Raw genomic sequence first — 57,671 nt, 5'->3', positions numbered from 1 at the left:
CGGGCTGGAGCGTGCCTGCATGCAGGATCCGCTACCAAAGAATGCGCAGGAATTCAACCAGCGCAAGGACGAAGGAAAGTCGCGCATCAGCTTGCTGGCCAACGAGATTGCACGGCTGGCGGGACAGGTGCTGGCCGAGTACTACACGCTCCCGAAAAAGCTGCAAGGGGCGAAGGCGCATGCTGCCAGCGCGGCGGACATGCAGTCGCAATTGCAGGCGCTGGTCGGCAAGCGATTCATCGCGGACAACGATTACACACAGCTCAGCCATTTTCCACGCTACCTGAAGGCGATCAATGTACGGCTGGAAAAGCTGCGGGCCGATCCGGCGCGTGATGCACGCCTGATGGCCGAGTGGATGCAGGTTGCGGCGCCTTGGCAGCGTGCGCTCAAGGACCGGCAGAAAAGCGGCGACCCCAAGATGCTTGAATTCCGCTGGTTGCTGGAGGAGTTGCGGGTATCGCTGTTTGCACAGGAACTACGGACGCCGATGCCGGTGTCGGTCAAGCGCCTGCAGAAAGTCTGGGAATCCATGCAGCGCTAAGGCAGTTGCAGCAATTGCTGGCATTGGCCTGGTGCAGATCAGGGCCAATGCCATGGAGCCAATATCTGGCGCGGGTTGGCGAGAGCCGCAGCGAACTGGCGCAACGTGACGACTAACAACGTTGCAACCGGAAAACCACAATCCCGCCCGCCAAACCACCATTTAGATCAAACATCGCAGCACTATTTCACTCCCTTTGTTCCAAGTCATATTCTCGTGTTGATCTTGTTCAACAAATAGCATCATTGCGCCGATATAGTCGATCGAATCAGTCCTCATCCACAGGGAGAAGGAAATGCATCGATCAAAAGCAACACACATAGTTCAGACCGGGCAGACCAAGGCCCGCACCGTTCCGGCAAGACAGGAAGGTGGGGCCGGGGCATGAAACACGTCATTCTCGGCAACGGGCCTGCCGGAGTCATCGCCGCTGAAACCTTGCGCAAGAATGCGCCGGCGGACGACATTGTGCTCGTCGGCGATGAAGCCGAAATGCCTTATTCCCGTATGGCGCTTCCAAACCTGATCGCAGGCGAAATCAGCGAATCCAGCACCCAGCTGCGGCGCGACAAGGATTACTTCGCACGCCAGCGTATTCAACAGATCAACGGCCGTGCCGTGCATATCAGCAGCCGGACCCGTACCATCAAGATGGAAGACGGCAGTATCCTCTCTTTTGACAAGCTCCTGATCGCGACCGGTTCGCGTCCCCGCGTCCCAGCGATTCCGGGCATCGATTTCCCCGGCGTGCATGCCTGCTGGACGCTGGACGATGCGCGTCAAATCATGCAGCTTGCGCGGCCGCGCTCCCGTGTTGTCGTGATAGGCGCCGGCTTCATCGGCTGCCTGATGATGGAGGCGCTGGCATCGCGTGGCGTCGACCTGACCATAATTGAAAAACGTGATCGCATGATGGCGGGCGCCTTGAGCAAGGGTGCGGGCGATATGGTGCAGCTCTGGTGCGAGCGCAAGGGCATCAAGGTGCACACTTCGACCCGTGTTGTCGCCATTGGCAGCAACACATTGCAGCAAGTTGGCTCCCCACGCATCGTCCGCTTGTCAAACGGCGTTCAGCTGCAGGCGGATCTGGTGGTTTACTGTACAGGCAGTACGCCGAACATCGATTTCCTGAAGGGGAGCGGTATCAAGTTTGTCCAGGGCGTGGTGGTCGATGCTGCCATGCAGACCAACATTCCCGACATCTATGCTGCTGGCGACTGCGCTGAAACCTTTGACGAAGCGAGCGGCCGCAGCGTTATCGCGGGCGTGCAGCCCAATGCTGCCGATCAGGCTTACTGCGCGGCGCTCAATATGAGCGACAAGCATGCGGTGCAGCGTGGGTTGCGCCAGATCGACGTATTCGACACCATGGGCCTGATTTCGTCGTCCTTCGGTCACTGGCAGGGAGTACGTGGCGGACAGTGGGTCGAAGTCGCCGACGAGGCGCATTTCCGCTATATGCGACTGGAGTTTAGCCGGGATATCCTGATCGGCTGCAATGTCGTGGGTATCACCGAGCATGCCAACATTCTGCGTGGCCTGATCCAGCATCAGGTCAGGCTGGGAGAGTGGAAAGACCGCCTGCTGCAGGACCCGACCCTTCTTAAACAGGCGTATGCCGAGTGCGTACAGGAGCAATTTGTCGACCAGGCGTCGGTCTTCCATACCCCGTACGGCTCTCCCGCAGAGCCAGCCAGCCAGGCGGTGTAATTTGCGGGCGCGAAAGCGCGTCCGCTTCCCGTTTTCGCGTAAAATCGCGGGATTCCATACGGCATCAGGGCGCTCCGGTTGTAACCGACCGAAGCTCACGGGCCGTGTGACCCGATTTCATCACACCCGCGAAAATAATGAGTATCAAATCCGACAAGTGGATCCGCCGCATGGCACAGGACCACGGCATGATTGAACCTTACGAGGCTGGACAGATACGCAATGTCGATGGCCAGAAGATCGTCAGCTACGGCACTTCTTCGTACGGCTACGATATCCGTTGCGCCGACGAATTCAAGATTTTCACCAACATCAACAGCACCATCGTCGATCCGAAAAATTTTGACGAAAAGTCATTCGTCGATTTCAAAGGCGATGTCTGCATCATTCCGCCGAATTCCTTCGCGCTGGCCCGCACCGTCGAATATTTCCGTATCCCGCGCAGCGTCCTGACCATTTGCCTCGGCAAATCGACCTATGCGCGTTGCGGCATCATTGTCAACGTAACCCCGTTCGAGCCGGAATGGGAAGGTTACGTGACCCTGGAGTTTTCCAACACCACGCCGTTACCCGCCAAGATCTACGCGGGAGAGGGCTGCGCACAGGTTCTGTTCTTTGAGAGCGATGAAATCTGCGAGACCTCATACAAGGACCGTGGCGGCAAATATCAGGGACAGCGCGGCGTAACATTGCCGAAAACCTGATTCTCATAGGGTGAAATTTCCGGGCAGCCCGCTCAGGCAGCCCGGGTGGTCTGATCTGCCGCGGGAAGAGCATTAAGACGTTTTTATCCCGAACAACATTCGGGAAACGATCGCCTAGAATGCAGTGATCAAAGCCCTATCCGGCCCGCAGCCGGTCAGTAACAATGACTCCCGTCCAGCCCGATTACCAGCAAGTCCTGGAGACCATACAGGAAGAAGTCCGCCCTTTGCTGGGGCGCGGGCATGTCGCCGACTATATACCCGAACTACGTAAAGTCTCGCCCGAACGTTTCGGCATGGCGGTGTACTGCCTCAACGGGCGCACCTTCTCGACCGGCGATGCCCACTTCAAATTCTCCCTTCAGAGCGTCACCAAACTGTTTGCCCTCGCGCTGGCTTTTTCGCGTGAAGGGGACAATATCTGGAAGCGGGTAGGGCGCGAACCATCCGGCAATCCGTTCAATTCGCTAGTGCAGCTGGAGCATGAGCGCGGCATCCCGCGCAATCCTTTCATCAACGCCGGTGCGCTGGTCATCACCGACATCCTAGTCTCCCGCTTTGTACAGGCTGACGTCGCTGTCTTGCAGTTTATGCGCATGCTTGCCGATGACCCGACGATCGACTTCGACATGGCGGTCGCGCAATCCGAACAGAAGACTGCAAACCGAAATAGTGCGATTGCCTATTTCATGAAAAACTTCGGTAACCTGCACAACGACGTCAGTGAAGTGATTGATACGTATTGTCGTCAGTGTTCCATCACGATGACCTGCAGCGAACTGGCCAAGGCAGGAGCCTTTCTTGCGAAGCATGGAACGGTTCCCTGGACCGGGCAGGAAATTCTCGATCCCAGTTCGGCAAAACGTCTTAATGCCTTGATGCTGACCTGCGGTACCTATGATGCCGCAGGCGACTTTGCTTACCGTGTCGGATTGCCGGCAAAAAGCGGTGTGGGCGGGGGCATTCTTGCGCTTCTGCCCGGAGAGGCAGCAATCGCGGTGTGGTCGCCAGGACTTGAGGCGAATGGAAACTCCCTGGCAGGTACCTATGCACTGGAACGCTTTACCACGCTCACGTCGCGTTCGATTTTCTAAGAGTGCCTGTCAAAGCACGAAAAAAATCCCTCTCCCCGCAAAGGGAGAGGGACAGGTGGGGGCGGGGCTACATGCGATACGGCGTACTACACGCATTCGCGCCCCCACCCAAAACCTCCCCGCACACGGGGAGGCAGCCCTCCTCAGGAGCCGTTACGACAACATTCGTTGCTGTTGCAGGTGTTCGGTTACTGATTCGCGTCGTGCCATTGGCAAATGCATAGCGCGGGTTTCTCCACAGGCTTGCACGGAAGAATCATTGCTTTTTGGAATCTAAAAGGATGATGCGGGGAAATGGCGAAAATAGATGTATCGCAAATGCTAGAGATGTTGCCAAATGTAAATATCAGGATGCTACGAAGCGAGAAGGTGGCTTGTCGGGAGGGCTGTAGTTTGGTGAGGCAGGTAGGCGATGGGGCGAGGTGCCAGCAACCAGCGATACGATACTGGTCTTGTGACTGTCGGAGATTTCAACTTATCCCCACCCTAAGGTGGGGATAAGTGAGGGTCGGACTACACCCCTTGCGGACACAAAGAAGCAGCGGAGCGGGTAACAATCGCCCAGACCCTGCCAGGAAAGTTACTCGCCATCCTGTCGTACACAATCGACGTAATACCCACGACGCCCGGCAATTTCCTGTGTTACGAGGCCATGTACATCGGTCTCGAACCCTGGAAACTTCTCATTGAAATCGCGTGCGAACTTCAGGTAATCGACGATGGTCTTGTTGAATCGCTCGCCCGGGATCAGCAGCGGAATGCCTGGCGGGTAGGGCGTCAGCAGAATTGCCGTTACCCGACCTTCGAGTTCATCGATTGCGACACGTTCAATCTCCCGATGCGCCATCTTCGCAAATGCATCGGACGGCTTCATTGCCGGCTGCATATCCGACAAGTACATCTCGGTCGTCAGGCGTGCCACGTCATACGTTTTGTACATGTCGTGAATCTGCTGGCAAAGGTCACGCAATCCGGCACGCTCATAACGCGGATTGGCCGCGGAGAACTCCGGCAAAATACGCCACATCGGCTGGTTCTTGTCGTAGTCGTCCTTGAACTGCTGCAGCGCGGTCAGCAGCGTGTTCCAGCGGCCCTTGGTAATGCCGATCGTGAACATGATGAAGAACGAATACAAGCCAGCCTTCTCGACGATAACGCCGTGCTCGGCAAGGTAACGCGTCACAATCGAAGCCGGAATGCCGCTCTCGCCGAACTTGCCGTCCAGTGACAATCCTGGCGTCACGATCGTCGCCTTGATCGGATCCAGCATGTTAAAGCCCGGTGCCAGCTTGCCGAAGCCATGCCAGTCGTCTTCCGCACGGATCAGCCAGTCTTCTTGCGTACCGATGCCGTTTTCCGAGGTGACGTCCGGTCCCCACACCTGGAACCACCAGTCCTGGCCCCATTCCTGATCGACCTTCTTCATCGCGCGACGGAAGTCCAGCGCTTCGAAAATGCTTTCCTCGACGAGCGCAGTGCCGCCCGGCGGCTCCATCATCGCAGCCGCGACGTCGCACGACGCAATGATCGCGTACTGCGGCGATGTGGACGTATGCATCAGGTAAGCTTCGTTGAACATGTCCTGATCCAGTTTGACCGTCTGTGAATCACGCACCAGGATCTGCGATGCCTGCGACAGACCGGCCAGCAGCTTGTGCGTGGACTGGGTGGAAAAGATCAGCGATTCCTTGGCGCGCGGACGGTCCTTGCCGATGGCATGCATGTTCTTGTAGAAGTCATGGAAAGTCGCATGCGGCAACCACGCTTCATCGAAGTGCAGCGTATCGATTTCGCCATCCAGCATTTCCTTCAGCGTCTCGACGTTGTACAGCACGCCGTCATAGGTCGATTGCGTGATGGTCAGGATGCGTGGCTTCTTGTTTTTCGCTTCGCGAGCAAAGGGATTGGCCTCGATCTTCTTGCGGATGTTCTCCATCTTGAATTCTTCGAGCGGGATCGGTCCGATGATGCCGAGGTGATTACGGGTCGGCATCAGGAACACCGGAATCGCGCCGGTCATGATGATGGAGTGCAGGATGGATTTGTGGCAGTTGCGGTCCACCACGACGATGTCGCCTGGGCCGACGGTCGAGTGCCAGACCATCTTGTTGGAGGTCGACGTGCCATTGGTGACGAAGTAGCAGTGATCGGCATTGAAGATACGCGCCGCATTGCGTTCCGACGCGGCGACCGGGCCGGTATGGTCGAGCAGCTGGCCGAGTTCTTCTACCGCGTTGCAGACGTCGGCGCGCAACATGTTCTCGCCAAAGAACTGGTGGAACATCTGGCCCACCGGTGACTTGAGGAACGCGACGCCGCCCGAGTGGCCGGGGCAGTGCCATGAGTAGGAACCATCCTGCGCGTAATGCACCAGCGCGCGGAAGAACGGCGGCGCCAGGCTGTCGAGGTAGGACTTCGCTTCACGGATGATGTGGCGCGCCACGAATTCGGGCGTGTCTTCGAACATATGGATGAAACCGTGCAGTTCGCGCAGGATATCGTTGGGGATATGGCGCGAGGTACGGGTTTCACCGTAAATGTAGATCGGGATATCGGCGTTCTTGTAGCGGATTTCCTCGACAAAAGCGCGCAGCGATTTCAGCGCGAAGTCGGTTTCTTCCGATGTGCCGCCGCCAAACTCTTCGTCGTCAATCGACAGGATGAAAGCCGAGGCGCGTGATTGCTGCTGGGCGAACTGCGACAGGTCGCCATAGCTGGTCACGCCCAGGACTTCCATGCCTTCCTTTTCCATGGCTGCGGCGAGCGCGCGAATGCCCAGACCCGAGGTGTTCTCGGAACGGAAGTCTTCGTCGATGATGACGATGGGAAAGCGGAATTTCATGTGGTCTCCAGGATGAAGGGTACGAGGGAGACGCCTGGGCGGGAGAGCTTGCGCGCCAAAATTGCGAAAACCGGGATTTTCGCAGATATGAGTGAAATGTGTGTGAAAAGTGCCGGGATGGGATTGAATCAGGCCTTGTCAGTCTGTCGATACGGCTTCATGAGCACCTGAAGCGCCACTGACCGCCGCCAGAATGGCGGATGTCATCGGATTGATTTTCACAATCGTGCGGGCCATGCACATGAAAACCGCGACCGGGTGTTAATTCTCCTGGATTCTTTCATAAGTGACGAACGCATAATCAAACCCGTTCTCCTGGGAATGATACTTTTCGCGGGCCACTTCTTTCCAATCCTTTGCATCGATTTCAGGGAAAAACGCATCACAATTAAACGTCTTGGCAATCTCGGTGACGATCAGCCGGGTAGTGTTTGGCAGGGTCTCGGCGTAGATTTGCGCGCCGCCGATAATGCAGGTCGGCACACCATCGACGAGCTTCAACGCCGCGTCCACCGACGTCACCGCTTCGACGCCCTCATGCTGCCAGTACGGATTACGTGTGATAACGATATTGCGCCGGTTGGGCAGAGGCTTGCCAATCGACTCAAAGGTTTTCCGCCCCATGATCACCGGATGCCCCACGGTAGTGCGTTTGAAGTGCGCCATGTCTTCCTTCAAGCGCCATGGCAGAGAATTATTGATACCGATTCCGCGTTTTGCATCGGTGGCGACGACGATGGTAAGTGGTGACTGGATCATGGGAGAGGTGATTGTCGGAGTATTAATCTGTTTCTGCTGGTTCTATTGCTGGTTCTGCTGGTTCTGGATGATTACCTCGGTTTTCGTCGCTTCGGCCGGCGCTATGTTCCCTTCCGGTAGTAGTGCGGCGAACGGGCAAGCGGGCAAACTGGCAACAAAAGCGGAATTATCAATGAAATATAGACTCGAATCGCCATTACTTAACTCGGTTGAAGTGGCCGGTTCGGACCGCTTGGCTCCGTGGTTCCAGACAGCGCAATTCATAGGTATCTGATAAAACCGTCGCCATTATACGGTGCCACAACGACACTCCTGCGCTGATCGTTTCACGAAGTAGAAGCATTGCACCAAGGTGTGTACATTGACTTGTGATAATGCGCCCGGAAATTAGCAGCTATGATAAAAAGCCTTTGGCAGTCGTGAAGTTGACGGCCTGTCAATTTATGAAAAATATCTTTTGGAACAATCCCAGTCGCAATCCTCCAGGATGACAACCCAAAATCCCGTCACGCCAGTTATCCGGGCAAATATTTCTGCACTTCTTGAGCGGCAACGCGCCGCGCTCGCCGCAATCGCCGGCGGTACCGAGCTCTCCGAGGTATTCGAGCACATCGCGTTATCCCTTCAAGGGTCGGCCTCCAGCGCTTTATACGTTGTGATCCTCGTCCGCGACCAAAGCGGCCTTCGCCTTTGCAACAGTGCGTCGCCCGGTCTTCCCGAAGCCTATCGACATGCTATCGCCGATATGCGTGGTAATGGGCCCTGGGCTGCCATGGTTGCCTCGACTGACATGGACGGGACGATGACCAGTGCCGATATTGCAACTGATCCGCTCTGGGAAGAGTTGCGCGACGCGGCATCATCCAGCGGCTTGCGCACATGCTGGGCCGTGCCGATTCGGTTGACTGATGGCAGCAGTGCGGGTGTGCTCGCAGTACATACTGGCGAGCCATTAAGGCCGGTGCAGTCGGATATCGATGCTTTTGCGGTCGTTGCGCAAACTGCAGGACTTGTGTTGAATCGCCATGCGTCGACGCAGGATGCCAGAGCAGCGGAGGCACGCAGTCGCCAGATATTCAACAGCGCCACTGACTTTGCCATTATTAGCACCGATCCTGAAGGCGTGGTGACCGTCTGGAACGAGGGCGCTCACCAGGTCCTTGGCTGGACTGAAGAGGAAATGTGCGGCCAACGGTTACATAGGATATTTACGCCGGAAGACGTCACGACCGGTCGACCGGAAGCCGAAATGCATTGCGCCCTGACGCATGGCATATCGCCCGATGAACGCTGGCATATGCGCAAGAGCGGAGAGCGCTTCTGGGCCTCGGGTACGCTGACACCGCTGAAAACGGATGACGGCAAGGTGACCGGCTTCGTGAAGATTCTGCGCGACCGTACCGAGCAACGACGCGCGGACGTCCGTCTGACCGCCCTGGCTTCGTCCTTAGAAAACGAGGTCGCGGAACGCACCCGCGAACGTGACCGCATCTGGCGTAATTCGCTCGATCTGCTATTGGTGATTGGCTCGGACGGCGTCCTTCGCGCGATCAATCCGGCGTGCACCACGGCGCTTGGCTATACCTCGGATGAATTGACAGGCCAGCATCTTGGGCCGTTCGTGCATCCCGACGATATCAACGCGACCGTTGATGCGGTTGGACGGGCAACGCACGGACCGCTGGAACACTTCGAGGTGAGGCTGCGCCACAAGGATGGAACCTATCGCTGGTTTGCCTGGCGCGCGGCACCGGAAAACAACATGATCTATGCGAACGGGCGCGACATCACTGTGGAAAAGCGCCAGGCCGAGCAGCTTCTGATGGCTAGCCAGGCACGCTTGCAGCTGGCGCTCGACGCAGGCCAGATGGGCGCCTGGGAATGGAATCTGCAAACCGGGAGAATTTCGTGGCTGCATGGCGCCGACAGCGTGCATGGCACGGTGCCAACGGACCAGCCTATCTTGCTCTCGATCGACGATTACATCCGCCATGTCCACCCGGAGGACCGTGACCATCTGCGCTCCCTGATGACAAAGGCCGCCACGGAAGGCCGTAGCCAACGTGGGGAATACAGGATCATCTGGCCGGACGGCAGCGTTCACTGGATTGAGGTCAATGGCGACATGTTCCATGACGAGGCCGGCAAGCCGCTCTACATGGTTGGAATCAGCATCGACATTACGCGCCGCAAGCGTACCGAGCAGGACCTGAAGTTCCTGGCCATGGCGAGCGTCGAGCTCGCCGGCCTGATCGACCCGCAAAGTACACTCGACCGGCTGGCGTATCTGGCCGTGCCATCTTTCGCCGACTGGTGCGCGATCGACCTGCTGGAAGACGGTGTGTTGCGACGCGTCGCCGTTGCCCATGCTGATCCGCACAAGGTTCAGCTCGCGCACACCTTGCATCAGCGTTTCCCCCCGGACCCCAATGCAGTGTATGGCGCCTGGCAAGTTATCCGCACAGGACAGTCTCAGTTCATTCGCGAACTCGATCCTGAGACCCTGCGCGCCGCAATCAATGATCCGGCCCGCATCGATGTACTGAAGGAACTCGGTCTGCGCTCCTACATCGGCGTGCCCTTGACTACCCATGGCAAAACCATGGGAGTGGTGACCTTCGTCGGCGCGGAGTCGGGGCGGCTATATGAGCAGTCGGATCTGGAGCTGGCGGAAGATCTTGCACGCCGGGCCGCCGTGGCGATGGAAAACGCCAGTTTGTACCGCGCACTGCGCGATTCCGACCACGCCAAGGATGTTTTCCTTGCGACGCTCGCCCATGAACTGCGCAACCCGCTGGCCGCAATCGTCAATGGCCTGGGCATCCTCAGCCTTGCCGCCGGTGATCGCGAGCGGGTCGAGCAATATACCCGGCTGATGGAAAGACAAGCGCGGCACCTGACACGCCTGGTGGATGACTTGATGGATATTTCGCGAATCACCACGGGCAAGATCGAACTCAAGAAGGAGGCAAGCAGTCTCGCCGGCATTCTCAGCAATGCCATCGAAACCAGCCGCCAGGATATCGAGGCTCGGCATCACCAGTTATCCGTCACCCTGACCGGCGAATCGACGCCGATCGTTGCGGACCCGGTGCGACTGGCGCAAGTCTTTTCCAACCTGCTGACGAATGCCGCCAAGTACACCCACCCCGGCGGTCGGATTTACGTGAGTCTGGAAAGCGCAGCCGACGAATATACGGTACGCGTGAAAGACACCGGTGTTGGCATACCGCGCGACATGCTCACGAATGTGTTCAAGATTTTTACTCAGGTTTCGCATCCGCTTGAGCGTAGCCAAGGGGGACTTGGCATCGGTCTGTCGCTGGTCGAAGGGCTCGTGACCTTGCATGGCGGGCGCGTCGCAGTCTTTAGCGAAGGCGAGGGGAAGGGCAGTGAGTTTGTCATTCACCTGCCCAGAACGCGGGAGGAGGCAGAACACATCAAGGCGGCAGCAAAGGCTGCTGCGGCACAGCACACAGGACAGGTGGCTGGGCGCCGCATCCTGGTCGTCGACGACAATGTCGATGCAGCACTGACGGTGGCGGAAATCCTTCGGATGCTCGGCAGCAATGTGGAAATCGTCCACGACGGTTTGGCCGCGGTACAGGCCGCGGCCGAGATCAAACCGGAAATCGTTCTGCTCGATATCGGTCTACCGGGTATCGATGGTTACGAAGTGGCGCGCCGCATTCGGCTTCAGGAAGCCGGCTCCAGTCCGGCACTCCTGATTGCCCTAACCGGATGGGGGCAGGAAGCCGACAAACGACGTGCTTACCAGGCTGGGTTCGACCAGCACTGGGTTAAACCGGTTGGACTCAGCGAATTAAAAAAGATTGCCGAATCGCCATGAGTCGCTCCAACTTTTTGCTGTTGTATTTCCAGCAATCCGGGCTGGTATCAACCATTCGTCCAGATCCTGGAATTTAGCTTGACCTTGCTATCATTGGAAGGTTTATTCTGCAGGTATTGCTAATGGAGCCCCCAATGGATACCGCATTACAAGCTGACCCCACCACCACTGCCATTCCCCTGACTGAACTGAGTTTCGGCGTCGAAGGTATGACCTGCGCATCCTGCGTCGCGCGTGTTGAAAAGGCACTTGCCAAGGTTCCTGGCGTCAATGGCGCAAGCGTGAATCTGGCTACGGAAAAGGCGACCGTTCATGCACAGACTGGCATATCGCTGAAAGCGCTCACAGGCGCGGTAGAAAAGGCTGGCTATCACGTTGCCCTAGAGCCAGTATCGTTGTCGATAACCGGAATGACCTGCGCCTCCTGCGTCGCGCGGGTGGAAAAGGCATTGAAGAAAGTTCCCGGTGTCCAGGATGCCAGCGTCAACCTGGCAACTGAAAAAGCCCAGGTACAGGCGGCCGGCGTCACTGCGGAAGCGCTCATCGCGGCAGTGCGTAAAGCCGGCTACGAGGCGTCCATTGCTCGCGACACGCATGAAGAAAAGCCATCAGGCGACTGGCCGACATGGTGGCCGGTGGCGGCCTCGGCCGCTTTCAGCCTGCCCTTGGTTTTGCCCATGTTCGGCATGCTGTTCGGCAGTGACTGGATGCTGCCCGGATGGATTCAATGGCTGCTGGCGACCCCCGTGCAATTCTGGCTGGGTGCACGTTTCTATAAAGCCGGCTGGAAGGCGCTGCTGGCCCGTTCCGGCAACATGGATTTGCTGGTTGCGATCGGTACCAGCGCCGCATATGGCTTGTCGCTGTATCTACTCTTGCAGCATGCGGGTCATGAAGGCAGCAGTCATCTTTACTTCGAGTCATCGGCCGTCGTGATTACCCTGGTCCTCCTTGGCAAGTGGCTGGAAGGAAGGGCCAAGCAGCAGACGGTTGCCGCGCTGCGCGCGCTGGAATCGCTGCGTGCCGTTGAAGCAACAGTACGCAGGGATGGGGTGGATCTGAAGGAGCCGGTAGAAGCCGTTCGCACCGCCGATATTGTGGTCGTACGACCTGGTGAGCGCGTCCCGGTCGACGGCAGGATTGTCGAAGGCAGCAGCCATCTCGACGAGTCCCTGCTTACTGGCGAAAGCCTGCCGGTCGCAAAGGGTCCGGGCGACAGTGTGACGGGGGGAGCCATCAACGCCGAAGGTTTGCTGGTGCTGGAAGCCACCGCTGTCGGCAGCGCCACCATGCTGTCGCAAATCATCAGGCTGGTCGAAGACGCCCAAGCCGTCAAGGCGCCCATCCAACGCCTGGTCGATCGCGTCAGCGCGGTGTTCGTGCCGGTGGTATTGCTGGTTTCGGCCGTGACGCTGCTGGCCTGGGGTTGGCTGACCGGTGACTGGCAGCAGGCTTTGCTTAATGCGGTCGCCGTGCAGGTCATCGCCTGCCCGTGTGCGCTTGGACTGGCGACTCCGACCTCCATCATGGCGGGTACCGGTGTGGCCGCCCGATACGGCATCCTGATCAAAGATGCTGAAGCACTTGAAACCGCGCATGCCGTTTCCGCGGTAGCCTTTGACAAGACCGGTACACTGACCGAAGGCAAACCAGCGGTCGTCGCGATCGAGTCGGCATTGCAAGATCCTGGCGCAATCGACGTTCAACGAGGAGTCCTCGAACTCGCGTACGCGGTCCAGCAATACAGCGACCATCCGCTGGCCGCTGCCGTAAAGCAGGCGGCCAGCGCAAAAGCGGTGATACTGAAAGCCGCGACGGAAGCAAGGGCGCTCCCTGGGATAGGTGTTCAGGCCAATGTCGAGGGTGCCGTCGTCTATCTCGGCAACAAGCGGCTGATGCAGAAAATCGGCGCATCCACAGAGGTGCTGGAAAAACAGGCAGCGTTGCATGAAGCAGCCGGCCGTACCGTCTCTTGGCTGGCTCGCATCGAGTCCGATGATGTCCACTTGATTGGATTGCTGGCATTCGGCGATACCGTCAAAGGGTCGGCGCGCGATGCGGTTGCCCGCCTCGAGCGCATGGGTGTGCATTCGATCATGCTGACCGGCGACAACCCCGGCAGTGCGCGGACAGTGGCCGAGGCCGTAGGCATTCATGAATTCAGGGCGGAAGTCCTTCCAGCGGATAAGGCCGATGTGGTTGCACAGCTTAAAACCCAAGGTCGCAGGGTCGCCATGGTTGGCGATGGTATCAACGACGCACCCGCCCTTGCGGCGGCCGATGTCGGCATCGCCATGTCCACCGGAACCGATGTTGCCATGCATACGGCAGGTATCACGTTGATGCGCGGCGATCCTGTTCTGGTCGCTGACGCCATCGATATATCCAAGCGCACCTATGCAAAAATCCGGCAGAACCTGTTCTGGGCGTTTATCTATAATCTGGTCGGAATTCCGCTAGCTGCATTCGGCATGCTCAATCCTGTCATCGCCGGCGCCGCCATGGCGTTTAGCTCCGTCAGCGTCGTGTCGAATGCTTTGCTGCTGCGCCGCTGGAAGCCCCGGGCCGCCGTTACCCGGCCGAATGTTCATCAAGCGCAATGATCACGGTGCTGGAAAAGAAAGGAAACTGACATGAATATTGGACAAGCTGCGACCGCAACCGGCGTGTCTGCAAAGATGATCCGTTACTACGAGAGTATCGGATTGATCAAGGCATCAACGCGAACCGATTCCGGCTACCGTACGTATGGTGAGAACGACCTGCATATCCTGCGCTTTGTAAAGCGTGCCCGCACGCTCGGGTTTTCACTGGAACAGATTCGCGACCTGCTATCCCTCTGGCAGGATGGCAGCAGGGCCAGCAAGGATGTCAAGGCGATCGCGCACGAGCATGTGGCGGATCTCGATCGGCGCATCCAGGAGCTGACGGAGATGCGCGACACACTGAAACACCTTGCGGTCAACTGTGCAGGTGATGATCGACCGGATTGTCCGATCCTGTTCGGGCTGGCGAATGAGGAAGGCATGGAAACTTCGCATAAACCGCATGACGCGCAGGGAAGGCGTGCATCCGATTGCGCACATTAGAGCAGGCTGAGTATGATGCATCACGAACAACTGCAACTGCTGGTCAAACGCGAAATGCCATATGGTAAATACAAGGGGCGCCTGCTTTGCGATCTGCCTGGGCATTATCTCGGCTGGTTGGCACGCGAAGGTTTTCCGCAAGGAGAACTGGGCCGGCTGCTTGCACTCATGTATGAGCTTGATCACAACGCGTTGCGCCACCTGCTCGACCCGCTCCGTTGAAGTCGCCATTTTCAAAAAAGAAATGCGTCTTCACTCCGTCGATGATGTTCGAGGCCCTTTTCGGCAACTTCGGACGACTAAAGTCATCCAAGGCCTGAACCAGCAAGCTTTGGATATAAAGCTTGACCTTCCTCCTGTGGGAAGGTCTACAATACTGGGGTGAGTTGCGGTTTGATAACCAAAAACATGTTCTAGACTTACCTATATGACCCGTGTCCTCAAGACATTTTTGCTTTGGCTATTAATGGCCGCTCTGCCGATTCAGGGCATGGCCGCTGCCGTCAAAGCGTCTTGCGGTCCGCAGCACCATGACATGTCGTCTATTGCGACGAACAGTGTCGAGCATCATCATGATGCCGGGTCCCTTCTTAGCCATCATCATGAGAGCCCTGATGCAAATACTGCATTGCCTGACGCTGACGTCGATGTAGCTGAAACTGAAACGGCATCGGACACCAAACACGTTCACAAAACGTCATATTGCAGCGCCTGCGCTGCTTGCTGTTTTGGCGCCGCAGCACCTCCAACAACTGTGTCTTTGATGCATGCATTCAGCAGCGTTGAAGTGGCAGTCAATCCTCCTGTAATTTCCTACACCGGCTTTATTCCTGCTGGGCTTGAACGTCCTCCAAGACAGCTTTTCGCTTAATCGCTGCCGTGGCCTGGCGGCAGGCTTTGTTCGCCTGCCTTGCCTTCGGCTCACGTCGTTTATCGTGCCAACGCACGTCTGTAATGCCGATTTTGAGGAAAGCAATGTCATCCAAGCTATGGCTTGCAGTTGTCGTATGGGGCGTCGTTCCCATGACTGCTACTGCACAACAAAACCAAGTACAGTTCGCTCCGACGGACGCAAACGCGCCTATCACCGTTATCGGCTACGAGTCTGCGTTCAAGGGCTATCGCGCGTCCAGAGACGAAGAGAAAACACCGGATAAGGTCTGGCGGTTTGCCAATGAAGAAATGGGCAGGCTCGGAGGCCATGCCGGCCAGATCAAAGCCGATGCAAGTCAACCCGTTGTGGAGCATGGCGCGGATGCAGAAATCCGGAAGCAAGGTACGCGTACCGACCATCGCACGCATCACTAAGGCGGGCAATATGACTGACAAACAATATATGCCGGGCCGCTCGTCCGCCTTGGCAGGCCTGCTTGCTTTGGTTCTCACCGGTTGTGCTACTTTTTCGAAAGATGGCGGACTGGAGTCGGTTTCAACGATGACCAGTAAGCGGACTGGTCAGGATGTTCAGTTTTCGAAACCATCCCGGGACGTCAGTTCGATTTCCGAGCAAGTCCATCAGTTGTTGGCACAGCCGTTGACAGCGGATACAGCTGTACAGGTTGCCTTGCTCAACAATAAAGGTCTGCAGGCATCCTTTGCCGAGTTGGGCGTGGCGGAAGCCGATCTGATCCAGGCCGGCCGTATGCGCAATCCCGGATTTTCCTTCGGACGTCTGCGCGGCGGCGACGATGTTGAAATCGAACGCAGCGTCATGTTCGACCTGGTCGGCCTGCTGACCATCCCGATTAGGAGCGGAATCGAGCAGCGACGGTTTGAGCAAGCCAAGCTGCAGGCCACATCGCAAGCCGTACAGGTTGCCGCTGACACGCGTCGCGCCTATTTCAATGCGGTAGCTGCGCAGCAAACAGCTCAGTACATGGAGCAGGTACAGGCAGCCGCCGACGCTGGCGACGAACTTGCACGCCGGCTGGCGCAGGTAGGTAACTTCAGCAAGCTCGACCAGGCTCGACAACAAGTGTTCTATGCCGAGGCGACTGCACAGGTCGCCCGCGCTCGTCATAACGCCACCGCGGCCCGTGAACAGCTCACGCGACTGCTGGGACTGTGGGGTCCCAGTGCGGCATTCAAGCTGCGCGACAGGCTTCCGGACTTGCCGAAGACTCCTGAAGACATGACAGACGCAGAGCAACTGGCCATGTCACAACGTCTCGACATACAAATGGCCAGGCATGATGCCGAAGCGACGGCAAGCGCGCTTGGCTTATCCAGGGCAACCCGCTTTATCAATGTGTTTGATGCGGGTTATCAGAACAAAAGCGAAACTGGGACTCCACGGGCGAACGGCTATGAAATCGAGCTTGCACTGCCAATATTTGATTGGGGCGGTGCCCGTACCGCAAAAGCAGAGTCGACGTATATGCAATCGGTCCATCGCACAGCCGATATTGCTGTGGGCGCACGGTCACAGGTACGAGAGACGTACTCCGCATACCGCACGACATATGACCTGGCAAAGCACTATCAGGCCGAGATCGTCCCATTGCGGAAGAAGATTTCCGACGAAGTCCTTCTTCGCTATAACGGGATGCTGGCGAGTGTCTTTGAGTTGCTTGCCGATGCCCGTGACCAGATCACCAGCGTGAACGCGGCCATCGAGGCGCAACGCGACTTCTGGATTGCAGAAACAGATCTGCAAGCTACGATCAATGGGTTGGGCGGCGCAGGCGGGACAAATGGCAGTGGCGTGCGGATTCGCAGTGCCGCGTCTGCCGAAACCGGCGGCGCAGAACACTAAGGAAGAAATGGAAATGGTTTCACGCAGAGATTTTTTTACAGGTGCCGCCGCATTGGTCGGCGCAGGAATGGTAAGCCGCGTCGGTGCAGCGTCGCTCCCTGAGGCACCCATCATGGAAGGTGCCGCGACCCAGGCGCCGCTCATACCGCCAAACGGGCGTCCATATAATCCGGTCGTGACCTTGAACGGCTGGTCGCTGCCATGGCGCATGAATAACGGTATCAAGGAATTCCACCTTGTTGCCGAGCCGGTCGTTCGTGAGCTGGCGCCTGGCATGAAAGCCAACCTGTGGGGTTACAACGGACAATCGCCTGGACCAACCATCGAAGTGGTTGAGGGTGACCGTGTGCGTATTTTTGTGACGAACAAGCTGCCCGAACATACTAGCGTGCACTGGCATGGCCAACGCCTGCCGAATGGCATGGATGGCGTTACAGGTTTGACCCAGCCAGGCATCAAGCCGGGGAAAACCTTTGTCTACGAATTCGTCGCCAAACGACCCGGCACATTTATGTATCACCCGCATGCGGATGAGATGACGCAGATGGCAATGGGCATGATGGGGTTTTGGGTAACCCATCCGAAGAACCGGGACTTTATGAAGGTAGATCGGGATTTCGTTTTCCTGCTTAGCAATTACGACATCGAACCAGGAAGCTTCACGCCGAAGGTGAACACCATGCTGGATTTCAATTTGTTCACTTTTAACAGTCGGGTCTTTCCGGGCATCGACTCGATGAACGTGCGACAGGGCGACAAGGTGCGCATCCGGTTTGGCAATCTGACGATGACCAATCATCCGATTCACCTGCATGGCCACGAGTTTTTTGTGACGGGCACCGACGGTGGATGGACGCGTCCGGAATCCCGCTGGCCAGAGGTGACAACCGACGTGGCGGTCGGACAGATGCGAGCTATTGAGTTTGAAGCCACCGACTTGGGCGATTGGGCTTTCCACTGCCATAAGTCTCACCACACGATGAACGCGATGGGGCACAACGTACCGACCATGATCGGAGCGGACCATCGCGGCGTCGCCCAAAAGATCAGCAAGCTGGTTCCGGATTACATGGTCATGGGCGAGCGTGGGATGGCAGACATGGGCGAGATGGAAATGCCCATCCCAGACAACACACTACCGATGATGGGAGGTCAAGGGCCCTTTGGGGGCGTCGAGATGGGCGGGATGTTCACCGTCGTCAAGGTGCGCAAAGACCAGAAACCTGGTGATTACACGGACCCCGGTTGGTATAAGCATCCGACGGGCACTGTCGCCTACGAATGGACGGGAGAAACTCCGGTTCCTGTCCGCAGCGGCTCGGCAGGTGGTCAGTCAATGCCGTCGGCGAACAGCACCGGGAATATTGAAATGACAGTAAGGAAGCCGACCGGCCACGGCGGACATCATTAAAAAATATCAACGTACACCGCAACGAAAATCACATGAACAAGCAAAACACAATCAACACTCTTTCCTCCTTCGTCATGTCGCTCATGGTCACAGTTAGTGCGTCGCCGGCATATGGGCACACCGGAGAAAAACACATTAAGGCCGATGCCAATGCCAAAGCAGCCATCTCCACGGCCGAGCACGCATTTGGTAAGCAGGGGGATCCGAAAAATGTCACGAGGACCATTGTCATCGGCATGTCGGACACCATGCGTTTCGATCCGGTGGATATCACCGTCAGGGAAGGCGAGACCATTAAGTTTGTCGTTACCAACAAGGGACAGATGATGCACGAAATGGTGATCGGCACCATGGACGAACTGAAGGCGCATGGTGAGCTGATGAAAAGGCACCCCGGCATGGAGCATGACGAGCCGTATATGTCGCATGTCAGCCCAGGCAAGAGAGAACAAATGGTGTGGCAGTTTACGAAGACTGGCGAGTATTACTACGCATGCCTGATCCCGGGCCATTTTGAAGCCGGGATGGTTGGAAAAATCACAGTAAAGAAAGGGTAGTCATGAAAATGCATTTACTAATACAAGCCACACTTGTCGGAGCCCTGACTCTGCACCTGTCCGCCACGGCAGCCGCACCGATTATCGAAGTCTACAAAAGTGAGTATTGCGGCTGCTGCACAGAATGGGTAAAGCACCTGGAGAGTAACGGCTTCAAGGTTAAGGCGCAGAACGTTGCCAATCCCTCCGATTATCGAGAGAAATTTGGTATCCCCAAGGAGCTTGGTTCATGTCACACCGGTCTGATCCAGGGCTATGCGCTGGAAGGCCACGTGCCAGCAGCCGAAATCAAACGCTTGTTGGCGGAAAAACCCAAGGCAAAGGGCTTGGCAGTACCTTCGATGCCGATGGGTTCGCCGGGTATGGAGGGGCACCGTAACGATCCGTATGACGTGATGCTGGTACAAGGCAACGGCAAGTATTCCGTCTACAAGCATTACAACTGAAATAAACGAAAGGACTCGAAAATGCACACTGTCGCGAAACTTGCGCTCGCTGCCGCAATCCTGGGTACGGCTTCATTCAGCAGTTATGCGGTGTCAGAAACTACGGCGCACTCCGCATCTACGCAGTCGGATGGCCAGATGTCGGAAGGCGAAATCCGGAAGGTCGATAAGGACGCCAAGAAAATCACCATCAAGCATGGCGAGCTTAAAAATCTCGAGATGCCTCCAATGACAATGGTATTTCAGGTAAAAGATCCCGAGATGGTCGATAAAGTAAAGCAGGGTGACAAAGTAAGTTTTTTAGCCGAGAAAATTGGTGGAAAATTTACGGTCACACAGATCCAGGTAAAGCAGTAAGCGCCGCGCCTCAATGTGGTCATGGCGCGCGTGCATCATGCCTGCTGCTTTGATGATGAACGCAAGGTCTTGGCAACGGCGGAAACCGACACTCCCGCGCGTTTGCAATAAGACCTGCGTTTAACCTTGTACACTCATACTGCCAATCCAAAATACACAATGTTGAAACATCATCTTTCCAAATGTCTGATGCTCGCGGTGATTGCCTTATCGGTTCATCCGTTCACCATGGCCCAGCAATCGACAAGCCCTGGCATACAGAAGCGGCTGAGCGATCTCTTTTCAAGCTCAAAAGAGGAAGAGCTTCTGGAGCCCGACTTGGCCTTCAAACTGAAGGTGGTGGCTTCCGGTCCCACGACGCTGGTTGTAGACCTGATCCCCGCAAACGGCTATTACCTCTACAGGGACAGAATTCGCTTTGCGCTAAAAAACTCGCGTGGCGTGGCAATCAAGTCGGTCAAACTGCCTCCTGGGAAGGTAAAGAACGACCCAACATTCGGCAGAATGGAAACCTACGAAAAACCAGTTCAGGCTGAGATTGCATTGGAACGGGCGCCAAATGCGAAGAGCATTACGCTAGCGGCCAATTACCAGGGGTGCAATGAAAAGACTGGCGTTTGCTATCCGCCGATGGACAAGGAGGTCAACCTGAATTTGCCCTGAATCGGCTTGATGCTATTCGTTGGCTTGCCGCATGGCTGGCAGACTTAGTGCATTGTCAGAGAATGCTGATCGCCGTCCATGGCTGCTGAATAACTGGTCCACCGAACCGACGGCTATCGTTTACTGATCAAGTAACCTCGTTTGCTATACCGCCATCGGCGCCGTAATCGGCGCGTGATGTTGATACTCTTCCAGCGAAAAATCGCCCGGTTCAACTTTTTCCAGCCATTCGGGTGCATACACACCAGTGTCCGCGTAATCCGGAATGCGATCGGATATCACGAAGCGTGGTGCCGGATACGGCGTACGTGCAAGCTGTTCCTTCACCATGTCGAGATGGTTCTCGTAGATGTGGGCATCGCCGATGAAGTAAGTGAACCAGCGCGGCTTGTAACCAGTGAGTCGTCCAACCAGGTGCAGCAGGGCTGCGCCTTCGGCCAGATTGAAAGGCGTACCGAGGCCGACATCGTTGCTGCGGATATACAGGCACAGCGAGATTTCCCTGGTCGATGCGTTCGGCAGGAACTGATAGAGCAGGTGGCAGGCCGGCAATGCTATGGCGTCAAGGTCAGCGCAGTTCCAGCCGTGGAACAGGATGCGGCGGCTGCCGGGATTCTTGATGATGGTGTCGAGGCATTCGCGCAACTGGTCGATGGCCTTATACAACAGGACTTTCGACTTGCCTTCGTCGTCGAGGGCAGAAACGAGTCGGAAGCCCCGCTTCTGCGCGTCGTCGATCTGCTGTGGTTTATCTGCATCGAGCAACTTGTACGCCGGCCATGCACGCCATTGGACGCCATACACCGGGCCCAGGTCGTCCGGTCCCATCCGATAGGGATTGGCAAGCCAATCCGCATTCTCGTTGGCATTCTGGTCCCAGACCTTGCAACCCAGTGCGCGAAATTCGGCCGCGCTGCGGGTGGCGCGCAGGAAGCCGACCAGTTCGCCCATGACGGACTTGAAAGCCAGTTTTTTGGTCGTGACCGCCGGAAAACCGTCCTTTTGCAAGTCGAAGCGCATCATCGCGCCGGGGATGCTGATGGTACGGATGCCAGTACGGTTTTCCTGCCAGCTTCCGGTGTCGAGAATGGTCTGGATGAGTTCTTGATATTGCTTCATGGGGCGGCGGTCGGTTGAAGTCGGACGGAGTCTGAATTTCTGAATGTTGCGCTATTTTAAGTTATCCAAACGCGTAACGTGGTGGCTTTATGTTGCGCCACCAAGCCATAAGAACACAGTCATGCTTGTGAAAATTGCAATGCCGCGAGACTGGCATACAGTCCGCCTCGCGCTACCAGGGAAGCATGCGTACCGCTTTCGATGATGCGGCCATGCTCCATCACGATGATGCGATCGGCCCTTTGCACCGTCGCCAACCGGTGTGCAATGACCAGCGTCGTGCGACCGATCATCGCGGCCTCCAGCGCGGCCTGGACCAGCCGCTCCGATTCAGCGTCCAGCGCGCTGGTCGCTTCATCCAGTAACAGCAGCGGTGGATTCTTCAGCAAGGCTCGGGCAATCGCGATACGCTGACGCTGGCCCCCCGACAGCCGCACACCCCGCTCGCCAAGGAACGAGCGATAGCCTTCCGGAAGGCGTTCAATGAATTCATGTGCGGCGGCTTGTTTCGCGGCGGCGATGACTTCGTCGTCGCTGGCATCGCTACGGCCATAGCGGATGTTTTCCATTGCATTGGCGGAAAAGATGATCGTGTCCTGGGGTACGACGCCAATCGCATCACGCAATGTGTGCAAGTCGAGCTGGCGGATGTCGACGCCATCGAGAAGAATGCTGCCGTGCTGCGGATCGTAAAACCGCAGCAGCAACTGGAAGAGAGTGGTTTTACCGGCCCCGGAAGGTCCGACAATCGCCACTGTTTCGCCCGCACCGATATCGAGCGTCAGGTCCGACAAGGCTGCGGATTGGGGACGCGAAGGGTAATGGAAGCCGAGATGGCGCAGGCTGAGCGACGCACCTTGGGCGGTGCGCGGTGGTAGGGCGACGGAATGCAAGGGCGATTGAATCGGGGATCGCACGGCCAGCAATTCCAGCAATCGTTCCGCCGCGCCAGCCGCACGTTGTGCTTCTCCCAGAACTTCCGAGAGCGCACCGATTGCGCCGGCCACGATGGTCGCGTACAGAATGAACTGGCCGAGTTCACCGGCGGTCATCCGTCCCTGGATCACGGCGTGAGCGCCCAGCCAAAGCACAAACACGATTGCGCCGAACACCAGCAGGATCGCCATCATTGTCAACATCGAGCGGGCGCGAATACGGCGCATCGCTGCGCTGAAGGCAAGCTCGATGGAAGTGCCAAAACGGCTTGCTTCTTCTTTCTCGTGCGTGAATGCCTGCACGGTCGGCATGGCATTCAGGATCTCGCCTGCCAGTGCCGAGGCATCGGCCACGCGGTCTTGCGAATCGCGCGATAGGGCACGTACACGGCGACCGAACAGGACGATAGGTAGCACCACCGCCGCCAGCATCACGATGATGATCGATGACAGCTTCACGCTGGTGACAAACAGCATGACAAGACCGCCCACGAAGAGCAGCGTGTTGCGCAAGGCCATCGAGATGCTGGTGCCGACCAGTGTCTGGATCAGCGTGGTATCGGTGGTCAGTCGCGACAGGACTTCGCCGGTCTGGGTGGTTTCGAAGAACTCCGGGCTCTGCGTGACGACGTGCCGGTACACGGCGCTGCGCAAGTCAGCCGTAACCCGTTCGCCCAGCCATGACACCATATAAAAACGTGCTGCGGTGGCAATTGCCAGCACACTAGCCACGCCAAACAGCGCCAGAAAATACAGGTCGATATGGGTCGTGCTCTGTTTGCCTGCCGCGCCGAAGCCAATATCGATCATCTGCTTGAAGGCATATGGAATGGCAAGCGTCGAGCCCGCTGCCAGCAGCAGGGCAATTCCTGCCAGCCCGAACTGTTTTTTGTAAGGTATCAGGAAAGGCAGCAAGCCTTTCAGCGTGGCGATGCTGCTCTTTTGTCGTTCGCGCGAGGGTTTTTCTGTCATAGCTTCATTGGCTTCAGGTATCCGGTCAATTCAAGGTATCCACGTCCGACCCGCCGGCCATCGCGTTTCAGTGTAACAGCACCTTCCCAATAGACTGCACCGGTGGATTGGCGCGAGTCGAGTTCCTGGTCATCCTGCAGGGGCTCAAGTTCCCACACGTTCGCGCCGGCTTCCAGCCGAACCGCGACCGGATAGCGGGCGCCTGTACGGGGCGAGCGCCAGGTTCGGCGCGGGATAAAGCGAATCTGGTCGGGTTTGAACTGCGTCAGTTTGCCGCTGGCGTCGCGCAGCGCGCCATGCGCCCATACGGTGCCGCCATTCTTGCCGCGGATCTGGAAGGCCATCAGCGACGAGCCATCATCCAGGTTGGCGCCTATCCAGTCCCAGCCTGCGGCATTCTGTTCGAGTACGCTGGTCGACCATTCATGATCCAGCCAGGCGCTGCCTTTGACCTGGACCGCTTTGCCGTGTCGGGTCACCGTGCCTGACACTCTGAGATGCGGCTCGCTGTAGTAGTAGCTTGCCTGCTCGCGGCCAGGGCCTTTGCGCGAAAAGCCGGCGTCACCCTGCAACATGATAGCCTGCGAAGGCTGCAAGGAGAGTCTGATGCCAAAGTCGCGGGCATCGACCTCGGCGGTATAGGCACCATCTTCTTTCCGCCAGAAGCGCCAGTCTCCCAGTCGCACGTCGGTGTTGCCTTCTTTGGCGTAGGCAATGTCAAACCCTTCGCGCGCCGCTTTCTGATCGTGCAGCAGCTTGCCTTGCGCGGGATCGGACAGTGCGGCATGGGCAATGATCAGTTGTCTGGGGGCGAACTTGCTTGGGTTGGCCGTATCATGGTCGGTAGCTGAGCGAAAGAAGGTGACCTGGAACCCCAAGGGCTTACCGTCAGGTGTTTCCAGCCATCCCGTGACATACCACCATTCGGTGCGATAGTCCGGATGAGAGCCGAAATCCAGGGGGAAGGTGAGCGGCTTGCCTGGCACCACCGTGGAAAGCACCGGCGGGGCGGCAACGGCGGTCGGACCGATAAGACCAATCAGCAATGCGACTGGGAGCAGGATGCACAATCCTGGCGGGTTTCGGTAAAAGGCAGTGCAGGCACGCAAGACGCGATACACATGCATGACCACATGCATACCGACACCCGTGGTCGGGTTACGCTGACGATACGCCTGACGCAATTTCATCACCAATCCTCCCTCACGGCGCGCACGGCGCTCATCGATACCGCGTATCTCCCGGCAATAAGCGCTGTGGCAGCGGCGGATATCAGCAGCACGGCTGCGACGCTGGCAAGCAATGCCCATGGCATGTGCAGGCGCATGCTCCAGTGAAACGATTGCGGGTTGACCACGAATACCAGAATCAGGCTGATCGCACCGCCGAGAATGAACCCGACCACGATGCCGAGCAAGGTTAACAGAGTACCTTCTGCAGCCAGCATGGCGAGTATCTGGCGCCGCAGTACGCCGACATGCCGCAGCATGCCGAACTCCTTGGCGCGCGCGAGCGTCTGGGCGGAAAAGGTCGCGGCAATCCCGAACAGGCCGATGATGACGGCCACCGCTTCAAGCAGATAGGTGACGGCGAAGCTGCGGTCGAAGATCCTCAGGCTGATTGCGCGGATTTCATTGGGCTGTGCAAGCTCCAGCACGTCGCCGAAGGGCAGGCCCCTCAGCGCATCGGAAATCTGTTCGACGCCGATATCGTTCTGCAGCCATAACGCGGCGTCGTTGACGATACTGTCTCCGGTCAGCTTTTGATAATCGGATAAGCGCATCTGGATCGCACCGGTCTGACGGGCATAATCACGCCAGATGCCTGCCACCACGAAGCGATATGGTTTTCCTGCAAGCGTCAGCGTCACTTCGCCACCAACCTGAAATCCGTACAGGTCAACCATGGCTTCAGAAATCCATATCGGCATGCGACCCTGCAAGGCGTTGTCTCCGGACAGTGCGCTACCGACCAGCGGCAAAATCTTTTCCGGATTGCTGGTATCGATGGGCCGCGCAATCAAGGCCACTGGAGGGCGTGCCGGGTCAAGGATCAATTGCGACTGACGAAGAAAGTCGGCCTGCCGGACACCGGCAATCCCGGCAATTCCTGCCTGTTCGTCCGGTGACAGCCCGCCGGTATTACCGCCGGCTGCGGATCGGACATAAAGATCGGCAGGCAGCACTTGCGTCAACCAGTCATCCACCGATACCCGAAAGCTTGCCACCATGATGGCCATCGCCACCATCAGGCTGAAGCTTGACAGGATGCCGCCCAGTGCGATCGATGCCTGGTTCGGCGCATTGGCGAGACGTGACACGGTAAGGGAGGTCAGCAGTGTCTGTGGCGTGGCAGCGGACAGCAGAGAAAAACTCCATGCGGCCAGGCGCGGCATCAGGCCGATTCCTCCGATCAGCAACAGGGCAATCGCCAGGTAACCAAAAACCGGCAATTCATAGACCGGTGGAAGGCGAGTCATTCCGGCACCGATAGCAATACAGGCGAGTGACGGCCATGGTGTGGACAGTCGTGTCAGTACCGCGTCTTCCGCTCCCGATTTGAGTGCCTGCGCCGGACGGGCGCGTGCCGCTTCCCACGCGGGGGCCATACAACCGAGCATCGCGGCGGCCGTACCGAGCAGAAAAAACATCACTGCCGCCAGTGGCGCAAATTGCGCGGTAGGCTGCACACCCGGGAAGTAGCCGCCTCCGAGATCGCCGCCGAACAGTCGCAGCGCGGTTGCCGCCATGGCATATCCGCCAGCGAGGCCGAGCAGCGAACCCAATACACCAAGAATGCTTCCTTCCAGCAGAATCTGGAACAGGACTTGCCGTCGCGTCATACCGACCACCCGCAGCAAGGCAAGTTGGCTTCGACGTCGAATGACAGACAATGCCTGTGTTGAAAACACCAGGAAGGCACCGGTGAATAAAGCGACCAGGGCCAGCACATTGAGGTTGACGCGATAGGCGCGCGACATGTTGGCGGTGCGCGCTTCTTCATCCTGCGGTTGGGTAACCAGAAAGCCCGGTTGCAGTTCACGGGTCAGTGTTGCACGAAAGGCGTCACGATCAACCCCTGCGGCCAGTTTGATGTCCACCCTGGACAAACTGCCGATACGTGCAAACCGCCACTGCGCCGCCCCAATGTCCATGACGCCGAGACGTTGGCCCGGACGCGCACGCACCAGTCCGCCAGCGACGCGCAGTGAAACGGACTGCGTGCCGACACGCACCTCAAGACGATCGCCCTGCCGAAGATTGAGCCATTCCATCGCGGCCGGCGAAAGAAACACCGCGTCATCGGCAAGCGTATCGAAAGGGCGGTCCTCCGCCGGCAAGCCGGTCAGATCCGGAGCGATGGCAGCCGCCAGGAACACATCCAAGCCGATTACTTTCAAAGACTCCCGTCGCCCGGGGAGTACCGCATCGAGTTCGAGTACCGGGCTTGCAACGGCGACTTCCTTTTTTCCTGCAATGCGCCCATAGACCGCTTCGTCCATGAGTCCTTGCGTGCCACGTACCTGCAGGTCAGCTTGGCCGGACAGGCTTTTGATGGCACCTGAAAACTCGTTGTAGGCAGCTGCGTTAATCAGGTGAATGGCGAAACCCAGTGCGACGCCGATGGCAATTGCGGCCACGGCGACAAGCGCGCGCACTGGATGGGCGCGCCACTCGCCGAGCAGCAGACTCTGAAAAATCGCAGGTATCCGGCGTGGCCTCATCCCTGTTGTCTCGTCGCCATGGGGTGCAGGCCGGTCTTCGTCAATTCGAGAACCCGGTCGGCGCTGGCTGCTGCTGCTTGTGAATGGGTAACGATGATGGCTGATGCGCCGTTCTGCTTGATCTCCTCGCGCAGCAGGCGCAAGACATCGTTGGCGGTATCCGGATCGAGATTGCCGGTCGGCTCATCCGCAAGCACCAGTTTCGGCCGGTGAATCAGGGCGCGGGCAATCGCGACACGCTGCATCTCACCGCCGGACAACTGACGCGGAAAATCGCGCCCGCGTCCTCCCAGTCCAACCGCCTCCAGCATATGTTCAGCGCTGCGATCGGTAATCCCGTTAAGCAGCAGAGGAAGCGCCACGTTTTGTGCAATCGAGAGATGGGGCAGAATAAGAAATGCCTGGAACACGAAGCCGAATTTCTGACGTCGCAACAGCGTCGCCTCATCGTCACTGAGCGAAGCGATATCAACGCCGTCGATCTCTATGCGCCCCCGGTCCGGCGTGTCAAGTCCGGCAATCAGGTTCAGCAAAGTCGACTTACCGACACCCGACTCTCCCATTACTGCGACATACTCGCCTGCCTCAAGTGTGTAATTCAATCCGTTTAAGATCTGGCGCCCATTTGCGTACGATTTCGTAAGCTCGCGTAATATCAGCATGAAGAGTCTGTAGTTGTTTTCCAGAAATGCGTCGTCAAAGAACAAACACGGCGTGCCGTACCTAACTTCTGCCTTGTAAGCTTATAAGCGCATTATCAGCATATCGATATACTCAAAAGACTTGTGTCGGCTCAAAAACAGACGGGAAGTGTTCACTATGATAGCTAAAAACCTTGCCGCTCATCCCTCACCGCCCGCTCTGTCCGATGGGCAATCTACTATTGCTGATTCCATGGCGCCACTAAATTCTCCGGACTTGCCGCATAGCGGCTTCATACAACTGTACCGGAGGGACGATGACGCCATTCGGGCGGAATTGACCGCTGGCTTGCTGGCTGAGCAGCCGGCTACATCGCCCAAGTTTCTTTATGACGCCCTGGGTTCGAAACTGTTCGAGGCAATTTGTGAACTGCCCGAGTATTACCCGACCCGCACCGAAAAAGCGATATTCGATGCCCGGTTGCATGACATCGCAAAATCAACCGGCCGCGGATCGACTTTGATCGATCTTGGGGCGGGTAACTGCGCCAAGGCGGCGCAGCTTTTTCCTTATCTGCAGCCCCTGCAATACGTCCCCGTCGATATTTCCGTTGGGTTTTTGAAAGATGCGGTAGAGAGCTTGCGACAGCGTTTTCCGCAGATTCGCATGACGGGTATCGGCATGGACTTTTCCAGCACAATGGAATTGCCGCCTGTGGTGCGGCGGGAAAAGCGGCTTTTCTTTTACCCCGGCTCATCGATAGGCAACTTTTCGCCCATCGAAGCCGCAACCTTACTCGGTCGTATCCGTGAAGCATGCCAGTCCGATGGCAGCTTGCTGATCGGCGTCGACATGATCAAGGACAAGGATATCCTGACCGCGGCGTATGACGACGCGCTAGGCGTGACCGCATCGTTTAACCTGAACCTGCTGCTGCATCTCAATACCCTGATCGGTACCGATTTTCATGTACGTGACTGGCGCCACGTAGGCTGCTTCAATGAATCGGCGAGCCGCATTGAAATGCATCTTGAAGCCCGTAGCGACGTCACCGTGCGCTGGCCGGGCGGGGTGCGCCGGTTCGCGGAAGGCGAGCGCATCCATACCGAAAGCAGCTACAAGTACACGCGCCAGGGCTTTTTGCAGTTGCTTGAACGCGCGGGCTTTGCAGCAGCGCAGACGTGGACTGACGAGCGCGGTTGGTTCCTGGTTTGCCATGCGCGCGTCGCATAGAAAAACTATCATGGATACCGACACCCTGATTGCACGGTTTCATTCAGTACGCAAGCGTAGCCGCCAGCTGGCGGAGCCGCTGTCCGATGAGGATTGTTGTGCGCAGTCGATGCCCGATGCCAGCCCGATCAAATGGCATCTTGCGCACACCACGTGGTTCTTCGAGACGTTTATCCTTGAGCAGTACGAGCGAAATTTCCAGCCTTTCCAGCCGGCGTTTCGTGTCCTGTTCAATTCTTATTACAACGGTGTTGGTGACAAACACCCGCGCCCGCAGCGAGGGCTGCTGACACGTCCGGCACTTGGCGATGTACTGGCTTACCGTCGCAACATCGACGAACGCATTGGCGTGCTGCTCGCGGAGCAACGAGATGCGAATGTCGATACGATTGCGCGGCTGGTCGATTTGGGCCTGCATCACGAACAACAACATCAGGAACTGATGCTGACGGACGTCAAGCATATGCTGTCGATGAGTCCGCTATATCCCGCCTATAGCAACGAGCATTTTGCAGAGTGCGATGCGGCGGCGCCAATGCAGTGGCGGGAGTTTGACGCTGCTGTTGTTCATGTCGGGCATGCGGGCGCAGATTTTTGCTTCGACAATGAAGTGCCGCGTCATCGTCAGTTTGTCGAGCGCTATGCCTTGTCGTCACGGCTCGTGACCAATGCTGAGTATCTGAAGTTTATCGAAGCAGGTGGATACGCCGAGTCATCCCTATGGCTATCCGAGGGATGGGATTGGGTGAAGGCCAATCAGCTCGATAAGCCGATGTACTGGCAACGTACCAATAACGGCTGGCAGGAGTTCACCTTGTATGGACTTCAGAAAATCGATCCGCATCGTCCGGTGACGCACCTATCCTTCTTTGAAGCGGATGCCTACGCACGCTGGAGTGGGGCGCGCCTGCCGACGGAAGCGGAATGGGAAAACGCAGCAAGCAGCTGTCATGATTTTGGCATGCCGGCGCTGCATCCCACAGCAGGAGGCGCATGTTCGCACGAGAAGGGCGGGCTGTCGCAATTGTTTGGCTACGGTTGGCAATGGACGCTTAGCAGCTATGCGCCTTATCCCGGATATCAGGTTGCGGAAGGCGCTATCGGCGAATACAACGGCAAGTTCATGTCGAACCAGTATGTACTGCGTGGATCATCATGCGCGACGCCTGAGGGACATACCCGTGCGACTTACCGTAACTTCTTTCCGGCGACGGCACGCTGGCAGTTCACGGGAATCAGGCTTGCCCGCTCGCTCTGATGGGGATAGATCTTGGCACTCCGGACGTGACGGAGTGCCGTTCGGTATGGATCGGGCAAGCGGGCACAAGGCCTTCCTGCCTGATCCACCAAACCATTCACCGATTGATGTTTATGCAGCGATTGCATCGGCGCTAGACTCGCCGCCAAGCTGCCGGTTCACGGCACTCAGCACCGCCTTGAACGATGCCGTTACGATGTTGCTGTCAATGCCCACCCCAAACAGCGTCGGACCATTGTCCACGCGCAGTTCGACATAACACGCGGCGCGCGCATCGGCCCCTGCGCCGATAGCGTGTTCGTGATAATCCATGACAGTGATATCGACGCCTAACGCCTGAACGAAGGCGTCGATAGGCCCATTGCCGATTCCGGTGACACTAAGACGGCGTCCGGCACGCTCGACGTTGGCTTTCACTTCGACGCGTTGCTCGGCCCCGGCGTCTTGCAGCATCTGGTGGCCCTGGTAGATGAACGGTGATTTGCGTTCCAGGTATTCCTCACGGAAGATCGCGTAGATGTCTTCGGCACCCACTTCCTTGCCTGTCGCATCGGTGACCTTCTGAATGGCACGGCTGAGTTCGATCTGCAAGCGGCGCGGCAGCTTGAAGCCGTACTCCTGTTCGAGCAGGTAGGCCATGCCACCCTTGCCCGATTGGCTGTTTACCCGGATCACGGCGTCATAGCTGCGCCCGACGTCCGCTGGATCAATCGGCAGATACGGGACTTCCCAGATGCCGTCAGGCTGTTGCTGTGCAAAGCCTTTTTTGATTGCATCCTGATGCGAGCCTGAGAAGGCGGTGAACACCAGATCGCCGACATAGGGATGGCGTGGATGCACCGGGATCTGGTTGCATTCCTCGACGCATTTGCGCACCTCATCGATATCCGAAAAATCCAGTCCCGGGTGCACGCCCTGCGTGTAAAGATTGAGCGCAAGCGTAACAAGGTCGACGTTTCCGGTGCGCTCGCCATTGCCGAACAGGCAGCCTTCGACCCGATCGGCGCCCGCCATGACCGCTTGCTCTGCCGACGCTACGGCGGTCCCGCGATCATTGTGCGGATGGACGCTGAGAATGATGCTGTCACGGCGCGCAAGATTGCGGTGCATCCACTCAATCTGATCAGCATAAACATTGGGCGTACTGCACTCAACGGTGGAGGGCAAATTGAAAATCATCTTGCGCTCCGGGGTCGGTTGCCATACCTCAGCGACGGCATCGCATACTTCTTTCGCAAAGTCGAGTTCGGCCATGCTGAAGGTTTCGGGTGAATACTGAAACACCCATTCCGTCTCGGGACGCTCGTCGGTTAACTGTTTGATGAGGCGGGTACCTTCCACCGCAATCTTCTTGACTTCCTCACGCGACATGCCGAATACGATGCGGCGGAAAGTCGGACAAATGGCGTTGTACAGATGGACGATGGCACGCCGGGCCCCGGTTGCCGAATCGACCGTACGGCGGATCAGGTCTTCGCGCGACTGGGTAAGTACCTCAATGGTCACATCGTCGGGAATACGTTTCTCGTCGATCAGTTTGCGCACGAAATCGAAGTCGGTCTGCGACGCGGAAGGGAAGGCCACTTCGATTTCCTTGATCCCTATCTTGACCAGCATCTCAAAGAAACGGAGCTTGCGCTCGGGATTCATCGGTTCGATTAACGACTGATTGCCATCGCGCAGATCGGTGCTCATCCAGACAGGTGGTGTCGTGATGACCTTGTCAGGCCACGTTCGGTCGATCAAGCGTACGGGGGAAAACGGGCGATATTTCGCCGCCGGATTCTGCAACATCATGGGATACCTCTATGGAAATGTGGATGGTCGTACGATGTGGCGGAAGGGCTGCCTGACTGCCACTAACGCGAGGCCAGGCAACCGATCGGTAGCGGTAGCAGCGATAGCGCACGCGCAAAGATCATCGCAGCGATGACATCGCCTTGAATGAACGTCACTGGAATACGCTTGAAATACATGGATCGTCAACCTTTGGGATTTTAAGCACCGCAATCTGGATGCGGGTACAACACACAACAACAAACAACACGAGGAGGGTATCAGCGAGCGGCGCGTAGTAGCGCCGCCGATAGCAGGGAGCCTGCTAGTAGCGATAGCGTGTCAAGTTGTGCGTAGGTGGTCAACATCCGTTCAATGTAGAAGATGCTACGGCGACGTGTCAAGCGAAAACTGCTTGCACCGATCTCAATCCAGCTCAAGTTCATAGTGCAAAAATCCTGTGTCACGCACATAATCTTGCGACTCATATAACTTTTGCGCCGGATTATCGTTCGCGGTCGACAATACAAGGCGCTTGGCCCCGGTCTGAATGGCGTATTGCCTGGCCGCTTCCAGCAGCGCCTTGCCAACCCCGTGCCCGCGCGCCTGTGACGTGACGAACAAGTCGTTGAGAATCCAGATACGACGTGCGCTGACCGAAGAAAACGACGGGTAAAGCTGTGTGAAGCCTAGCGCAGTGCCGGCTTCATCCAGCGCAAGAAATATGACAGATTCACGCAGCATCAATCGCTCGGCAATAAACGCATGGGCTGTCGCAAGGTCGGTGTCTTTGCCATAGAAACAGCGGTAGCCGTCAAACAGTGGGGCAATCAGGCCGAGGTCGGCCAAAACGGCCTGTCGCGTGCTTACCGGCATGGTGTATCTCCCGATGTGTGGTTGGTGTACATTGTTCGTCTCCGGTGCAGAGTGTGCAAAATTAGCATAAAGCGGGTCGGCATTAGCATATAGGCCGGCTTGCTTGCCGCATTTGCATAGAGCCGCACCGATACCGGCGCACTCCAGTGGGAGGGCGGTAACCCAAATGCAATTATGAACGTTTCTTTCCGTACTGCATTACCGAGCGAGCTTGGCGTTGCTTTGCAAGAAGCACGTCGCGATACGCTCTCCTTGTTCGATACCTTTGCAGCCTCCGGCCTTGATGTTGCCGCAAAGGTTCCTGTGCCTGTGAGCGAGCAATTCAATCCTCCCTTGTGGGAGCTTGGACATATCGCCTGGTTTGCCGAATGGTATGTGCTGCGCGAAGCGTATTCGAGCGACCCGGTCGCTGCGCAGCGTACCTCAATGCTGACCAAGGGGGATGACTGGTTTGATCCTAATACCGTGTCGCACCGTACGCGCTGGAAAGTGGAATTGCCACGTACAGGCGCGCTGAAAACCTATTGCCACGAGGTGCTCGACCGTGTTGTCGACAAGCTTGGACGCACGGGTAAGGACGATGCATCCCTTTATCCGTTCCGGCTGGTGCTCGCTTATGAGGATATGCGTGCAGAGCTCATGACCCAGGCACTGCAGACGCTTGGCATCGCATTGCCGCCTCCGCTTGCAGAGCAAAAGACGCCAAGCTGGGCGCAGGGCGACATCCGTTTTCCGGGCGGGACCATACAGCTTGGAAGTCCGCATAACGCAGGCTTTGTATTCGACAATGAAAAGTGGATGCATGCCTGTCACGTTCCTGCCTTTATCATGGACTCGACGCTGGTGACAAACGCACAGTACGGCGAGTTCGTTGCCGACGGCGGATATCAGAAACCGCACTTCTGGACGAATGGTGGACGTGCCTGGCTGATGGCGAGAGACCGCTTTGCACCACGCGACTGGATACGTGATGGGCGTCGCTGGTTATGTCAACGCTTCGACAGGGAGATCGTATTGCCGCCCAACGAGCCTGTGCGCCACTTGAGTCTCTATGAGGCGCAGGCGTATTGCGTCTGGGCCGATCGACGTTTGCCAACGGAACCTGAATGGGAATATGCGGCTCTTTCCGGTCATCCCGCATTGCGTTGGGGTGATTTGTGGGAATGGACGTGTTCGCCTTTTGAACCCTATCCAGGATTTTCCGCCGATGCGTATAAGGAGTATTCGGCACCGCATTTCAATAGCCACCAGGTATTGCGCGGCGCATCGTTTGCCACACGGCGCAGAATGAGGTCTTTGAAGTTTCGGAATTTCGCCTTGCCGGAGCGCGATGATTTGTTTGCAGGTTTTCGAACCTGCGCATTGTAACGGTTAGGGCAGCTTTACTCTTGCTTACTAGCCGGCATAAAAAATGGCCATCGGGGTAACCCGATGGCCATCTCTTTTTACTATCTACGCCTTGTGATCAGGTATTCGCATGCAGCGAAAATGCTTGATCATTGGTACATCAACGGTCGCCGAAGGAACGGCGGTTGCCGCCGCTGTCACCAAAACGCGAGCCCTTGTTGAAGCCGCCGCTACCTTCCTTGCGGGGAGCGCCCGGCTTGCTGAAGGTACGCTGACCCGGCTTGCTGGCGCTGCGATTGTCGCCCGGTTTCCAGCCGCCCGGCTTGCGTGCGCTGCGAGGTGCCGATGCTGTCTTCTTTGGCTCGAAGCCTTCAATGATATCAACCGGAATCAACTGCTTGGTAAAGCGTTCGATGCGCTTGATATTGATGTTTTCAGCATGGTTGACCAGCGAAATTGCCAGACCATTGCGGCCTGCACGGCCGGTACGGCCGATACGGTGCACGTAGTCTTCCGGGAACTTCGGCAAGTCGTAGTTCACGACGTGAGTGATGCCCGGTACGTCGATGCCGCGTGCGGCAACGTCGGTTGCTACCAATACGCGAACCTGACCACGGCGCAATGCGTCGAGGGTACGATTACGCGCGCCCTGATGCATGTCACCATGCAGTGCGGCAGCAGCGAAGCCGGCGATATTCAGGCGATCAGCGATGGTGTCGGCATCACGCTTGGTCGCAGTGAATACAACTGCCTGGTCGAGTGTTGCGTCACGCAGCAGATGGTCGAGCAGGCGATTCTTGTGCGACAGATCGTCGACAAAGTGGACACGCTGCTGGATGTTTTCATGCTTGTTGCCCGCGCTGGCGATCTGAATGACTAGCGGATCGCGTGTGATGCGCTTCGCCATGTTACCGACTACGCCATCAAGCGTTGCCGAGAAGAGCATGGTCTGGCGCGTTTCGGGCGTAGCTTCGACAATCTTTTCAATGTCTTCAATGAAGCCCATGTCCAGCATGCGATCGGCTTCGTCCAGGACGAGGATCTCGAGCTGGGAAAAGTTGATCTTGCCGGATTCCATATGGTCGATCAGTCGGCCAGGTGTCGCTACCAGAATCTCCGGATTCTTGGACAGCAATTGCATTTGCTTCGGGTAGGGCATGCCGCCGAGGATGGAGACCGCGCGTACACGGCGCAGATTCGAACCATACTTGTCGGTGGCATTGGTCACCTGCAGCGCGAGTTCGCGTGTCGGGGTCAGGACCAGCATCTTTGGCTGCGCTGGCTGGAAACGCGGGCGCTCGCCACGCGAACGTGCAGACTGACGTTCCTGGTTGGAAGTCTTGGCGCCTGGCTGTGCTTCCAGTTCTGCTTCTGCGAATTTGTGCAAAGCCGGCAGCATGAATGCGGCCGTCTTGCCGGAACCCGTCTGCGAGGAGACCATCAGGTCACGACCTTGCAATGCTGCGGGAACCGCCTGCTCCTGGACCGGAGTAGGTTTTGTATAGCCGGCTTCCGTCAGTGCTTTGAGAATGGACGAGTGCAGGCCTAGTGCTTCAAAAGTCATTGTGTTTCTTTCTTAAAAATCAACGCCGCGACCACATTCGTGACGAGTCTGCGAGCGTATTAAAAAGGCAACGCCAACCAACGAAACAGCTGAGAAATGTTCTGAGAAATTTCGGCACAAAAGCTTTGCGCCGGGACGGTGTCTGTTAAGGCGACACCAGAGGCGGAGGGCTTTATGGTTTATTGCTAAAGGGTTGCGATGCGACTAAGGGTGACCGCTTGTTGCGATGCACCAGGACGCATTATACAGAGTTATAAATTGTCGTGTCCGACTATTTTTCCCAGTGCAAAATATGTCCTCGTAAGCCCGGGTCAATGAAAAATAATCTTGACATGACCCGGACTTGCGTAACTGTTATTAAGTTTAATCTGGATCGGCCATACCACCGACCACATGCGAGAAACCGCCATCGACATAGGTGATTTCGCCGGTAATGCCACCTGCCAGATCCGACAGCAGGAAAGCTGCGGTATTTCCGACATCTTCGATGGTGACATTGCGCCTCAGCGGGGCATGAGTCTTGACGAAATTAAGTATCTTGCCAAAGTCCTTGATACCGCTTGCGGCCAATGTCTTGATCGGGCCTGCGGAAATGCCATTTACGCGCACGCCACGCTGGCCGAGCGACTCAGCAAGGTAACGTACGCTCGCTTCCAGAGAGGCCTTGGCAAGACCCATGGTGTTGTAGTTGGGTAATGCGCGCATTGAACCGAGATAACTCAGGGTCAGCAACGATGCGTTCTGGCTCAGCATGGGCCGTGCTGCTTTCGCCAGCGCGCCGAAGCTGTAAGCCGAAATGTCATGCGCGATACGGAAATTCTCGCGTGTGAAGCCATCCAGGAAGTCGCCGGCAATCGCTTCACGAGGTGCAAAGCCAATAGCATGGACCAGACCATCGAGCTGGTTCCAGGACTTGCCCAGATCGGCAAAGACTGCTTCGATCTGTTCATCGCTTCCGACGTCGCAATCAAATACGAGATCACTGCCGAATTCCTTCGCAAACTCTGTAATACGGTCTTTGAAACGGTCGCCGACATAGGTGAAGGCGAGTTCAGCGCCTTCACGTTTACATGCCTGTGCGATGCCATAAGCAATGGAACGGTTGGACAACAAGCCGGTAATGAGGATTTTTTTGCCTTGAAGGAATGCCATAGATGACTCCAGATGAATTTGTCGTATTTTACGCGGTACGGGATAGGAATCGCGGTTTTCGCGGCCGGTCGCCGTGTACGGCCAAGGCCGTCTTTGCGTGAACTGGGCAAGATTGTAGGGAGACTTGGTCAACCGGGCAACTTTTCGTATCAGCGGTCGCCTTGGCCAAGCGCAAGTTTTCTTTGCGGCTCGCATGATAAAACAAGGAAATTTCATTAACATCTGGCAAGATTGTTGATATTGGATGAAAACCGGCACCATGCAATATACCTTTGGGTAAAATACCCCGACCCTGGCGCTGCCAGACGCATCTTTCGGCATCTTTCAATCAGGCGAATGCGCACACTACTTACCTCACTCCTGCTTCTCCTTTTTGTTCCCTACAGCGGTAGCGCTTTCGGCGCCCATGCTTTTTCCCTGTACGACACGCCGCGCTATCCGGCCGGGTTCAAGAACTTCGATTACGTTAATCCCGACGCGCCGCGTGGTGGCGAGCTTTATCTTGCCAATCCCGATCGACGTACCAGCTTTGACAAGTTCAATCCGTTTTCGCTGAAGGGTGTTGCTGCGGCGGGTGTCTCGAACCTGATGTTCGAAACACTGGCGACGGGCTCTTCGGATGAAGTCGCGACCATGTATGGTTTGCTGGCAGAGGACATGGAGTTGGCGCCGGACCGGATGGCAATGACATTCCGGCTCAATCCAAAAGCAAAGTTTAATAATGGCGACCCGGTAACGGCGGCGGACGTCAAGCATTCGTATGACATGCTTGTACAAAAGGGCGCGCCGCAGTTCAAGTCGATCTTCGCCGACGTCAAGGAATGCGTCGTCGTCGATGACCGCACCGTACGCTTCGACTTCAAGGCACTTAACCGGGAGTTGCCGCTGATCGTCGGCGGTGTGCCGGTGTTTTCGCGAAAGTGGGGCGCCAACACAAGCTTCGACAATATCCAGCTGGAGCCGCCGATTGCAACGGGCCCCTATCTGATTGAGCGTTACGATGTCGGCCGCTCCATTGTCTACAAGCGGAATCCGAATTATTGGGGAAATGACGTACCTTCACGCAAGGGTATGTATAACTTCGAACGCATCATCTACCGGTTCTACAAGGACGACGTCGCGCGGTTGGAAGCTTTCAAGGCCGGTGAATTCGATGTGGTGGTCGAATACAGCGCGAAAAACTGGGCACGCAGCTACATTGGACCAAAGTTCACCAGCGGCGAGATCGTCAAGCGCGAGCTCAAGCACTCCAATGCCGCCGGCATGCAGGGTTTTGTGATGAATCTGCGCAGGTCGCAGTTTCAGGACATCCGCGTGCGCAAGGCGCTCGGGCTGGCACTCGACTACGAATGGATGAACCGCCAGCTTTTCTATAACCAGTACAAGCGCATCTACTCCTTCTTCAATAACAGCGATCTTGCCGCGACAGGCACACCTTCCGAAGAAGAGCTGAAGCTCCTCGATCCCATGCGTGCCCAACTTGATCCTGCGGTATTTGGTCCGGTACCCGTGCCGCCAAGCACTGATCCTCCGTCATCGCTGCGTGCCAACCTGTTGCAGGCGCGTGCCCTGTTCAAGGAGGCTGGCTGGGAATATCGTGATGGCGCCTTGCGTAACGCCAGGGGCGAGCCATTTACTTTCGAAATCCTGGACGATCAGTCGGCCTTGTCGCGCATTATCAGCGTCTATGTGCGTAACCTGCAGAAGCTGGGCATTCAGGTCAACCAACGCACCGCCGACTACGCGCTTGTGCAGAAACGCATGGAAGAATTTGACTTTGACATGACCAGCATCCGTTTCCCGGACACGACCAGCCCGGGCAATGAACTGTTCGACATGTTCAGCTCCAAGGCTGCCGACGAAAAAGGTTCGAATAATGCGTGGGGATTAAAGGACCCGGTAGTCGACAAGCTGGTTGCCAACCTCGTTGCTGCCGAATCGCGCAAGGAACTGGAAGGGGCGGCCAAGGCGCTGGACCGTGTCCTGCTCAATAAGTACATCGTTGTGCCGCACTGGTTTTCGTCGACGCATCGTGTTGCCTACCGTGACCGGTTCGGCATTCCAGAGAAAATGCCTTTGTATTATGCAGCCGATCCCTATGTGATATCCACCTGGTGGCAGAAGAAGCCGAGGTAAGCAATGAATATCTGGTCCTATATTGGCAAGCGCATTCTCCTGATGATTCCAACACTGTTTGGTGTCATTGCCATCACATTTGCAGTGATCCAGTTCGTGCCCGGCGGTCCTGTTGAGCAAGCGTTGATGGAGCTTAAAAAAGGACAAGTCGGCGCTGGCGAAGCAAGCGGTGGAGGTGGCTCCGAATACCGGGGACGGCAGGGGATCGACGCGGAACGGGTAAAGGAAATCAAGGCGCTATATGGCTTCGATAAGCCGCCGCTCGAACGATTCATTCAGATGCTCAAGGGGTTCGCCACCTTTGACCTCGGCAACAGTTTCTATCATCACAAGGATGTGTGGGACCTCGTAAAGTCTAAGCTGCCAGTCTCGATCAGCCTTGGCCTCTGGACCTTTTTCCTTACCTACTTCATCTCACTGCCGCTCGGGATTGCCAAGGCGGTACGGGAAGGTAGCCGGTTCGATGTCGTGACCAGTATTGCGGTCCTCATCGGCTATTCGATTCCCGGATTTGTGCTTGGCGTATTCCTGCTGGTGATGTTTGGCGGTGGCAGTTTCGTTCAATGGTTTCCGCTGCGGGGACTCACCTCGGATAACTGGGAGCAGCTGTCCTGGTTCGGCAAAGTCATGGATTATCTCTGGCATATCGCCTTGCCGGTGACTGCGTCGGTTGCAGGTTCCTTTGCTGTCATGACCATGCTGACCAAGAACACCTTTCTGGAAGAGATTCGCAAGCAATACGTACTGACGGCGCGGGCCAAGGGCCTCAATGAAAAAACCGTTCTCTATAAGCATGTGTTCCGCAACGCACTGATCCCGCTGGTTACCGGATTTCCCGCTGCGTTCATTGGTGCTTTCTTTGCAGGCAGTCTGCTGATCGAGACCTTGTTCTCGCTGGATGGATTGGGACTGCTGTCCTATGAATCGGTGATACGCCGTGATTATCCAGTCGTAATGGGGACGCTTTACCTGTTTACGCTGATCGGACTCGTCGTCAAACTGTTGGGAGATTTGTGTTATGTGTGGGTTGATCCGCGCGTGCAATTCGAAAGCCTGAACCGATGAATCAGAGTGAACCAACCAGATCGATTTCACCAGGCCGGCGGGTCTGGCTGCGTTTCAAGCAGAACCGCCGTGGCTACTGGAGCCTGATCATCTTTTGTATCCTGTTTGGCATCAGCTTGGTTGCCGAACTGGTGTCCAACGACAAGCCGTTGATTGTCCGTTACAACGGCCAGATCATGTTTCCGATTGTGACGACGTACTCTGAAAAGGCTTTCGGAGGTGACTTTGCGTCGCCAGCGGATTATCTGGATCCGTTTATCCAGGACCAGTTTGAGCGCGACGGTAACTGGGCGATTTATCCTATCAACCATTACCGATTCGATACGCTGAATTACTTTGCGAAGTCGCCCAACCCGGCGCCGCCATCCAGCGAGAACTGGCTGGGTACCGACGATCGTGGACGTGACGTGTTTGCCCGTTTGCTGTATGGCTTTCGCGTCTCGGTATTGTTTGGGCTGGCGCTTACGATCACCGGCGTGATTCTTGGCTTGATCACTGGAGCGATACAGGGATACTTTGCGGGCAAGACTGACCTGTTCTTCCAGCGTTTCATGGAGATCTGGGGCTCAATGCCCGAGCTGTACCTGCTCATCATTTTCGCGTCGATTTTCGAGCCGGGACTGGGATTGCTCCTTATCCTGCTGTCGCTGTTCGGCTGGATGGGCTTATCCGACTATGTGCGCGCAGATTTCCTGCGCAATCGTAACCTCGAGTATGTGCAGGCGGCACGCGCGCTCGGCCTGTCGAATGGCCAGATTATCTGGCGCCATGTGTTGCCGAACAGTATGACTCCAGTGGTGACATTCCTGCCATTTCGCATGAGCGCCGCCATTCTTGCCCTGACCAGTCTCGACTTCCTTGGTCTTGGCGTTCCGCCGTCGACACCCAGCCTCGGCGAGTTGCTGGCGCAAGGCAAAAACAATCTGGACGCATGGTGGATCGCGTTGTCGACGTTTGTCGTACTCACCATGACGCTCCTGCTGCTGACCAATATCGGCGATGCCTTGCGCAATGCCCTCGACGTGCGGAGGAAGGCATGAGCCTGCTGGATGTACAAAACCTGCGAGTCGGCTTTGGGCCGGCGACCGTTGTAAACGATGTCAGTTTCAGTATCGCTCCGGGTGAAAAATTTGCCCTGGTTGGCGAGTCCGGTTCGGGCAAGACCGTGACTTCACTTTCCATATTGCGCCTGAACCTCGATGCCGAATATGGTGGCCGTATATTGTTCGAAGGCCAGGATCTGTTGCAAAAACCTGAGCGCGCAATGCGGTCAGTACGCGGCAAAGACATCGCGATGATCTTCCAGGAGCCGATGACAGCGCTCAACCCGTTGTTCACCATCGGTAACCAGATCGCCGAAGTGCTCATGCTGCATGAAGGCATCAGTGCCAAGGAGGCTGCCCGGCGGACTGTCGAGTTGCTGGACAAAACCGGTATTCCCGAGCCGCAAAGAAGGTCGCTAGCATTCCCGCACCAGTTGTCTGGTGGGCAGCGTCAGCGTGCAATGATTGCCATGGCACTGGCCTGCAAACCCAAACTGCTGATTGCGGACGAACCGACTACAGCGCTGGATGTCACGATACAGGTACAGATTCTCGAACTGCTGAACCAGTTACAGCGCGAAGAGAATATGGCCGTGCTGATGATTACCCACGACCTCAATCTGGTGCGTCATTTTGCGGACCGTGTTGGCGTCATGGAAAAGGGACTTCTGATCGAGACGGCAACGACCGCCGAACTGTTTGCCAATCCGCGCGAAGACTACACGCGAAAGCTGCTCGCCAGTCATCCCACACGGATGGTGAATGAAATACGCGACGACGCGCTGCCGCTGCTCGCAACGGATAAGCTGCGCTGCACCTTCGCCATCAAGCGTGGCATGTTCAAGACCATTCCTTTTGTCGCTGTCGACGGCGTGGAAGTGCAACTGAAGCCGCATGAGACTCTTGGCATTGTTGGTGAGTCGGGGTCGGGCAAGTCCACCCTCGGTATGGCCCTGGTCCGGCTGTCATCGGCAACTGTTCACGGACGCATTTCCTTCATTGGTCATCCAATCAGCGAAATGACCAGCTCCCAGCTAAGGCCGCTCAGGGCAAAAATGCAGGTCGTTTTCCAGGATCCGTTCGCATCGTTGTCGCCCCGGCGCACCATCGAGCAAATCGTGGGCGAGGGCCTCGCTCTGCACCAGCCTGATCTGGGGCGCGATGGTCTGCGCGAGGCGGTCGCCAATGCGCTTGCAGAAGTTGGACTGGCCCCGGAGATGATGACACGCTATCCGCACGAGTTTTCTGGTGGCCAGCGCCAGCGCATCGCGATCGCACGCGCGCTCGTCCTGAAACCGGAGCTGATTTTGCTCGACGAGCCAACGTCTTCCCTTGATGTCTCGGTGCAGAGGCAGGTCCTGCAGTTGCTCGCAGAACTGCAGCACAAGTACGGAATTGCCTATGTTTTCATCAGCCATGACCTTGCAGTAATTCGTGCGATGGCGCATCGGGTGATGGTGATGAAGGACGGGAAGGTTGTCGAAAGCGGGCCTACCGACGAAGTGTTATCACGGCCAAAGGAAATGTATACAAAGCGACTACTGGCGGCGGCGACCTACTCGACCCTGGAAGTGGAAGAGGCCAAAGAAGCCTGAAAGACCGCCTGGTTCGTCATGGCCTGGCAGTGAGTGGTGTGAGGTTTGGAGGTTGAGACCCGTCATTCCCGGCGTGCGGGAATGACAGGCGATGAACGACCGACATACTTGTCAGTGCAGATCCGTCAACTGCGGCTTTTCTTGGTATTCGTCGCGACAGTTTTCTTTGATGGAGCTGAAGCAGGCGCGGCCTTACGGTACCTCGGCGCTTGCTGCGCCGATTTGCGTGGCTCAGGCGCGGCCTTGCGAGCGACTGCGGTTCTCTGTTTGTACGGCACATTCAGCTGCAAGCTTCCACCCGGGCTGACACGCTCATGCTTCAGATTATTCCATTGCTTGATCTGCTCGACGGTCACCTGATGGCGTTGTGCGATCGAGGCGAGCGTGTCTTTCTTACCCACCTTGACGTAGATCCGTCGCGTATCCGGTACATCCGGCGCGGTAATCATCGTTGCCGTATCCACCAGTTCCGGAGCAATATCGGCTTCCGGGGCATGGTCGGATCTCGGCACAAGAACGGTGGACCCGGCCTTGAGCAGTGTTTTAGGTGGAATGTTGTTCGCCTCACGAATCACTTCCGGCGTGGTGCCGAAGCGCGATGCGATCGTCTCGATTCTTTCCTTCGCACTGGTGACCTTGTGGGCCGTCCAGGATGACAGGGTGCGTCCCCATTTCGCAAGATTGGACTTGAACTTCTCGGCATTGCTTTGCGGCAGGAGAATTTTTGTATCGGAACTGCCGGCAATCACCGGTCGATTGAACTGCGGGTTGAGCGCCTTGAATTCGTCGATCGACAATTCCGCCAATTGCGCGGCTACCTTGATATCGATATCCCTGGTTTTACCGATAGTGACGAAGTAAGGCTGGTTATCGATCTTTGGCAGCGTAATGCCATAATTCGCCGGTGCCGCAATGATGTTCTTCACAGCCTGTAACTTGGGGACGTAATTTTTTGTCTCCAGAGGCATGTACTGCGACAGCGTATTGAAATCCGTGGCCTGGCCCGCGGCGCGAGCCTTGTTGATCGCACGCTGCACCGAGCCTTCGCCCCAGTTGTAGGCGGCCAGTGCAAGCTGCCAGTCACCGAACATGCCGTAAAGCTTTTCAAGATACGACAGTGCGGCATCGGTCGAAGCCAACACGTTGCGGCGCTCATCCTTGAACATGCTTTGTGTCAGGTTGAAATCACGCCCGGTGGACGGGATGAATTGCCACATGCCGGCTGCATGCGCGCTCGAATATGCCTGCGGGTTGAATGCCGATTCGATAAAAGGCAACAAGGCCAGTTCGGTAGGCATGTTGCGTTTTTCAAGCTCCTGCACAACGTGGAAAAGGTAACGCGATGCACGAGTGGTCGTGCGCTGTATATGGTCCGGACGAGAAGCGTGCCACTGAGTCTGGCTTACCACAAGCGGGCTTTCCAGATCGGGAATGGCAAAGCCTTTGCGGATGCGTGCCCAGACATCCACTTCTTCGATAGCCAGAATCTGGGCCAGCGGATCGTTGGGATCGTAAGGCCGCTCCATCGCGGAAACCTGCGACCAGTTATAGAAGGGAAGAGAAAGGTCTGCTGCTTGGGTGGCGGCTGGGGCGCCGAGGATGAGAAGCGCTGTTAATGGGAATGTTCTTCTTTTCAGCGGATACATGTTTCCTCGCTTGCTAATGGGTAAGGGCAAATATGGCGCCCAATTTAATCGACGGAGTTTACGTAATGGTGTTTTCCTGCGTCAAGATTTATCGGTGCTCGATAATATTTCGACAACTATACCGCGGACATCAACGGTAGGAATTTTTCCATTGCCGTAAGGCAGCAAACACGGCAATAGGTTCCTTGCTAGAAATATTTCCTGTAGCTAATAATCGGTCTGCGATCGCTGGTTCGCGATAACGCAGGAACGGATTTGTCGCCTTTTCGAGGGCGATGGTCGACGGAACGGTCGGTTCCCCCTTGTCGCGCTTGGCTTGCTCTTGCGTCATCCGGACGCGCAAAGCCTCGTTTCCCGGTTCGACCTCCTGCGCAAAGCGCAGATTTGACAAGGTATATTCATGCGCGCAAAACACTTTTACATCGTCCGGCAATGCGGCGAGCTTGCCGAGTGACTCTGCCATTTGTTCCGGCGTACCTTCAAACAAGCGTCCGCAACCGCCGGCAAAAAGGGTATCGCCACAGAACAGCCATGATTGCTCGGGCGAATAGTAGGCAATATGGCCACGCGTATGGCCGGGAACGTCCAACACCTCGAAACGAAGGTTCAGGCCGGGTACATCAACGTTGTCTCCCTGTTGTAAAGGATAGGTCACGCCAGAAATCACTTCTTGACGCGGGCCAAAAACCGGTACATTAAATCGCATCAGTAATTGCGGCACACCGCCGACATGGTCAGCATGGTGATGTGTCAGTAGAATAGCGGCGAGGGAAAGACCATGTGCAGCAAGGGCGTCGAGGATAGGCGTCGCGTCGCCCGGGTCAACGACGGCGGCGCGAGTACCATCATGAATCAGCCAGAGGTAATTGTCCTGGAACGCGGGAACAGTCAATACACTTAACATACGATGGATCACCGGTTACCTGAAAAGCCGATTATAGCGCTCGGTCCCTGGCTCGAGACGCCAGTGGGCAGCTATGTGCGCGCCTGGCAACAGGAACGACTGGATTTGTTGACGGCTGACATCTTTGGTTTCAACGCGCTGCAAATCGGATTGCCACAGATTAATGCGCTGAACGCCAACCGGATGCCGAACAAGTGGCTGACGGATACCCATATCCCGAACGAGAACGACGGCAGTGATGGTTCGTCACGCATCGTGGTCGTGCACGACTTTGCTGAATTGCCTTTTGCTTCACAAAGCCTGGATTTGGTGGTTTTGCCCCATGTTCTGGAGTTCGCCGAGGAACCGCACCAGGTCCTGCGCGAGGTCGAGCGGGTGTTGATTCCCGAAGGCCAGGTGGTGATCTGCGGCTTCAATCCCGCCAGTCTATGGGGATTGCGTCAGGTTGCGGGTCGCCTGACTGGCGCCCATTTCCTGCCGCAAAACGGTGAATTCATCAGCCTGCCGCGCCTGAAGGACTGGCTCAAGCTACTCAATATGGAAGTCAACCGTGGCCACTTCGGCTGTTACGCGCCTCCCTGTATGACCGAAAAATGGCTGACCCGGTTTGAATTCATGGAAGAAGCCGGCAACAGGTGGTGGCCTTACCTCGGTGCAGTCTATATAGTGCAGGCCATCAAGCGGGTACGCGGCATGCGCCTGATCGGTCCAGCCTGGACCAGGAAGCCCGCCCACGCGCGGCAGGGCGTCGCCGTCACCAATCGTGTTCAAAAACATAAGTGAATAAGTAAGAGCTGAAGTACAACATGGATAAAGTAGAGATTTACACTGACGGTGCCTGCAAGGGAAACCCTGGCGCCGGCGGGTGGGGCGCGTTGATGGTTGCGGGCGAGCATACGAAGGAAATGTTCGGTGGTGAAAAGAACACCACCAACAACCGCATGGAACTGAAGGCTGTGATCGAGGCACTGAGTGCGCTCAAGCGTCCCTGCACGGTCATCGTGCATACCGACAGCCAATATGTGCAAAAAGGCATCAGCGAATGGATACACGGCTGGAAAGCACGCGGATGGAAAACCGCTGCCAAGGAACCTGTCAAGAACGTCGATTTGTGGCAAGCCCTTGATGCGGCGCGCGCGACGCATACAATTGAATGGCGGTGGGTAAAAGGACACGCCGGGCATGAAGGCAACGAACGGGCTGATGCGCTTGCAAATATGGGCGTTGCGTCAGTGTCCTGAACTGTTCTGTTGTGCTACATTCGTCCAACAGCAAAAATGTTGCAATTTGGAACGATATAAAGACAAATGAATACCCGGAGACTGCTTTACCCCGTCATCGCGGCGGCCGGAATTACCGCACTTGGCGCTTACGCCTATTTCGAACAGCGCAAACCCCAGGGACCCACCGAACAAACTTCGACACCGACGCCTGAAAAAGCCGGGGGCTTACGCGCTTCGGCGAATAATAGCCCGGCTGCCGTCGATGTCGCCAAGGTGACCGTCGTCAATCTGGTCGACGATGTCAATGCCGTCGGGAATATCCGATCCAATGAATCCGTTGTGATCCGACCCGAAGTAGCAGGACGGATTACCCGCCTCAATTTCGATGACGGTCAGCGGGTGAAGAAGGGACAAGTGTTGGTTGCCTTCGACTCTACCGTCAATCAGGCTGAAGTCTTGCAGGCAAAGGCGGAACTGGGTATTGCCAGGGCAAACTTCGAGCGCAACGCCGACCTCGCCAAGCAGAAATTCATTTCCGACCGGGCACGTGACGAATCGCGGGCCAACGTGCAGGTTCTGGAGGCCAAGCTGGCGCTGGCGGAAGCGCGCTTATCCAAACTGGAAATCAAGGCACCGTTCTCGGGCATTGTCGGGATACGTACCGTCAGTGTGGGTGACTATGTCAAAGATGGTGCGGACCTTGTTAATCTGGAAGATATCTCCAGCGTCAAGGTCGACTTCCGTATCCCGGAACGCTACGCCGATCTGGTGCAACGGGGGCAGGCGATCGAAGTGATTGTCGACGCCTTGCCCGGCAAACCCTTCAAGGCCAAAGTCGACGCCGTGGATCCCCAGGTCGACAGTTCCGGACGCTCCGCGCTGCTGCGCGGACGCATCGACAATCCCGAAGGCCGTTTAAAGCCAGGCATGTTTGCACGGGTCCGGTTGCTCCTTGCTGAACGGGAAAACGCATTGATGGTGCCCGAAGAGGCAATCGTTCCCCAGGGCGGCAAAGTGACTGTCTGGAAGGTCGTCGACGGCAAGGCCATGCGCACGGAAGTAAAGACCGGGTTGCGCCGTGCGGCCAAGGTCGAAATCGTGCACGGCCTGTCGGCGGGCGACACCGTCGTCACTGCCGGCCAGATCCGACTGTCCAAAGACGGCACGCCGGTCCGGATTGCGCCGGGTACGCCGAACGCGCAGGGTGGTTCGCCCTCCGACAAGCCCGCCGTCCAGGGAGGCCCCAGCCAGGCGGCTGCGCCCGCGGACGGTGCGGTACTCGCTAAACGCTAAGCGGAGAGCACATGGTCTTATCCGACATCTGTATCCGCCGTCCGGTCTTTGCCACCGTGATGTCCCTCATCATCGTGCTGATCGGACTTGTCTGTTACAAAAGGCTGGCAGTACGCGAATATCCGAAGATCGACGAACCGGTGGTCACGGTGGAAACCCGGTATCCGGGAGCGAGTTCTGAAATTGTCGAATCGCAGGTAACCAAGCCGATGGAAGATTCGATTGCCGGCATTGACGGCATCGATGTCCTGACGTCGATTTCACGCGCTGAACAAAGCCAGATCACGGTTCGCTTTCGTCTCGAGAAAGATCCCGATTCCGGCGCCAACGATGTGCGCGACCGCGTATCTCGCGTGCGCTCCAAGCTGCCACAAACCATCGAAGAGCCGGTCATCGCCAAAGTCGAAGCCGATGCCAGCCCCATCATGTGGCTTTCGTTTTCAAGCGACACCAGGTCCGCGCTCGACCTGAGCGATGTGGCCAACCGTATCGTCAAACCGCGTCTGCAATTACTCCCGGGTGCGGCCGACGTGCGTATCAGCGGCGAGCGCAAGTATGCAATGCGCGTTTGGCTCAACCGCGACAAGCTTGCATCGTATCGGCTGACACCAGCCGACGTTGAAGATGCTGTGCGAAAGCAAAACATTGAAGTGCCAGCCGGTCGTATCGAATCACGCCAGCGCGAATTTTCCGTCGTATCGCAAACCGACCTGACAACGCCGGAGCAGTTTGAAAACATCATCGTCCGCACGGTCAATGGCTATGCTGTGCGCATACGCGACGTGGCCCAGGGTGAGGTTGGGCCGGCGCTCGAGCGCTCGTCGGTCCGGTTCAATAAAAAGAATGCTGTATCGCTGGGCGTCATTCGCCAGGCGACCGCCAATCCGCTCGAGCTCGCGGGCTATGTCAAGGCCGAGCTGCCGAGGCTGAACGAGGAGCTGGCGCCCCAAGGAGTGCGTATCGATATCTCGGTGGACAACACGTTGTTCATCGACCGCTCCATCAATTCGGTGTACAAGACGATCGGCGAAGCGGTGATACTGGTCGCTATTGTCATCTTTGTTTTCTTGCGTTCGTTCCGTGCTGCCATCATTCCCTTGGTGACGATTCCCGTTTCGTTGATCGGGGCGTTCGCTGTGATGTCGATGGCCGGCTTCAGTATCAATACGCTGACCCTTTTGGCACTGGTGCTCGCCATTGGCCTTGTGGTTGATGACGCGATCGTCGTGCTTGAGAATATTTATCGCCATGTCGAAGACGGCATGAAACCCTTCGATGCGGCGATCAAAGGCGCGAAGGAAATCGGCTTCGCAGTCGTCGCGATGACGCTTACGCTTGCCGCCGTGTATGCCCCGGTTGCATTTACCCCCGGCCGCACTGGCAGATTGTTTGTTGAATTCGCGTTGACGCTCGCAGGCGCTGTCGTTGTGTCCGGACTCATCGCACTCACGCTGTCCCCGATGATGTGTTCGGTGCTCCTGCGCCACCAGGAACAGCATGGCTTTTTGTATCGTACGATCGAGAGCGGTCTGAACGGCTTGACCAAGGGATACCGTCGTCTGCTAACCGCAAGCCTGTCCAGCCGTTGGCTGGTCACCTTGATCTATCTGCTTGTGATCGGCGGCCTGGTGTGGCTGGGTGCCAACCTCAAGAGAGAACTGGCACCGGTGGAAGACCGCGGCACCATCTTCACTTCCTTGACAGGACCTGACGGCGCATCGCTGGAATACACTGAAAAGTATGCAAACCGTCTCGAGAAAATCGCCGAAGAAACCAAGGAAATTGACCGCATGTTCATCATCGCCGGTAATCCGACAGTAGAACGCGGCATCGCCATTTTCCGTACGGTCGACTGGGCCGACCGTGATCGGTCAACCTTGGACATGATTAAGGAAATGCAACCGAAGATGGCAGGCATACCCGGCCTGCTGGCCTTTCCGAATGCACCGCCGTCACTCGGTCAATCGATCCGGGAGCGCCCGGTGAACCTGGTCGTGATGACCAACGCATCTTACGAGGAACTGCAGGGCGTGGTGCAAAATATCGTCGCTGAAGCCAGCAAGAATCCCGGACTAGTTAACATCGACACGGACCTGCGACTCAATAAACCACAGGTCAACGTGGACGTGGACCGCGACAAGGCGGCCGATGCCGGTGTTCAGATCGAAACCGTTGGTCGCACGCTGGAAACCATGCTCGGCGGACGCAACGTAACGCGCTTCAAGAAGGGCGGCGACCAGTACGATGTCGTGGTCCAGATTCGCAATGGCGAGCGCGACGCACCCGACGATATCAATAACATCTTTGTTCGCGGTGTCGGCAAGAATGGCACGCCTGATCAGATGATCCCGTTGTCCAGCCTGCTCAAGGTCAGGGAAACGGTCGCCCCGCGTGAGCTGAATCACTTTGGTCAGCGGCGCGCGGTCGTGATCTCTGCCAACCTTGCCAATGGCTACACGCAGGGCGAGGCAATCGATTTCATGGAGCAGACTGCCAAATCCATCATCAAGCCGGGTTACGCAACCGACCTGTCCGGTTCATCACGTGAGTTCCGTGCATCCAGTGGCAGCCTGGCACTAACCTTTATCCTGGCATTGGCATTTATCTACCTCGTGCTTGCTGCGCAGTTCGAAAGCTTCGTCGATCCATTCATCATCATGCTCACCGTCCCGCTTTCGATGGCCGGTGCGCTGGCGGCATTGAAATGGACAGGCGGGACGCTGAACGTGTACAGCCAGATCGGTCTCATCACATTGGTCGGGCTGATTACCAAGCATGGCATCCTGATTGTGGAATTTACCAATCAATTGCGGGAAGAGGGCAAGTCCATGCATGACGCCATCATTGAGGCTGCCGTACTGCGTCTGCGTCCTATCCTCATGACAACAGGTGCAATGGTGCTTGGTGCGATTCCGCTTGCGCTTGCCACCGGCGCGGGTGCAGAATCGCGAATCCAGATTGGATGGGTGATTGTAGGCGGCATGAGTTTTGGTACCTTGCTGACCTTATTTGTCGTCCCCACCTTTTACACTTTCCTTGCGCGCAAGAAGGCCCATTTGCCGGCGCCGGTTGATCCGGCCGAGCCCGTGGCCCCGGTTGCCGCTACTGCACATTAAACATGCGACAAATCGTTCTCGATACTGAAACCACTGGTCTTAACCCACGTTCCGGCGACCGCATCATTGAAGTCGGCTGCGTGGAAATCGTCAATCGCCGCCTGACCGGCAACAACTTTCATACCTACATCAACCCGGAGCGCGACTCGGAAGAGGGCGCACTCGCCGTACACGGCTTGACGACTGAATTCCTCAGCGACAAGCCGAAGTTTGCAGAAATTGCGGATGAGTTGCGCGATTATGTGCGCGATGCCGAAGTCATCATCCACAACGCGCCATTCGACCTCGGGTTTCTCGATGCCGAGTTTGCACGGCTTGGGTTTCCGCGTTTCGCTACACACGTCGCAGCCGTAACCGACACTTTGGTGCAGGCAAAGGAAATGCACCCCGGAAAACGTAATTCGCTTGACGCCTTGTGCGATCGCTACGGCATTTCGAATGCGCATCGTGCATTGCACGGCGCGTTGCTCGACGCCGAACTGCTCGCCGAGGTTTATCTCGCGATGACACGTGGCCAGAACAGCCTCACAATCGACTTGACCGTGGAGTCCAATACGTCCGGCGGCGAGCAATTGATAGAATCAATTTCAGTCTCCGAGATGGTCATCGTGCGCGCGAGCGAAGATGAAGTCGCTGAACACGAAGCCTTGCTGGACCGGCTCGATAAGGAAGCGAAGGGCAGTTGCGTATGGCGCCTGGAATCGGCTCCCGCAGCAAATTGATTCATCGTGGCATCTGTGCGATAATGCCGACCTCCCGGACAGTTAGCTCAGGGGTAGAGCACCGCCTTCACACGGCGGGGGTCACTGGTTCAATCCCAGTACTGTCCACCAAGAATTCGTACTAATAAACAAGGGCTTAAGTCGCTTTCGGTGTCTAGCAAAATACACCGGTTAGATGATTTAAGCCCTTGTTTTTATTCAGTCTGCTTCCGAGCAATTAGACAGATTTCCAGTGCTTTCGCCGCCCAGGCGATCAGCGAAATCCACTGCTTTTACAGCGGTTCCATACGTCGGTCAGCGCATTCCATTCTTCGTCTGTTGGGTATTCTCTGGGCCAGTACGGCCAGTTCAGGATAGGCGGCCTCTTCGGATTTGCGCCGGGGCCGGTCGCCCGTCTTGCGTTGAAATGCCGACGTGCAGTTTTTCTCGTCCCATGCCGAGTCATTGAATTTTATTGCCTCTGCTGTGTCCAGCAACGGCTCCCACTGCGTCACGTCATATTGAAACTCTGCAAAATCAAGAGGCATTTTCCACTGTGAGCAATGCCATTTCCCGTTGAGCCGATACCGAATTGCGTAGCAAGTAGCAGTGCGCATTGTCCGAGAATATACTGTATAAAAACACAGTATAAATGGCAGCGTAAAGGCCATGCAATAAAAGTGTCGACACACCCGAGTTGTAATTTTTAGTGATATTGTTTAAGTGATTTCTGTTATTCAACCTAGACAAAAAGGGCAGATGCACATGGCAAAATTTAGCGGGTTTGATCAGCTTTCTCGTAAATTAAACGATTTTCAAAAAGCACTGGAAGGCCTTGATGGTCAGTTGGGTGAAGTGAGCTTCGACCCGAACGATCCGGCCAGTATTGAAGCAGCGATCCAAGCCGCAGAGACAATGATCGATGAAAGATTGCGGCAATACGAAAGCAACTCGATGGTTCAGTCCACAGGTGAGCAACTTAAGGCAAAGTACCGCGACATCATCATTCAACGGGCCGCCGAACTGCGGGCGAAAGGTGGGCAGGAATAATGGGTGGCGAGCTGGACGTATTTACACAAATCAATAATGCGGTCCTCGATTTACAGGCGTCACACTACCAAACGTATGTACGACCGATGAAGACGCTCGCTCGTCTTTTGCAACATCCGAGCTTGGAAGCCGCGAATCGACGACTGACGGAAGGCGCTGACTTAGACGCGTTTCTATCTGAAAGTGAGGGCACTGGCGGCAGCATGATAGGTAGTCATCGTCTTGCCTGGCCCGCTGAACCAGAAAAAGGCCTTGGACTGACACTGCTTCTGATAGAAAAGTTTGCCCAAGAAGAGGATTATGCGATCAGCTTTGCGCATTTCTATTTTCATTCTGGTAACACGCATAATGCTGGACTACATTCTTTGATTCGCCAGCTGATAATCCCGTTCGTCAGAGATTACAAGGCGTACATCATGAACCAAGGAAATGTGGAACCTAAGCTTGTGAAGCCAAAATCAAACAATGTTTTCATCGTGCATGGCCACGATGGTGAAGCGCGCGAATCCGTTGCCCGGTTTCTTGAGAGCCTAGGCCTGAAAGCGATAATTTTGCATGAGCAGGCGAACCGGGGACGTACTGTTATCGAAAAGGTTGAAGCCAATAGCGATGTAGGGTTCGCGGTTGTCTTGCTGACACCAGACGATGTTGGGCGTGCAAAAGGTGATGCCGAGCTTGAGCCACGCGCCAGGCAGAACGTGCTTCTTGAACTGGGCTACTTCATCGGAAAGCTTGGACGGGAAAACGTATGCGCGCTCAAGCGCGGTACGGTTGAAATCCCAAGTGATTTCGCCGGCGTGGTGTGGGAAACGATGGATTCCGGGACAGGGTGGAAACAGGCTCTTGGTCGCGAATTGGAGGCGGCAGGGTACAGCATCGACTGGAACAAAGTAATGCGACCGTAGTACTTCCGTTGCAAACGCATGCACTCTGCATGTGCTCGCTGTTTTCTACATTAAAATGAACAAAAAATCATGTGAATCGTTTCACATGATTTTTTGCAGCAGGTCTGGTTCAATAGCGACTCCGCCAGCGCACGGCGAAACATATAGCGCCACTTTTCCTTGATACGGCCCCAGTCGGCTCGTTATTATGGATTCACGCAAAGGAGATTCGTATGCAGAGGGATGCACTAAATTTTTCTGGATTTAATGACGTGACCACTTCAGTTGCACCAGACGCCTTGGTTGACTACTTCAAATGGCGATTGACTCTTTTGCAGGGACTGGCGGGTTTGCTCACGGGTCAAGACGAGTCCTGCAGTGCCGTGACACCCGAAACGCTGGAACTAAACAGGGTGTTGGTGGACGAACTATGCGACATGCTGCCGATACTGCTCCGTAGCTCGGAGAACAAGCGATGACTGCACGCGAACTTGTTATTTCGAAGGCCGATGCCGCCGAACGGCAGTTATGTACGGCGATTTGGCTTTGGTTTCAGGACATGGATCCTGTTTCGATTCACGGATTGGCGACAGCAGCATTAAAGGTATTGTGGCGCTTGCATCAACGGTTTGGTACCGGGTATCGCACCTTTGAAGAAACTATGCTCGAGGATTTCATTCGAGCAGATAAGCGCAAAGAAGTCATAGAAATTTGCAACGCTACCGCAAATTTTATTAAGCATAGTGACAAAGATCCGTTTGCTTTCCATAAGTTTAATCCGGAAAGTACAATTTTTGTGATGGTAGACGCGTCGTCTGCGTTGCAGGCACTCAATGGTAGGTTGCCGATGGAGTGCCAGGCACTTCACGCATGGATGGCCGTGCACCATGCGGACCTATTCAAGCAAGACGATCCCCACGTACAAGCAAGACTTGCATTGGTATCAGGCTTACGTGGCACGCTTGCAAGCAAGAGTGATTTCTATCAGCAGTATATTAAGATGACCCAAAGGGCTACAGCTCAAGCAGCCGCTATGCATAAGCCGAGTGATCTTCCTTTGCAGTCTTTTAAATAACTGTTCAAATTTTAATTTTAAAGATGCAAACTCAACTGGATGCAAAATCGCTAGTCTTGGTCGTAGGTGCAGGAGCAAGCAAAGAAGTCAATTTACCCATCGGCTCAGAGCTTAAACGTAGCATCGCGACGGCACTCGATATCCGCAACAGCGATAGGGGATTCAATCAAGTTAGTGGTGATCGTGTTGTCACAGCTGCTTTAAGAGAGCTCGTCACAATGGAGGGAAGCCGTAGCGGCGTCATAGATCACTATATCCATGCTTGCCACAGGATCAGGGACAACATGCCGCAGGCTGCTTCAATCGATAATTTTATTGACGGCCATCGTGACGACTCTATGATCGCACAGTGCGGAAAGCTTGCCATTGCACGTTGCATATTAGAGGCAGAACAAAACAGCAAGTTGTATATTAATCCAAGCAATATCTACAACAAGCTGGATTTCGAAGGAGTCCAGCACACGTGGTTCAACGCCTTTTTTCGGCTTTTAGTCGAAGGGTGTCAGAAGCAAGATATGGCTGAACGGATGTCACGGGTTGCGATAATCACTTTCAACTACGATCGATGCATCGAACAGTATTTGTACGAGGCGTTAATAAGTTACTACGGCCTTGAGCCGCAGGCGGCCGTTGATATGCTTTCCAATTTAACTATCTACCATCCTTATGGATTTTTAGGTCCTTTGCCTTGGCAGAGCCCCCGTGGAGCTATTAAATTTGGAGAGGATGCGGACCCCCGCAAATTGGTAGAGATATCAAAGAATCTGAGAACCTTTACCGAAGGAACAGATAAATCTCATAGCGACATCATTAATATTCGGTCCACCATGCATACGGCAGAGCGTGTAGTGTTTCTTGGGTTTTCCTTCAACCCTCAGAACGTCGAACTGCTCTACCGAGACCACGAAGTTAGGTATCGGGACTGCCCGGTTTATGGAAGCGCATACGGAATGTCAGAAAGCGATGTCGCAATGATCAGCGGTGAATTAGCAAGCTATGGCGGCCACCCTAACCACCGCATACATTTGAACCGAAACTTGAAATGCGCGGAAGTATTCAGCGAGTACGGTAGAAGTATGTCGTTGCGCTAATTTAATTCTCGTGTCCTGCATCCAATTGCGCTGCTACTGCGGCACGATTGGCACGCGGGGTCGACTTAAGAAGACGGTCGCGACCTTCCATATGGGCTGCGGCAAGCTTGCTTCGGAGCGTTTGTGGCCTGATCACGATTGGCATGCCCGCGTTCTCGTTCCAGTCGTGCAAAAGTTTCTGCGCTTGCGCCTCCTTGTCGTCATCCCGTTCCACAATTCCCGACACCCACATTTCAGTGATTTTTGCCTGTACTGCGGTATGCAGAGCCTTGTCCTGATATATCGGCATGTTCGTCCGGCTCTGTTTCGCGATGACCGTCGGATTTAGGCCAATCGATTTCCAGAATGCACCCGATAGAGTTACGTCGGCGACTTTCTGACCTTTGGCGTCCTTGGCGACGCCAGTGGCGGCTAACTTCGCGCCGGCCACTGCATTCTTCGCCGCCGTTGGGAGCACAGCGACAAAGGCACCGCTCCGGTCGCCAAGCGCCCACGCATCCCAGGCGTCTAGCGCTTGATTAACCAGGCCGCCGTAGGCCGGACCGGCCAATTCGGCCCATTGGCGATCGCGCCGTTGGGCGTCGGACGGCTTCAGGATGGATGTCGCCGGCAGCATATTTCCAAGACCAAGGCGGCCGCTAAAATCGAACGGCAGCTGTGTCGACACACCGTAACGGGCAAGATCGCCCCGGACTTTGCCGATGGTGTCGTATGCCCATTTGCGCTTGTCACGTTTGATGTTTGTGTCGTGGCCGCTCAGCTGACCGACTGGCTGGCAGCTGATGAGGCGCCAGCGGGTTTTACTGTCGACCAGGACACGGAATTGCGTGCGGTCGGCGAGGGCAAAGCCACCGTCCGGTACACACGTCACACGCTGGATACCGAAGACGTCCGCCGCCACATCTCAGCGGGAAAACAGTGCACCCGCTTAGCTCTTACGTGGAACGACCGCGTGTCCTTCGTGCTGCACAGTGATTTTTCCATTCGACGACTCGCACCCTTGGATGTGCTGAAGGAAAACACCGAGGCGGCAAAGGACGATCAGGAGCGTTTCGACACTGATTTCGTCCTGATGACAAGTGAATTGAATGGCCTGCTGTCCTCTTTGCTCCAAGCGTTCGGCGGTGAGAAGGAACGGATTCCTGCGGCTAAAGAAGAGAAAGTCGAGGAAGAATGCCTGGTGTAGCGGAGCTCCTGCCCTTCGGGGCAGGGCTCTTTGCCAGGCGTGATTTCGAAAAGGCGCCCGTTTTACCGACGGCACTTTCACTCAAAACGGAATCACGCCTGGCAAAGAGTGGGAGTTTCCGCTCTTCCCAGCAGGTTTAACGCTAAACCTGTTGGCCGCGCCAGCCAGCGTGGAATAAAACAGGCCCAGATCGCTAACCATCGTTGTCCATGAAGTCAAAGCGCCGCAAGGGAAGCGTGTTGATGATCCAGGCATATTTGCGCATCAAGATGCTGACAGGCCTG

General features: G+C 56.2%; 49 protein-coding genes, 1 tRNA gene and 1 pseudogene (2 of these 51 cut by a window edge). 36 read left to right on the top strand and 15 right to left on the bottom strand.

Going from position 1 to position 57,671, the window contains the following annotated elements; all coding sequences use genetic code 11:
• The 4 genes from hrpA to ACFQUU_RS05230 form a co-directional block, all read left to right on the top strand.
• Nucleotides 1–544, top strand: the 3' end of a protein-coding gene (hrpA, locus tag ACFQUU_RS05245) for an ATP-dependent RNA helicase HrpA (protein WP_382243676.1). The gene continues 3,380 nt to the left of window position 1, outside the view; 544 of the gene's 3,924 nt are visible here — the last part of the coding sequence; the start codon falls outside the window, past its left edge; the stop codon is at nucleotides 542–544.
• Nucleotides 545–928: 384 nt separating this feature from the next.
• Complete coding sequence (locus tag ACFQUU_RS05240; RefSeq protein ID WP_382243673.1) at nucleotides 929–2,254, top strand: NAD(P)/FAD-dependent oxidoreductase; 1,326 nt, start codon at nucleotides 929–931, stop codon at nucleotides 2,252–2,254.
• A 137-nt stretch (nucleotides 2,255–2,391) separates the two neighbouring features.
• Nucleotides 2,392–2,958, top strand: coding sequence for a dCTP deaminase (gene dcd / locus ACFQUU_RS05235; RefSeq protein WP_382243670.1), 567 nt, complete (start codon nucleotides 2,392–2,394; stop codon nucleotides 2,956–2,958).
• A 164-nt stretch (nucleotides 2,959–3,122) separates the two neighbouring features.
• Nucleotides 3,123–4,052 carry a glutaminase gene (locus ACFQUU_RS05230; protein WP_382243667.1) on the top strand — a complete coding sequence of 310 codons (930 nt, stop codon included), beginning with the start codon at nucleotides 3,123–3,125 and terminating at the stop codon, nucleotides 4,050–4,052.
• Between the two features lie 580 nt (nucleotides 4,053–4,632).
• On the opposite strand, the gene ACFQUU_RS05225 is transcribed toward ACFQUU_RS05230, so the two are convergent.
• Together ACFQUU_RS05225 and ACFQUU_RS05220 are read right to left on the bottom strand one after the other, a co-directional pair.
• Nucleotides 4,633–6,894 carry an Orn/Lys/Arg decarboxylase N-terminal domain-containing protein gene (locus ACFQUU_RS05225; RefSeq protein ID WP_382243664.1) on the bottom strand — a complete coding sequence of 754 codons (2,262 nt, stop codon included), beginning with the start codon at nucleotides 6,892–6,894 and terminating at the stop codon, nucleotides 4,633–4,635.
• Between the two features lie 261 nt (nucleotides 6,895–7,155).
• The gene (locus tag ACFQUU_RS05220; RefSeq protein WP_382243661.1) at nucleotides 7,156–7,653 is read right to left on the bottom strand and encodes a dihydrofolate reductase; all 498 of its coding nucleotides are present in this window, start codon (nucleotides 7,651–7,653) and stop codon (nucleotides 7,156–7,158) included.
• Between ACFQUU_RS05220 and ACFQUU_RS05215 the strand changes: the two genes are divergently transcribed.
• The 13 genes from ACFQUU_RS05215 to ACFQUU_RS05155 all read left to right on the top strand — a co-directional run bounded on the left by ACFQUU_RS05215 (nucleotide 7,559) and on the right by ACFQUU_RS05155 (nucleotide 20,781).
• Complete coding sequence (locus ACFQUU_RS05215) at nucleotides 7,559–7,927, top strand: hypothetical protein (protein WP_382244602.1); 369 nt, start codon at nucleotides 7,559–7,561, stop codon at nucleotides 7,925–7,927. The genes ACFQUU_RS05220 and ACFQUU_RS05215 overlap by 95 nt on opposite strands.
• Before the next feature lie 213 nt (nucleotides 7,928–8,140).
• Entirely contained in the window at nucleotides 8,141–11,503 is a 3,363-nt protein-coding gene (locus tag ACFQUU_RS05210) for a PAS domain S-box protein (RefSeq protein ID WP_382243658.1), read from the top strand.
• Between the two features lie 134 nt (nucleotides 11,504–11,637).
• A complete protein-coding gene (locus ACFQUU_RS05205; RefSeq protein ID WP_382243656.1) occupies nucleotides 11,638–14,106 on the top strand; it encodes a heavy metal translocating P-type ATPase in 2,469 nt (822 codons plus the stop codon).
• 30 nt (nucleotides 14,107–14,136) lie between these two features.
• On the top strand, nucleotides 14,137–14,592 hold the full coding sequence (cueR, locus tag ACFQUU_RS05200) for a Cu(I)-responsive transcriptional regulator (protein ID WP_382243653.1): 456 nt from the start codon (nucleotides 14,137–14,139) through the stop codon (nucleotides 14,590–14,592).
• A gap of 15 nt (nucleotides 14,593–14,607) precedes the next feature.
• Nucleotides 14,608–14,814, top strand: a complete 207-nt coding sequence (locus ACFQUU_RS05195) for a DUF3820 family protein (RefSeq protein WP_382244572.1) — start codon at nucleotides 14,608–14,610, stop codon at nucleotides 14,812–14,814.
• Between the two features lie 205 nt (nucleotides 14,815–15,019).
• A complete protein-coding gene (locus tag ACFQUU_RS05190) occupies nucleotides 15,020–15,463 on the top strand; it encodes a hypothetical protein (RefSeq protein ID WP_382243650.1) in 444 nt (147 codons plus the stop codon).
• Nucleotides 15,464–15,567: 104 nt separating this feature from the next.
• Complete coding sequence (locus tag ACFQUU_RS05185) at nucleotides 15,568–15,900, top strand: hypothetical protein (protein WP_382243647.1); 333 nt, start codon at nucleotides 15,568–15,570, stop codon at nucleotides 15,898–15,900.
• A gap of 10 nt (nucleotides 15,901–15,910) precedes the next feature.
• Nucleotides 15,911–17,347 (top strand): TolC family protein, encoded by a 1,437-nt coding sequence (locus ACFQUU_RS05180; protein WP_382243644.1) that lies wholly within the window; start codon nucleotides 15,911–15,913, stop codon nucleotides 17,345–17,347.
• A gap of 13 nt (nucleotides 17,348–17,360) precedes the next feature.
• The gene (locus tag ACFQUU_RS05175; RefSeq protein WP_382243641.1) at nucleotides 17,361–18,758 is read left to right on the top strand and encodes a multicopper oxidase family protein; all 1,398 of its coding nucleotides are present in this window, start codon (nucleotides 17,361–17,363) and stop codon (nucleotides 18,756–18,758) included.
• Nucleotides 18,759–18,790: 32 nt separating this feature from the next.
• On the top strand, nucleotides 18,791–19,315 hold the full coding sequence (locus tag ACFQUU_RS05170; protein WP_382243638.1) for a plastocyanin/azurin family copper-binding protein: 525 nt from the start codon (nucleotides 18,791–18,793) through the stop codon (nucleotides 19,313–19,315).
• Nucleotides 19,316–19,317: 2 nt separating this feature from the next.
• Complete coding sequence (locus ACFQUU_RS05165; protein WP_382243635.1) at nucleotides 19,318–19,761, top strand: DUF411 domain-containing protein; 444 nt, start codon at nucleotides 19,318–19,320, stop codon at nucleotides 19,759–19,761.
• Between the two features lie 21 nt (nucleotides 19,762–19,782).
• Nucleotides 19,783–20,118: a copper-binding protein gene (locus tag ACFQUU_RS05160; RefSeq protein WP_382243632.1), complete on the top strand. Its 336-nt coding sequence runs from the start codon at nucleotides 19,783–19,785 to the stop codon at nucleotides 20,116–20,118.
• A 189-nt stretch (nucleotides 20,119–20,307) separates the two neighbouring features.
• Nucleotides 20,308–20,781 carry a protein-disulfide reductase DsbD N-terminal domain-containing protein gene (locus tag ACFQUU_RS05155; RefSeq protein WP_382243629.1) on the top strand — a complete coding sequence of 158 codons (474 nt, stop codon included), beginning with the start codon at nucleotides 20,308–20,310 and terminating at the stop codon, nucleotides 20,779–20,781.
• Between the two features lie 144 nt (nucleotides 20,782–20,925).
• Here the strand turns inward: ACFQUU_RS05155 and ACFQUU_RS05150 are convergent, their stop codons facing one another.
• The 5 genes from ACFQUU_RS05150 to ACFQUU_RS05130 all read right to left on the bottom strand — a co-directional run bounded on the left by ACFQUU_RS05150 (nucleotide 20,926) and on the right by ACFQUU_RS05130 (nucleotide 28,193).
• Nucleotides 20,926–21,900 (bottom strand): thymidylate synthase, encoded by a 975-nt coding sequence (locus ACFQUU_RS05150; protein ID WP_382243627.1) that lies wholly within the window; start codon nucleotides 21,898–21,900, stop codon nucleotides 20,926–20,928.
• 119 nt (nucleotides 21,901–22,019) lie between these two features.
• Nucleotides 22,020–23,807 carry an ABC transporter transmembrane domain-containing protein gene (locus ACFQUU_RS05145; RefSeq protein ID WP_382243624.1) on the bottom strand — a complete coding sequence of 596 codons (1,788 nt, stop codon included), beginning with the start codon at nucleotides 23,805–23,807 and terminating at the stop codon, nucleotides 22,020–22,022.
• A complete protein-coding gene (locus ACFQUU_RS05140; RefSeq protein WP_382243621.1) occupies nucleotides 23,804–24,997 on the bottom strand; it encodes a lipocalin-like domain-containing protein in 1,194 nt (397 codons plus the stop codon). The genes ACFQUU_RS05145 and ACFQUU_RS05140 overlap by 4 nt, the downstream gene beginning before the upstream one ends.
• Nucleotides 24,997–27,531, bottom strand: coding sequence for an FtsX-like permease family protein (locus ACFQUU_RS05135; RefSeq protein ID WP_382243618.1), 2,535 nt, complete (start codon nucleotides 27,529–27,531; stop codon nucleotides 24,997–24,999). The genes ACFQUU_RS05140 and ACFQUU_RS05135 overlap by 1 nt, the downstream gene beginning before the upstream one ends.
• Nucleotides 27,528–28,193 carry an ABC transporter ATP-binding protein gene (locus ACFQUU_RS05130; RefSeq protein WP_382243615.1) on the bottom strand — a complete coding sequence of 222 codons (666 nt, stop codon included), beginning with the start codon at nucleotides 28,191–28,193 and terminating at the stop codon, nucleotides 27,528–27,530. Before ACFQUU_RS05130 ends, ACFQUU_RS05135 begins: the two co-directional genes overlap by 4 nt.
• A 232-nt stretch (nucleotides 28,194–28,425) precedes the next feature.
• Here ACFQUU_RS05130 and egtD point away from each other — a divergent pair, with 232 nt between their 5' ends.
• Both egtD and egtB read left to right on the top strand, forming a co-directional pair.
• Complete coding sequence (gene egtD / locus ACFQUU_RS05125) at nucleotides 28,426–29,406, top strand: L-histidine N(alpha)-methyltransferase (RefSeq protein ID WP_382243612.1); 981 nt, start codon at nucleotides 28,426–28,428, stop codon at nucleotides 29,404–29,406.
• 10 nt (nucleotides 29,407–29,416) lie between these two features.
• Entirely contained in the window at nucleotides 29,417–30,664 is a 1,248-nt protein-coding gene (gene egtB, locus ACFQUU_RS05120; protein WP_382243609.1) for an ergothioneine biosynthesis protein EgtB, read from the top strand.
• A 111-nt stretch (nucleotides 30,665–30,775) separates the two neighbouring features.
• Here egtB and leuA read toward each other — a convergent pair whose 3' ends face one another.
• Both leuA and ACFQUU_RS05110 read right to left on the bottom strand, forming a co-directional pair.
• Nucleotides 30,776–32,461, bottom strand: a complete 1,686-nt coding sequence (leuA, locus tag ACFQUU_RS05115; protein ID WP_382243606.1) for a 2-isopropylmalate synthase — start codon at nucleotides 32,459–32,461, stop codon at nucleotides 30,776–30,778.
• Between the two features lie 405 nt (nucleotides 32,462–32,866).
• On the bottom strand, nucleotides 32,867–33,316 hold the full coding sequence (locus ACFQUU_RS05110; RefSeq protein WP_382243604.1) for a GNAT family N-acetyltransferase: 450 nt from the start codon (nucleotides 33,314–33,316) through the stop codon (nucleotides 32,867–32,869).
• A gap of 174 nt (nucleotides 33,317–33,490) precedes the next feature.
• Between ACFQUU_RS05110 and senA the strand changes: the two genes are divergently transcribed.
• Nucleotides 33,491–34,684 carry a selenoneine synthase SenA gene (gene senA / locus ACFQUU_RS05105; protein ID WP_382243601.1) on the top strand — a complete coding sequence of 398 codons (1,194 nt, stop codon included), beginning with the start codon at nucleotides 33,491–33,493 and terminating at the stop codon, nucleotides 34,682–34,684.
• A 139-nt stretch (nucleotides 34,685–34,823) separates the two neighbouring features.
• On the opposite strand, the gene ACFQUU_RS05100 is transcribed toward senA, so the two are convergent.
• Complete coding sequence (locus ACFQUU_RS05100; protein ID WP_382243598.1) at nucleotides 34,824–36,227, bottom strand: DEAD/DEAH box helicase; 1,404 nt, start codon at nucleotides 36,225–36,227, stop codon at nucleotides 34,824–34,826.
• Between the two features lie 363 nt (nucleotides 36,228–36,590).
• Complete coding sequence (gene fabI / locus ACFQUU_RS05095) at nucleotides 36,591–37,379, bottom strand: enoyl-ACP reductase FabI (protein WP_382243595.1); 789 nt, start codon at nucleotides 37,377–37,379, stop codon at nucleotides 36,591–36,593.
• 336 nt (nucleotides 37,380–37,715) lie between these two features.
• Between fabI and ACFQUU_RS05090 the strand changes: the two genes are divergently transcribed.
• Genes ACFQUU_RS05090 through ACFQUU_RS05075 form a run of 4 tightly spaced genes read left to right on the top strand, consistent with a single transcriptional unit; the run spans nucleotide 37,716 to nucleotide 43,218 of the window.
• Nucleotides 37,716–39,515, top strand: a complete 1,800-nt coding sequence (locus ACFQUU_RS05090; RefSeq protein WP_382243592.1) for an extracellular solute-binding protein — start codon at nucleotides 37,716–37,718, stop codon at nucleotides 39,513–39,515.
• A gap of 3 nt (nucleotides 39,516–39,518) precedes the next feature.
• Entirely contained in the window at nucleotides 39,519–40,580 is a 1,062-nt protein-coding gene (locus ACFQUU_RS05085; RefSeq protein ID WP_382243589.1) for a microcin C ABC transporter permease YejB, read from the top strand.
• On the top strand, nucleotides 40,577–41,620 hold the full coding sequence (locus ACFQUU_RS05080) for an ABC transporter permease (protein WP_382243586.1): 1,044 nt from the start codon (nucleotides 40,577–40,579) through the stop codon (nucleotides 41,618–41,620). The genes ACFQUU_RS05085 and ACFQUU_RS05080 overlap by 4 nt, the downstream gene beginning before the upstream one ends.
• Nucleotides 41,617–43,218 carry an ABC transporter ATP-binding protein gene (locus ACFQUU_RS05075; protein ID WP_382243583.1) on the top strand — a complete coding sequence of 534 codons (1,602 nt, stop codon included), beginning with the start codon at nucleotides 41,617–41,619 and terminating at the stop codon, nucleotides 43,216–43,218. The genes ACFQUU_RS05080 and ACFQUU_RS05075 overlap by 4 nt, the downstream gene beginning before the upstream one ends.
• A 125-nt stretch (nucleotides 43,219–43,343) precedes the next feature.
• Here ACFQUU_RS05075 and ACFQUU_RS05070 read toward each other — a convergent pair whose 3' ends face one another.
• The gene (locus ACFQUU_RS05070) at nucleotides 43,344–44,864 is read right to left on the bottom strand and encodes a transglycosylase SLT domain-containing protein (protein WP_382243580.1); all 1,521 of its coding nucleotides are present in this window, start codon (nucleotides 44,862–44,864) and stop codon (nucleotides 43,344–43,346) included.
• Nucleotides 44,865–44,994: 130 nt separating this feature from the next.
• Nucleotides 44,995–45,768: a hydroxyacylglutathione hydrolase gene (gene gloB, locus ACFQUU_RS05065; RefSeq protein ID WP_382243577.1), complete on the bottom strand. Its 774-nt coding sequence runs from the start codon at nucleotides 45,766–45,768 to the stop codon at nucleotides 44,995–44,997.
• A 3-nt stretch (nucleotides 45,769–45,771) separates the two neighbouring features.
• On the opposite strand from gloB, the gene ACFQUU_RS05060 reads away from it, so the two are divergent.
• From ACFQUU_RS05060 to ACFQUU_RS05035, 6 genes are all read left to right on the top strand, one after another.
• Nucleotides 45,772–46,551, top strand: coding sequence for a class I SAM-dependent methyltransferase (locus ACFQUU_RS05060; RefSeq protein WP_382243574.1), 780 nt, complete (start codon nucleotides 45,772–45,774; stop codon nucleotides 46,549–46,551).
• Between the two features lie 23 nt (nucleotides 46,552–46,574).
• Nucleotides 46,575–47,009 carry a ribonuclease HI gene (rnhA, locus tag ACFQUU_RS05055; protein ID WP_382243572.1) on the top strand — a complete coding sequence of 145 codons (435 nt, stop codon included), beginning with the start codon at nucleotides 46,575–46,577 and terminating at the stop codon, nucleotides 47,007–47,009.
• Nucleotides 47,010–47,075: 66 nt separating this feature from the next.
• Complete coding sequence (locus ACFQUU_RS05050) at nucleotides 47,076–48,284, top strand: efflux RND transporter periplasmic adaptor subunit (RefSeq protein WP_382243569.1); 1,209 nt, start codon at nucleotides 47,076–47,078, stop codon at nucleotides 48,282–48,284.
• 11 nt (nucleotides 48,285–48,295) lie between these two features.
• Nucleotides 48,296–51,400, top strand: a complete 3,105-nt coding sequence (locus ACFQUU_RS05045) for an efflux RND transporter permease subunit (protein WP_382243566.1) — start codon at nucleotides 48,296–48,298, stop codon at nucleotides 51,398–51,400.
• 2 nt (nucleotides 51,401–51,402) lie between these two features.
• Nucleotides 51,403–52,122 (top strand): DNA polymerase III subunit epsilon, encoded by a 720-nt coding sequence (gene dnaQ / locus ACFQUU_RS05040; protein WP_382243563.1) that lies wholly within the window; start codon nucleotides 51,403–51,405, stop codon nucleotides 52,120–52,122.
• A 36-nt stretch (nucleotides 52,123–52,158) separates the two neighbouring features.
• Nucleotides 52,159–52,233: transfer RNA gene (locus tag ACFQUU_RS05035), tRNA-Val, on the top strand.
• A gap of 161 nt (nucleotides 52,234–52,394) precedes the next feature.
• Here the strand turns inward: ACFQUU_RS05035 and ACFQUU_RS05030 are convergent.
• Nucleotides 52,395–52,649: a hypothetical protein gene (locus tag ACFQUU_RS05030; RefSeq protein ID WP_382243560.1), complete on the bottom strand. Its 255-nt coding sequence runs from the start codon at nucleotides 52,647–52,649 to the stop codon at nucleotides 52,395–52,397.
• A 217-nt stretch (nucleotides 52,650–52,866) separates the two neighbouring features.
• On the opposite strand from ACFQUU_RS05030, the gene ACFQUU_RS05025 reads away from it, so the two are divergent.
• The 4 genes from ACFQUU_RS05025 (at nucleotide 52,867) to ACFQUU_RS05010 (ending at nucleotide 56,201) form a co-directional block, all read left to right on the top strand.
• Nucleotides 52,867–53,151 carry a hypothetical protein gene (locus tag ACFQUU_RS05025; protein ID WP_382243557.1) on the top strand — a complete coding sequence of 95 codons (285 nt, stop codon included), beginning with the start codon at nucleotides 52,867–52,869 and terminating at the stop codon, nucleotides 53,149–53,151.
• Complete coding sequence (locus ACFQUU_RS05020) at nucleotides 53,151–54,056, top strand: TIR domain-containing protein (RefSeq protein ID WP_382243554.1); 906 nt, start codon at nucleotides 53,151–53,153, stop codon at nucleotides 54,054–54,056. The genes ACFQUU_RS05025 and ACFQUU_RS05020 overlap by 1 nt, the downstream gene beginning before the upstream one ends.
• 454 nt (nucleotides 54,057–54,510) lie before the next feature.
• Nucleotides 54,511–55,110 (top strand): hypothetical protein, encoded by a 600-nt coding sequence (locus ACFQUU_RS05015; protein ID WP_382243551.1) that lies wholly within the window; start codon nucleotides 54,511–54,513, stop codon nucleotides 55,108–55,110.
• Between the two features lie 23 nt (nucleotides 55,111–55,133).
• Complete coding sequence (locus tag ACFQUU_RS05010; protein ID WP_382243548.1) at nucleotides 55,134–56,201, top strand: SIR2 family protein; 1,068 nt, start codon at nucleotides 55,134–55,136, stop codon at nucleotides 56,199–56,201.
• A 1-nt stretch (nucleotide 56,202) separates the two neighbouring features.
• Here the strand turns inward: ACFQUU_RS05010 and ACFQUU_RS05005 are convergent, their stop codons facing one another.
• Nucleotides 56,203–57,072, bottom strand: a complete 870-nt coding sequence (locus ACFQUU_RS05005; protein ID WP_382243545.1) for a PLxRFG domain-containing protein — start codon at nucleotides 57,070–57,072, stop codon at nucleotides 56,203–56,205.
• Between ACFQUU_RS05005 and ACFQUU_RS05000 the strand changes: the two are divergent.
• Nucleotides 56,956–57,387: pseudogene (locus ACFQUU_RS05000) on the top strand (recombination-associated protein RdgC); the annotation flags it as partial. The gene ACFQUU_RS05005 and the pseudogene ACFQUU_RS05000 overlap by 117 nt on opposite strands.
• A 209-nt stretch (nucleotides 57,388–57,596) precedes the next feature.
• Nucleotides 57,597–57,671: the beginning of a tyrosine-type recombinase/integrase gene (locus ACFQUU_RS04995; protein ID WP_382243543.1), read on the top strand. Its footprint extends 444 nt past the window's final position; 75 of the gene's 519 nt are visible here — the first part of the coding sequence; the start codon lies at nucleotides 57,597–57,599; its stop codon lies off the right edge, out of view.

It is taken from the genome of Herbaspirillum sp. GCM10030257, from assembly GCF_042666555.1.
Classification (GTDB): Bacteria; Pseudomonadota; Gammaproteobacteria; order Burkholderiales; family Burkholderiaceae_D; genus Noviherbaspirillum.
Note: the sequence above shows the minus strand (reverse complement) of the source record. Positions and strands in the feature narration are given on the sequence as shown.

Bases quoted from the DNA above. Each gene is read 5' to 3' on its own strand.
- ACFQUU_RS05135 (WP_382243618.1), bottom strand. From the start codon at position 27,531: ATGAGGCCACGCCGGATACCTGCGATTTTTCAGAGTCTGCTGCTCGGC.
- ACFQUU_RS05130 (WP_382243615.1), bottom strand. From the start codon at position 28,193: ATGCTGATATTACGCGAGCTTACGAAATCGTACGCAAATGGGCGCCAG.
- ACFQUU_RS05210 (WP_382243658.1), top strand. From the start codon at position 8,141: ATGACAACCCAAAATCCCGTCACGCCAGTTATCCGGGCAAATATTTCT.
- ACFQUU_RS05180 (WP_382243644.1), top strand. From the start codon at position 15,911: ATGACTGACAAACAATATATGCCGGGCCGCTCGTCCGCCTTGGCAGGC.
- ACFQUU_RS05010 (WP_382243548.1), top strand. From the start codon at position 55,134: ATGCAAACTCAACTGGATGCAAAATCGCTAGTCTTGGTCGTAGGTGCA.
- ACFQUU_RS05070 (WP_382243580.1), bottom strand. From the start codon at position 44,864: ATGTATCCGCTGAAAAGAAGAACATTCCCATTAACAGCGCTTCTCATC.
- ACFQUU_RS05185 (WP_382243647.1), top strand. From the start codon at position 15,568: ATGTCATCCAAGCTATGGCTTGCAGTTGTCGTATGGGGCGTCGTTCCC.
- ACFQUU_RS05140 (WP_382243621.1), bottom strand. From the start codon at position 24,997: ATGAAATTGCGTCAGGCGTATCGTCAGCGTAACCCGACCACGGGTGTC.
- fabI (WP_382243595.1), bottom strand. From the start codon at position 37,379: ATGGCATTCCTTCAAGGCAAAAAAATCCTCATTACCGGCTTGTTGTCC.
- ACFQUU_RS05220 (WP_382243661.1), bottom strand. From the start codon at position 7,653: ATGATCCAGTCACCACTTACCATCGTCGTCGCCACCGATGCAAAACGC.
- ACFQUU_RS05175 (WP_382243641.1), top strand. From the start codon at position 17,361: ATGGTTTCACGCAGAGATTTTTTTACAGGTGCCGCCGCATTGGTCGGC.
- ACFQUU_RS05060 (WP_382243574.1), top strand. From the start codon at position 45,772: ATGGATCACCGGTTACCTGAAAAGCCGATTATAGCGCTCGGTCCCTGG.
- ACFQUU_RS05230 (WP_382243667.1), top strand. From the start codon at position 3,123: ATGACTCCCGTCCAGCCCGATTACCAGCAAGTCCTGGAGACCATACAG.
- egtD (WP_382243612.1), top strand. From the start codon at position 28,426: ATGGCGCCACTAAATTCTCCGGACTTGCCGCATAGCGGCTTCATACAA.
- ACFQUU_RS05075 (WP_382243583.1), top strand. From the start codon at position 41,617: ATGAGCCTGCTGGATGTACAAAACCTGCGAGTCGGCTTTGGGCCGGCG.
- ACFQUU_RS05190 (WP_382243650.1), top strand. From the start codon at position 15,020: ATGACCCGTGTCCTCAAGACATTTTTGCTTTGGCTATTAATGGCCGCT.
- senA (WP_382243601.1), top strand. From the start codon at position 33,491: ATGAACGTTTCTTTCCGTACTGCATTACCGAGCGAGCTTGGCGTTGCT.
- dcd (WP_382243670.1), top strand. From the start codon at position 2,392: ATGAGTATCAAATCCGACAAGTGGATCCGCCGCATGGCACAGGACCAC.
- ACFQUU_RS05205 (WP_382243656.1), top strand. From the start codon at position 11,638: ATGGATACCGCATTACAAGCTGACCCCACCACCACTGCCATTCCCCTG.
- ACFQUU_RS05110 (WP_382243604.1), bottom strand. From the start codon at position 33,316: ATGCCGGTAAGCACGCGACAGGCCGTTTTGGCCGACCTCGGCCTGATT.
- ACFQUU_RS05145 (WP_382243624.1), bottom strand. From the start codon at position 23,807: ATGACAGAAAAACCCTCGCGCGAACGACAAAAGAGCAGCATCGCCACG.
- ACFQUU_RS05030 (WP_382243560.1), bottom strand. From the start codon at position 52,649: ATGCCTCTTGATTTTGCAGAGTTTCAATATGACGTGACGCAGTGGGAG.
- ACFQUU_RS05015 (WP_382243551.1), top strand. From the start codon at position 54,511: ATGACTGCACGCGAACTTGTTATTTCGAAGGCCGATGCCGCCGAACGG.
- ACFQUU_RS05090 (WP_382243592.1), top strand. From the start codon at position 37,716: ATGCGCACACTACTTACCTCACTCCTGCTTCTCCTTTTTGTTCCCTAC.
- dnaQ (WP_382243563.1), top strand. From the start codon at position 51,403: ATGCGACAAATCGTTCTCGATACTGAAACCACTGGTCTTAACCCACGT.
- ACFQUU_RS05050 (WP_382243569.1), top strand. From the start codon at position 47,076: ATGAATACCCGGAGACTGCTTTACCCCGTCATCGCGGCGGCCGGAATT.
- ACFQUU_RS05160 (WP_382243632.1), top strand. From the start codon at position 19,783: ATGCACACTGTCGCGAAACTTGCGCTCGCTGCCGCAATCCTGGGTACG.
- ACFQUU_RS05225 (WP_382243664.1), bottom strand. From the start codon at position 6,894: ATGAAATTCCGCTTTCCCATCGTCATCATCGACGAAGACTTCCGTTCC.
- ACFQUU_RS05100 (WP_382243598.1), bottom strand. From the start codon at position 36,227: ATGACTTTTGAAGCACTAGGCCTGCACTCGTCCATTCTCAAAGCACTG.
- gloB (WP_382243577.1), bottom strand. From the start codon at position 45,768: ATGTTAAGTGTATTGACTGTTCCCGCGTTCCAGGACAATTACCTCTGG.
- ACFQUU_RS05240 (WP_382243673.1), top strand. From the start codon at position 929: ATGAAACACGTCATTCTCGGCAACGGGCCTGCCGGAGTCATCGCCGCT.
- leuA (WP_382243606.1), bottom strand. From the start codon at position 32,461: ATGATGTTGCAGAATCCGGCGGCGAAATATCGCCCGTTTTCCCCCGTA.
- ACFQUU_RS05195 (WP_382244572.1), top strand. From the start codon at position 14,608: ATGCATCACGAACAACTGCAACTGCTGGTCAAACGCGAAATGCCATAT.
- ACFQUU_RS05045 (WP_382243566.1), top strand. From the start codon at position 48,296: ATGGTCTTATCCGACATCTGTATCCGCCGTCCGGTCTTTGCCACCGTG.
- cueR (WP_382243653.1), top strand. From the start codon at position 14,137: ATGAATATTGGACAAGCTGCGACCGCAACCGGCGTGTCTGCAAAGATG.
- rnhA (WP_382243572.1), top strand. From the start codon at position 46,575: ATGGATAAAGTAGAGATTTACACTGACGGTGCCTGCAAGGGAAACCCT.
- ACFQUU_RS05155 (WP_382243629.1), top strand. From the start codon at position 20,308: ATGCTCGCGGTGATTGCCTTATCGGTTCATCCGTTCACCATGGCCCAG.
- ACFQUU_RS05150 (WP_382243627.1), bottom strand. From the start codon at position 21,900: ATGAAGCAATATCAAGAACTCATCCAGACCATTCTCGACACCGGAAGC.
- ACFQUU_RS05085 (WP_382243589.1), top strand. From the start codon at position 39,519: ATGAATATCTGGTCCTATATTGGCAAGCGCATTCTCCTGATGATTCCA.
- ACFQUU_RS05080 (WP_382243586.1), top strand. From the start codon at position 40,577: ATGAATCAGAGTGAACCAACCAGATCGATTTCACCAGGCCGGCGGGTC.
- ACFQUU_RS05165 (WP_382243635.1), top strand. From the start codon at position 19,318: ATGAAAATGCATTTACTAATACAAGCCACACTTGTCGGAGCCCTGACT.
- egtB (WP_382243609.1), top strand. From the start codon at position 29,417: ATGGATACCGACACCCTGATTGCACGGTTTCATTCAGTACGCAAGCGT.
- ACFQUU_RS05020 (WP_382243554.1), top strand. From the start codon at position 53,151: ATGGGTGGCGAGCTGGACGTATTTACACAAATCAATAATGCGGTCCTC.
- ACFQUU_RS05025 (WP_382243557.1), top strand. From the start codon at position 52,867: ATGGCAAAATTTAGCGGGTTTGATCAGCTTTCTCGTAAATTAAACGAT.
- ACFQUU_RS05170 (WP_382243638.1), top strand. From the start codon at position 18,791: ATGAACAAGCAAAACACAATCAACACTCTTTCCTCCTTCGTCATGTCG.
- ACFQUU_RS05215 (WP_382244602.1), top strand. From the start codon at position 7,559: ATGTCTTCCTTCAAGCGCCATGGCAGAGAATTATTGATACCGATTCCG.